A 57,671-nucleotide genomic window follows, 5' to 3' on the forward strand; every position below is an offset into this window, starting at 1 on the left:
TCTATAAGTTTCACCATTTCGATACCATCGCCACCAAGTTTTTACCTGTGTGCTATTTTTGATATTTAATGCTTCCATAATTTCTTTTACAGTATATCAAGCTTCTTTCATTTCAATCGTTTTATATTTTGTTTCTATTGAATAAGACATTATTTTCATAGAAAAAACACCTCCGTATGATTCATTTTAAATGAATTCAACGAAAGTGTTTTTATTTTATTCCCACTAATTGGGGTCAGTTCAAGCATTGTAGGGTTGTTTTTTATTATGTAATATTGGACTACATAGTCACATGAAAGTTATGATTCATTGGAATTTTCTACTACATTAATTTGTGTGAATTTTTTTAATATTTTGTGATATTGACGCGTATCTTCTTCTTCCATATCAAATTGATTAAATACTTCTTCTGAAATTTTATTAAAATGTCGTTTTAACTCAATGCCTTCAGCTGTCAACTGAACCTTCACACGTCGTTCATCTTCTAGTGTTCGTGTACGTTGGATTAGATTTTTCTTTTCCAATCGTTTAATTATTGGGCTTATCGTCCCTGAGTCTAAATATAATTTTTCGCAAAGCGTTTTTATATAGATTGGAATATTATTTTCTATATACAGCAACACAATATAATTGGGGAAACTAATATTATATTGCTTTAAATATTTGTTAAAACGATTAACGAATTCTTTAGTAGAAACATAAAATAAAAAGCATAGTTCTTTTCTTGCATCTTCTCCGTATTCATTATTCATCGACTACTCACCTCATTAATTATAATATAATATCTAAATTAATGTGTGTCAAATATATATTTTAATTAAAACAAAATTCATTAAATTAAGTGTTAATTTTTTTATATTTATTTATCTGGTTGCTAATTCAACTATATTAAATTCATAAAATTATTAGTACATATTTAATTTAGTTAAAATAAAAAGCTCGAAGGTAGCATTTTCCACCTTCGAGCTTTTCTGTATTGATTTATGGGAATTTTGGAAATTGATCAAAATCAGGATCACGTTTTTCTTTAAACGCATCACGGCCTTCTTTTGCCTCATCCGTTGTATAGTATAATAATGTAGCATCGCCAGCCATTTGTTGTAGACCTGCTAAACCATCAGTGTCAGCATTCATAGCAGCTTTTAAGAAACGTAAAGCAGTCGGTGAATGTTGCATAATTTCTTCACACCATTTAACAGTTTCATCTTCAACTTCAGCTAAAGGTACTACAGTATTTACTAAGCCCATATCCAATGCTTCTTGTGCATTATATTGGCGACATAAGTACCAAATTTCACGAGCTTTTTTATGTCCAACGATACGCGCTAAGTAGCCTGAGCCATAACCCGCATCAAATGAACCAACTTTTGGACCTGTTTGACCGAAAATAGCGTTATCTGCAGCAATCGTTAAATCACATACGACGTTTAATACATTACCGCCACCGATTGCATATCCTCTAACCATTGCAATAACCGGTTTAGGAATAATTCTAATTAAACGTTGTAAATCTAACACATTTAGACGAGGAATTTGGTCGTCACCTACATAACCACCGTGTCCACGTTTTTTCTGATCTCCACCTGAACAAAATGCTTTATCGCCTTCACCAGTTAAAATAATAACTGAGATACGTTGATCATCTCTAGCACGTGTAAATGCATCTATCATTTCTTGTACTGTATTAGGTGTAAACGCATTACGTACTTCTGGACGATTGATCGTTACTTTGGCAATACCATTGTAAAATTCATATTTAATTTCTTTGTATTCTTTAATTGTTTCCCACTGTCTAGTCATTTTGCTCCTCCTTATTTAAAAAACCTACTACTATTTTATCAAATTCTGAAGCATCTTCCACATGAATTGTATGTCCAACGTGTGGAACTTCATAAAATTTGCTGCGTGGTATTAAATTAGTCATCTTATTACCGATGGCAACAAACTTTTGATCTAACGCTCCTGCCAATATAGCAACAGGAATATCAATATGTGTTATTTCTGACCATAAACTAGGCATATAGCCACTGCCATAGTCTCGTAAAGCTTTGGCCAATTTATACGGATCTTGATTCATTCTCATATTACGTATTCTTTTACGTATTGGCTTTTCAAGTTCATATTGCGTGTAAAAGAGTGGAAGTTTTTCCCAATCATTGACAAATATTTCAAGGCCAGCAATTTCCAAAACTTTAGCTCTAGCATTATCAACATTTTGACGCTCTTCGCGCTCACTGTCAGTTGCAATGCCAGGAGAAGTACTTTCTAAAATAAGCCCTGTAAGTGCCATATTACCGTATAAGGCATAATATAAGGCGACTCTACCGCCCATAGAATAACCATGTAAGTAAATATTATAACTTGCATATAGTCGGATAACTTCATCTAATTGTTGTGCAATAAAATCAAAATCCCATGTCACATCATTCGCTGAAATATCATCTCCATGCCCTGGTAAATCAATTGTTAAGACATTTGCATGTTGATTCAAAGTATCAATATGGTCATCAAAACTTGAATGATCACTTATAAAACCGTGCAATAATATTATTAAATTATCAGTAGTTATTTGTGCACCATGAAAATTATAATGTAGCATTGATAATGTCCCCCAATTTTTGATACAAGGTTTGATGTTGTAATTGATTGGAGTCTCTCTCAGTTATAATTTCATAAATATGTGAGCCAAATTGCGATAATGATTCATATTTAAAATCTGCCATTGTTTCAAATTTATGGAACGCAAAATCATACAATAACGCTGTATGCTCAAAATTCAATCCTGTTGGCGTACCAAATAATCGTTCAAAATAAGGTTCTGCAGCATTTTTTTGAGGTAGATAAGAAAAGATGCCACCACCATCATTATTCAGTAACACGATATTTAAATTAATATTATTTAATTTAGCCATTAATAAGCCATTCATATCATGATAAAATGCTAAATCACCTATTAGTAATGTAACTTTTTTGTGGACAGCCATCCCAATCGCTGTCGAAACAACACCGTCAATACCGTTTGCGCCTCGATTCGCATATACTTCAGCTTCACAATTAATGTATAAGTTATCAACATCTCGTATTGGCATACTGTTACTTACAAATAATGCATCTTTATCAGTCAGTTTATCTAGTAAATGACCCACATATGCACCTTCATCTGTAGCTGACTGTATATAATCTCTCACTTCATTTTGTGCACGCACTTCTAACAACTGCCATTTTTCTAGCCATTGTTTACGTTCTACAGTCACTGTTTCTGATAATTGTCTAAAGAAATCATTCGCTGACATTTCATAAGAAATATGCGGTGCTATTGGAAAAGCATCTGGTCGATCATTATTTTGAATCAAAATTTGATATGCAGATGTTTGAGTCAACCAACGATTAATAACTTTGGAAATAACTGGTTTTCCTACACGAATTATAAAGTCTACCTCAAGTTCGAGACCCGCTCTAAACATCAAATCATACGTACTAATTACATTTGGATGTTTAATTTTTCTTAATTGACTTAAAGGGTCTGCCAGTATTGGTAAGTCGTGAATAGTCGCATATGTTAAAATTTGGTCTACTTCTTGATGTTGCATATCTCCTACCAAAATAAGACCGCGTTTCTTTTTAATAATTGTCGCAATTTCATTTAGTGTTGTCGTTTTTTGATAATGTGGTAAAGCTTTATTATCTGACGTTAACCAACTCACCTTTGTTAAATCTGGTGTAAGTGGTTCCCTAAACGGCAAGTTGAAATGGATTGGTCCACGATGTGGTCCATATAAATGTTGACTTGCTTTTTGCATTTGAAAAGCAATAGTATCCATCATTTTTTCACTATTTTCACCACTGTCAACAAGAGGAAAATCAAACTGGTATTGGACATAGTTTTCAAACATTTGTATTTGATTAATCGCCTGTGGTGCGCCAATGCCTCTCAATTCATGTGGTCGATCACTTGTGAGTAATACTAAAGGCAAACGACTGATTTGACTTTCAGCCACTGCTGGAGTGTAATTGGCAGCAGCAGTGCCTGAAGTACATAATACAGCTACAGGTTTCTCGCTACCCTTCATCAAACCTAAAGCAAAAAAAGCCGCGCTTCTTTCATCTGGATGTATCCATGTTGTTAATTTAGGGTGAGCTTCAATTGCTATAGCTAATGGTGTTGAGCGCGAACCTGGACTAATAACAACTTCTCTTATGCCATATGCATATAATTCCGATGCCAAAGTATAAACTTGTTTAGTTAAGGCTTCTACATGTTTAGTCATTTCCATCTACTCCTAATGCTCTCATCATTGGTGTGAATTTAACTGCAGTCTCTTCAACTTCACTATCTGGATCTGAATCATGTACAATTCCACAACCAGCAAATAAAGTTGCTTGTTGATTTTTTATCAACATTGAACGTATCGCCACAATAAACTCACAATCATCATACATATCAATAAAGCCTACTGGTGCTCCGTATAATCCACGCGTACCAAATTCATTTTTTTCGATATAGCTAACCGCTTCATCTTTCGGAAAACCACCTAATGCTGGTGTTGGATGTAAATGATCTATAAGTCCAATATAAGATTCATTTGTCAACGTTCCAGTTATCTCTGTAAGTAAATGGTACAGGTGATCATTTGTTAATATTTTAGGTGATTCATTGTAATTAACTTCATTGACATATGGTTTAATATCATTAAGTATGCTATCCACAACAAATTGATGTTCATTTAAATTTTTAGTGTCTTGTAGGAATTGTTCAATATTCCTCAAGTCCTCTGCTTCATCGTGGGTACGCTTAATTGTACCTGCAACTGCTTTCGTATAAATCACATCATTTTTTACTTCCATTAACTGTTCTGGTGTTTGTGAGAAAAAGATACTATCTTCTGATTCCAACACAAATAAATAGCTATTTCGTTCGGATTGCATTGCTTGATTTAAAATAAATGGTATTTTAATTTGTTTTTCAAATTGAATCATACGTTTACGAGCTAGCACAATTTTATTGTTTTCATTTAATTGTGCAATAGTATCACGTACTAAATCACGCCATTCTTCTTTATAAATATCTTCTATACGTTTGACCTTCCCTAAGTCATCGTGTATAACTGTCGTATTTTGTGTTAAATGTTGAATCACAGCATTAAATTTAGCTAATTCAAATGTTGCTCGTTTTGTAGTATAAGTAATATAAGTACTGCCTTCTGTCATAGTTACTAATACTTCGGGCAAAATAAAATGATTAATGCCAAATTGACGCCATTCATCGCCTGATTTGTGTGATGAAAACTGAAAACCACCACAAATCTTTAAGTGATGTTTATCTGAATTCGGATGTATAAGCTCTATATCATTTTTATATTTTTCCCATTCCCGGAATATAGATTGTTTATTTTCGAAATCATTTTTAAACCTATTAATAGCGCGATAACCAAAGAATGACATCGTATTATCATTTTTTTTGAAGAAAAATCGGTCGTCAGCACTGTCTTCAGTTATTTGGAATAACATTGTCGGGTCAAGTTCATAGTCTATTTTGGCTTCTACCGAAACCCATGTACGGCTACTATCGTATACAGCTGAGACAATTTTGTCTTCCTTGACGTCCACAGTCATCTAGTTCACTTCTTTCATAATTCTAATTTACTCATTAGTATATTGTACCATCTTTCACAATGTGTGTACGCATTCTTGCTTAATTCTTACATAAGAAACTTTACGTAATTTGACCTTTAATACAACTTCTATTAAAATTACTTTATTAAAATATAAATAATAGAATAAGAGGTAATTAAACTATGGCTTCTCAATATCAACAATATTCAACTGTGAGAAAGTATTGGCAACTTATGAGACCTCATACACTTACAGCAGCAATTGTTCCAGTCTTAGTTGGTACAGCTACTGCAAAAATATTTTTACTAGGTAGCGAAGACCACATTAAAATCAGTTTACTTTTAGCCATGCTTCTAGCTTGTTTATTAATTCAAGCTGCAACAAACATGTTTAATGAGTATTATGATTTTAAAAAGGGTCTAGATGACCATACATCAGTAGGTATCGGCGGCGCAATTGTTCGCAATGGAATGAGTCCTAAGCTAGTCATGAATCTTGCAATTGCTTTTTATATTATTGCCGCACTACTCGGCATATATTTAGCTGTCCAAAGTTCGTTCTGGATTCTACCTATTGGTCTAGTGTGTATGGCAATTGGATACTTATACACAGGTGGCCCTATGCCAATATCTTGGACACCTTTTGGCGAATTATTCTCAGGTGTGTTTATGGGCGGAATAATTATACTTCTTGCCTTTTTTATCCAAACTGGCAACCTACAAACGTTAGTAGTATGGATTAGCGTACCAATTATCATTACAATTGGCTTAATCAACATGGCTAATAACATAAGAGACCGAGTTAAAGATAAAGAAAGTGGACGCTTAACTTTACCTATTGTTTTAGGTAAAGCAAATTCCATCCGCTTCTTAGCATTAATGTACATTGTTGCTTATGCGTTTGTCGTTTACATTACATTTTTCATACCTGGTGGTTCAATTTTCTTTTTATTAGCTTTACTGTCATTTCCATTGCCTGTTAAAGCAGTTCGTAGGTTTAAAAAGAATGATACACCTGCGACAATGATGCCAGCTATGGCAGCTACTGGTAAAACTAATACATTCTTCGGAGTGTTATATGCGTTAGGTATTTATATAAGCGCACTTCTTGGAGGCATTTAAGTCTTAAAATTAAGTGTCTCTCAAATGTTATACATCAACCAGCGCGAGAGTGCTAAATCAAAGTAGTTATCTTTGATTGGTACTCTCGCTTTTTTGTTGATTTATTGTTGGTAAATCATATGTCTGTGTTTATGACCATATAAATCGATATCACTATCAGTGACGAAACCAAATTTATTGTAGACATAAAAAGCTCGTTCATTGTGATAATCACAATTTAAGCTCCATTTTTCGTGTGGTGCTAGATCAATTACATATTGTATTAATTGTGTAGCGACACCTCTACCACGATAATTAGGAAAAGTTGCGATTGTTTCAATGTAGTATTCATCATCTTTTGCTTCTTTCATAGGCATTGGTGTGCCTAATGCAGCAACATCATGATCTAAGTCCATGTCTAACCATGCCTTTTCATATTCCAATTCTTTCTCCCCTGGATATGCAATTAAACACCCTGCTACATTGCCATCGATTTCATATACCCATATATTATTTAAATTTCCACGATATGGTACTTCGACTATGCTACGTTCAAGAATTGACAACAATCTTTCTCGCTCTACAAATTTCACCATATCTACTTCTAATTCATCCCATATGATATAACACAGTTGTGCAATAGCTGCTTTATCTTTCGCTTCTGCCTTTCTTATCATTTTTATATCTCCTTTTGCCTAAATTCTTTATCCTTTTCATTATATAATAACTTGAACTAGTAATTGAAATAATTAACTATCTATCTTTAAAAACTATTGTTATTATGACAATAAATGTTATTAATCTTCTTTTGTAAGTAATATTGTTATAATAAAGAAAAAGAAAGAAAGGGTTTTTAGAATAATGAAAGTTAACAAAGTTATTTATGTAGTTTTAGCCTTTTTCCTTGGTTGGATAGGAGTTCATAAATTTTATTCAAATCAAGTACTACAAGGTATAATGCACATCATCTTCTTTTGGACCGGCATTCCATATATCATCGCTATAATTAGTGGAATTATTACGATATTTTTCAAAAAAGCAGATGATGAAGGCATGATTTACTTCCCTTAATTTACATGATTACTATTTAAAGTTTAATTTTTATAGACTTAACTTAAAGAATTTGGGTAAATAAATAATATTGAGTTGTAACAACTTAGGAGGTATAAAAAATGCAACAAATTATACAACGTGTACTAAGAGCAGTAGCTGTTAGTTTTATCATTAGAGGCATAAAACGCTTATTTAGCAAAAAAAATAACAAGTAATAAACACACCCCACCCTTTGTAGCACTTAATGTGACTCAAAGGGCTTTTTTGTGTAATATAACACCATGACTATGTCATTAAATTACAATAAAAAGCACTGAATGCGTGCATAATGACGACCATTCAGTGCTCTTATCATAGTATTAATTAATGTTCATGATTTCTTTCTTAAATTGTTCACCTTGTTTTTCAATTGTTATCAAGTCACTATAGATGGCTTCATCTGCATCATAATAAATCACGTTATTTTGTACTACTGCTTCATTATTTTTCCACATATCTGAAGTTGTAAATTCTGCTTTTGATTTTTTACCATCAGGCGTAGGAATCATTAAATAATCTCCTGCATAGTCATTAAATTTTTCTTTAGGTACTTTCATAAAGCGTTCTGCAGGCATAGCTTTTTGTGCCTCAGGATCTTGTTTTACTTTAAAACCATCATATAATGTGTCACTGCCTCTACCAAAACGTGGTCCAAATTGATAAATGTCTTTTTGTTGAATATCCATTATTGAAAATGTTGCATCATTACCGATGTGTTTTTTGATCTCTTTACCATCTTGTTCTAGTTTTTTCGCAACTTCATTAGCCTGTTTCTTAGCTTTATCTTCTTTATTAACAAGTTTACCATATTCTATATGTGTTTCTTTATAATCTAATTTTTGTACTTTAATTGGTACTGTTGGTGCAATTTTAGAGAATTTTTTATTATTTTTATTTTCTTTATATGTAATAATTAAATCTGGTTTTAATTTAGCTACAGCTTCAACATCTTCTGGATTTACCTTTTTCACTTTAATATTCCCTAGATATTTAGAATCTGGAAAAGCATTCGTAATCGCTACAGGTTCAACCCCTAACTTTTTCAAACTACCATAATTTGCAGTTAATAATACTTTACGTTTAGGGTTTTTAGGAATTTTCACTGTACTCCCATCTGTAGTTGTATATTCTCTTTGCTCATTTGTACTTTCTTTTTTATTACCACAAGCTGTTACAATGAAGCATAAACATAATGCTATTATTAATAATTTCTTCATATACTTTACCTCTTTTTTATCCATCATACCTTTAATCGATAATAATTATCAATATCATTTAAAGTTTTTGACTCGAATTATTTTCATCTTAACTAAAAAAGTCTCTAAAAATGTAAATATACCTACTTATTCCAAATTATAACTCCGCAGAGTGCTTAACTTTTTTAAATTCCTTCATTTAGACTTTAAATTGAAAATCAAATCTTATATACTATTTTACTGTCCATAATATTATTTCAAACAATATATAAATACTCTGGTACTATGTTAATAACTTATAGCTAATTTTTTATAATTATGCTGTAGATACTGCTATTTTTATTGCCGTAACAATCATATATTGTTGATTTTTTATAGTGATAAAATAGCTTAATAACTTACAATATGGTGTTGGGTTACCGATACTTACGAAAAACAGAAAGGATTTAAAAATGATCTATACAATAACTTCAACATTGCCATTACAACATGGCGGAAGAACAAAAGCTTTACTGAATAGAATAAAATTAATAGATCAAGCTTTAAATATCAATACAACAATTTTAACAACTAACTATAATGCCAATTATAACGATATTTATAAATCATATTTAGAAGATGAAAAAATAACAACTAATACTTATTTTGAAAACATTTATGACTGGTTAGCAGATTATAAATTACTTATTGAACCCACTACTGATAATCCCAATCAACTGACTTACCATGAAACGCCTTATGAATTATCAGGTTTTACTTCAGAAATTTCAAAAGACAAAAGCATCGTACGGTACTACGATAATGAAACGTATGTTTTATATAGACGCTATTATGACAATACTAAAGTAGTTAAATTTGAAGACTATATGTCCCCTATCAGTAAGAAAAAAGTTCAACGCTGGCAATATAATAAAAATGGCATATTGCACAAAAAAGTATATTACGCACCCAAATCTTCTCAAAAAATATTAGAAGAATTTTTCGATGTTTATGGTGCTATTTATTGTATGAAGTTTTTTGAAGATAATGCAGACAATGACTTAAGCTTTATCCAGACGTACAAGGATAAACAGCCACATAAAACTTTCACTTCAGAAAAACAATTATTTCGATATTATTTTGATAGCAAGTTCAAAGATGGCGACATAATATTTAATGATGCACGCTTATTGGATGCACCACTATTAAAACAAACAAAGCGTACTAAAAATATTTTAGTATTTCACAGTAGTCACCTTGGTAAACACAATATAAAAAGCTCATATAAATATGCTTTAAAAAACGCTGACAAAGTGACACAATACATCGTTTTAACACACCAACAAAAAGCAGATATTTTAACCAATAATGTTATAACTGAAAACAAAATTTCCGTTATACCTCATTTCATTAAACCCGTAAATATAGATACACAGCTACCACAACAAAATCGTTTCATATTTATTGGACGATTGGTACCTGAAAAACAAATAGAACATATTATTCATGCATACAAAAAATTCGTAGCTAAAGGATACTCGACTACATTAAGTATCTTTGGTAGTGGCGACGCCAATTATAGTTCATATATAAAAACACTGATTGATGATTTAGAGCTACAACAAAAAATAACAATTAATGAATATACAAATAACCCCATACAAGAACTACAACAATCCAAAGCTTCCCTTCTTACAAGTCAATATGAAGGCTTCGGTTTAACCATAATGGAAAGTATAGAAGTTGGATGTCCTGTTATTTCATATGATATTAGATATGGTCCATCCGAAATCATAACGCATGGTGAAAATGGATATTTAGTCGAAGCCAACAATATAACTGAGTTAACAGAATACATGACGAAGATCATTGACTCACCACTCAAAAGTGTTGAAACGACATCAACAGTAAAATATGACACCGCTATAAATAATTACAAACAACTATTTTCTCTATTAAATGATGCTTAATAATCATCATTTAACATAATAAAACCCATCCATTTCGAATATGGATGGGTTTTTTATGGGATTACTTCAGTATTAATTGATAGAATGCTAAATCTAGCCATTTATCAAATTTATATCCTACGCTTTTAATGTTACCACATGCAACAAAGTTGAATTTTTCATGCAATTTGATACTTCCTTCGTTATTAGCATCTATGCCAGCAACAATAGTTTTATATCCTTTATACTCTATCTCTTTAATTAATTCAGTTAACAACTTAGAAGCTATACCTTCTTTTCTAGTCTTCGGATCAACATATATCGAATGTTCCACAGTATTTTTATATGCCGGCCAATCTCTAAACGAGCCATATGTAGCAAAACCAACGACTTTATTATCTTTCACATACACCAGTACAGGTTCATTTTTTGCAAGTTTTTGCGCAAACCATGCTTGTCTATTTTCAAGTGTCACCGGATCATAAGAATAAACAGCTGTAGTATTTAATATCGCATCATTATAAATTTTCGTTATGTTGTGTAAATCTTCTTCATGTGCCAATCTAATCATTTTATCACTCCTTGCACATCATACTACTGAAGCCAAATATCATGTGCAAATTTGTGTGAGATAAACTGACATTATTCACATGACTAATACATCATATTATTTGATATTCAAAATTAGCTTTATAACTATAAATGTAAAGTAATTAAAGTGGAAGTTATAATATTTATCACCCTACATTTTATTAGCATTCGCTGTTTCTTAACATTTGGATAAAAAAAGAACGTTGCGTTAACAACGTTCTCACGATAATGTGAAGTATTCATAGTAAATACTTACATGTTATAACGGAAACGGAGGGATTCGAACCCTCGCGCCGCTTTCGCGACCTACACCCTTAGCAGGGGCGCCTCTTCAGCCAACTTGAGTACGTTTCCAATGGCTCCACAGGTAGGACTCGAACCTACGACCGATCGGTTAACAGCCGATAGCTCTACCACTGAGCTACTGTGGAATAATATGTGTCTCTCATCAAGCACAAATATAATTATATCAATTACACATAAATTTTCAAGTGTTAATGTTAAAAAAATATGCGGAATATTTACACTAATTTAATACTTTATTCCGCATATTTCATTTTTACAAGTATTTCTTTATTTATGTTCAAATAATGAGTACTTAGCTAATGCTTCATAAATATTTAATTGCGGTTTAGTATAATCGATTGGTGCATCTGGATCAAAAGTAGCAATCCTTGCTGCTCTATCCATCATATAATAGTAATAAATGGCGTTTAAATATTGATGCCTCATACTATGTGCAGAAATATCTATATTGAGTGTTTGCTCATCAACAAAAGTAATTTTGCATTTTCTGTCTTTTAATCTCTTTATATGTTGTACATAATGAATATTAATCCAAGCATTTTCATCTTTTCTGTCAGAATGGGTAGGAAAAAAGTAAGTAGGAAATAGCGGTGTAAATAATATCGGCGGTTTACTGATAATTCCAGTAATTCTAATGGTATCTTCTTTTTTAAAGTGATAGCTACTGCCATAAAAACGACATGATCTCTCAATAATTTTGTGTGTTCTATCTTTTACTTCTTCTATCTGTTGTTTATATTTTAATATTCGCGTCCCTCCATATTTTCTTTCTTTAGTGTCAATGGGTTGTATCACCATGTCTCCTTTCTTAATGACATATTTACTAAATATTGTAATCGCCTCCTCAGCTATTAATTAACAATATATTATAGTATTACTATTTTAAAATCAATTGTTTATATTATTTTCTTCTTTAATATTTCCATTAATTAAATTTCAGGGATATTTGGCTGTAAAATTCTAACTTTTAAAAGTTTCTTTTTACACTTTTAAATTCTAAAAAGTCAGAATATTCGTTGATTTCAAAAAATAATGATTGTATAATGAAATTAAATATATAGAAAGGACGTGTTCAAAATGAAACACAACACAAATGTAAAATATAATACATTAGAATCTTTTGTTTCTACAATTAACGACTTAGGCATTGAACTTATTATAGATGAGTCACTGAGAAATGTTCGTAAAGAACAATTAGAAATTCTTATAGACAATGCACTTAAAAACAAAAATGAGAATGATTTCAAGCGCTACACAGAAGAATACAAAAACTTGGAGGAATTTCTCGTTGGCTAATTTATACTCCACACATTTAGAATAAAAGTCTATTCCCTACTTTTAAATCAAGTATGAGAATAGACTTTTTTTAATGTTATGACATCAATCTTATTAGTTCATATTTATCAATATCACCAAAATAATGATACAAATTAAAATCATCTAATGCTGCTTCAATACTTTCAAAATCATGTAAAGTGCCTGTCAATGCTTCTTCTAAATCTGTAATATCTCCCTCACCAAAGAAATCTCCAAATATTTTAGCATGTTCAATACGTCCTCGTTTTACATCGCATTTAATTTGCACAAAGCCCTTTTCAAATTTTTCTTCACGTTCAAAATTATACTTAGGATTTTTGCCATAATTCCAATCCCATGTACGGTACTTAGTATTGCTTAGTTCTTCTATTTTTGACCAATCGTCTGCAGTTAACTCATATTCTTCCACATCACTTTGTTCCCCAAAAATAGTTTTTAATATAATCGATTTAAAGGTTTCAATATCGAGTGGCTCATCTAAAAATTCAACGATATTAGCAACACGACTACGTACAGATTTAATACCTTTAGATTTAATTTTTGCCGGATTTACTTTTAATGCGTTTTGTACTTCATTCAAATCACTATTTAAAATCAAAGTACCATGACTGAACATACGATCTTTAACTTTAACCATCGCATTACCAGATATTTTAGCTTGACCTACTTGTATATCGTTTCTCCCACTTAATTCAGCATTTACGCCGAGTTTATTTAATGCTTCTACAATAGGTTCGGTGAATTTTTTGAAATTATGAAAACTATCACCGTCGTCATTTGTAATAAAGCTAAAATTTAAATTGCCTGTATCATGATAAACTGCTCCACCGCCAGATATTCTTCTTACTACATCTATATTATGTTCATCAATATAAGACTTGTTAATTTCTTCAATCGTATTTTGATTTTTCCCAATTATAATTGAAGGTCTATTAACGTAAAATAAAAAGTAGCTATCATCATTAGGCATATTTTTTAACACATATTCTTCCATAGCTAAATTCATAGTTGGGTCTGTAATATTTTTATTACTAATAAACTTCATTGTATCTCTCCTTCTCCTAATATATACCCTTATCTTATTTATGCATTATTTTTATTAAAATTGCCAATTATATACTCGTATTTTTTATAATTATTACTCAATTCATTCATTTCACACGATATAATGGATATTTGTTTATTTGTCTTGCATTTTTTAGTACAATATATCTAGTTAACTATTCTAGGGAGGACTCAAAATGACTGTTGCAGAAGTAGGAAATATTGTAGAATTTTATGATGGTTTAAAAGGCCGTGTAGAAAAAATTAATGATAATTCAGTAATTGTCGATTTAACAATCATGGAGAATTTCACTGAATTAGACTTACCTGAAAAAACGGTCATTAATCATAAACGATATAAAATCGTCGACCAAGAAGGATAATATTATGAAATCAATTTCAAAAGCATTAGTGTGGTTTATCATTAGTTTTTTGGTCTTTCATGTAATTTTATATATTATGTGGGGCGAAAAGCAAGAGTATTGGTACCTCTATACTGGTATCATGCTAATTGCAGGCGTTAGTTACGTCTTTTATCAACGTGATATAGAATCAAAACGACTACTGACATCTATAGGTGTAGGTATTTTGAGTGGACTGGCACTCATTATCATTCAATTAATTTTTGCTGCTATATCATATGATTTGAAATATTCTGAGCTTATTAAAGAGCTTACGCGTACAGGCGTATATTTCAAGTGGCAAATGTTGGTCACTTTATTATTTGTAATACCTTGCCATGAATTATATATGAGAACCGTACTTCAAAAAGAATTAATTAAATTAAATATACCAAATTGGTTAAGTATTATAATTACAGCACTTTGTTCAGCTTCATTATTTTATTACTTAGATAACTTATGGATAGTTAGTCTTATTTTCATTGTCCAAATATTACTATCTATTAGCTACCTCTATACACGTAGAATAGCTACTACTGTTATTGCACAAATTGTTGCTGTGGTGCTTTTACTTATTTTCCATGGTTAAATATTTCTGAATAATAAAAAGCGTATCCATAGTGGGTACGCTTTTTCACTTATAAATAAACTTTAAATTGTTGTTTTTGTTGTATTTGATAACTATCATTACTTAAATTATCAGCAATAAGATCATTCATAGTAATTGAATGTTTATCATGGATAACTGCATTTTCTAAATATGATTGGTAATTGCGGTAACAATAGTCAGTCATTGATACGCGATACATATGATTTAAATTAATATTGTTTAAGGTAACTCGATTGAATGGTTGTGCATTCATATCAATTGTATAATCCACGCCTTGCCAAAATGTACATAGCGTTTCATCGATAATTGTAACGCTTAAGGCATCATTTGAAAATTCAATATGTGCATAGCTGTATTCCAAAATATCTTTTATATGTTGTCCTTTAATTGTTAAATCCATAGGTACGTCTGGATGTGGATAAGCATTATATAATTCCGCATTTGTTACTGTTCCTTGTAATCCTGTTTCCCCACTCTTCGGTAAATGAACACAAGAAATATCTAAGTCATAAACTAATCTAATGCTATCATGTAACAATTGGGTAAAAGCATGGGGCTGTGTAATTACATCTTCGAGTCCATTTACTCCAGCTTCTAAGTTATGAGCAGTAATAATGTCGTCTGCCCAATATTCTACTGCTTTTCTATCGTAATACGTCTCTGTTAATAATGCTTTATCTTCTTCAAAAGCATTTAAATCAATAATTTCAGAGTTAATACCTTCTAATTCAAAAGAACTTGTCCGTTTTTTAAAATCAACTTTAATATGTACTAATTTTTGAGCGTTTTGCCCTGCTTGTACATATACTGTTTGGTCGTTTCTACCGACAAAAGTTTGATGCTGATGACCTGTGATTAATAAATCAATCACTCCTATATGTTGCATTATTTTTTCTGCTTCATTTACTTTTTGTTCTCTTTCATTCGTAGAAGTATTAAGCTGATTTAGACCACCATGATATATAACAATTAAAAAGTCTGGGGCTTCACTTTCATGAATATAGCTAATCCATCTTTTGGCAGAAACTAGTGTTTTTTCAATAACCACATCGTGTTCCATTTCAAAATATTCACGTTCCATTAATCCATCGGAAGTTAAACCAACGATAGCGATTTTAATACCTTCTATTTCTTTTATCGTATAAGGCGTTGAAAAATATGGTTCCTTAGTACGATTATATTCTATATTTGCAGATAACCAAGGAAACCTTGATAGTGATACTGCTCTAGAGAAAAATGACAACCCAAATTTAAATTCATTTGGGCTTATGCCACTCGCATCATATTCCATAGCATTCATGAGCTTAATCATCGGATGTCGTTTATACGGTGCTACTACTGCATAATAAAATGCAGCTAGAGAACCGGCTAAACTACCTCCACTATCTAGCAATATTACATTGTTATTGCGCTGTCTCATGTGTTTTACATATGTACCAGCGCGATAAATGTTAGATCCATGATGTCCATTTAAAAAATAACTATGCATATCCGAAGTCGCTATAATATCAACATTTATTTTTTCACTTTGTGTCATATACCTCGCCCCTTTATCACTCACAGTTTAACACGATTGCGCTATATTACGATACTAAAGTAATTAATTAACCATGTTACTGATTAAAAAATGTGGACTCAATAACAATGTCAATATTACTTTTTTGACATTGCCACCTTGCCCACAAAATTATTAGTACAAATGACCTTATATTGTTTTTTAGCTTAGTCTAATATTAACCAATTTGAATACGTTCTTTTGGATAATGATACTTATCTGGTTCTTTCCTACCACCGAGCATAATAATAAAGCTAATCAATCCAACACGTCCTATAAACATGAGACCCATAAGTATTACTTTGGATGTTGAATGTAAATCGCTCGTAATTCCTAACGATAAACCACATGTTCCAAATGCTGACATGACTTCAAAAAACACTTCTAACAATGTCATTTCACTATTTTCAATGATTAAAATGCTGACAATACTAGCGAAAGTAATCAAACTAGCCATAGTGAAAACTGCAAATGAACGTTGTACATCCATCGCATGGATTTCACGATTAAATACTTTAATGGAAAACTTCTCTGAATTATTATTATAGTTAAGTAGAAATAAGATTAATATTGCGAATGTTGTTGTTCTTATTCCTCCTCCGACGGAACTTGGAGATGAACCAATAAACATCAAGAATCCCATAATGGCATTTGTACCTTCACTAAATTGACTTACATCAATAGTTTGTAAACCTGCACTACGTGTAGTTGAAGAATTAAATAGTGCATAGAATAAACTTTTATGCCAACTCATGTTCTGTAAAGCGTGATTATGCTCAAGTACTAAAATAATAATTACACCAAAAACGAATAAGAATAAGTATGTTGACGTTGTAATTTTAGTAAATAATGAAAATCTAAAATTAGGTATTCTATTTTTAATATACGCTTTCACTTCAAGTAACACCGGAAAACCTATTGAACCTAAAATAATTAAAAACATTACTATAGTTTGTACAAAGTAATCATTTGCGTAAGGAATCAAGGACTGGCCGGTTATATCTAAACCACCGTTAGTTGTTGCTGATACCGACACGAAAAAGCCTTGCATGATCGCATATGATAAATCCGGATTATCTCTGTAAAAATAAAATGTTAATAACATAGCTGCCACAAATTCAATAGCAAGCATTGTTTTCACAATATCTAATATTAATTTAACTGTACCACTCATCGTATCTTTATTATTATCCAACATAATGAGTTGACGTTCACGGATACCAATTCTTTTGCCTAAAACTACCCATAATAACGTCCCGATTGCCATAACACCGATGCCACCAATATTTAAAATCACCATAATAATGATTTGGCCAAAAGTCGAAAAAGTTTCGGAAATATTTATAGGAGTCAATCCCGTAACACTTACTCCGGATACTGCGACAAATAAAGTATCAATCGGTTTTACATCTACACCACTTTTATATACAAATGGTAAATTGAGTAATAAAAATGATACGACTATAGCAACGAGATAATACATGACAATCCCTTGTTGAGGGCTAGATTTTTTAAATAATTTATTAAAAATAGACAACGCTTTTACTCACCTCAACGTCACTTCAATTTAAGTTTAATATCTTTTACCTTACCATCTCTATATATTTTAAGTGGTAGAGTATCCAAATCATCTTTGTGACTAAAAATAATTTGTCTGTATCTTAGTTTATCTTCTAATTCTTTACCATCTAATTCTACTATGACATCATTTTTTTGCAACCCAGATTTTTCAGCTAAACTATTTTCTTGTACTTCACCAATAACTACACCATTATCGATGTCTTCAGGTAATTGTAATGAAGCTTTAGCGTCATCATTTAATTCTGCAGTATCAATAATTTTCACGCCAGTATTTGGATATTTTACTTCACCTTTTTTTTCTAGTTCTTGTGCAGTTGATAATGCTGTATTTACAGGTATAGCAAATGCAATTCCTTCTACATTATCCATACTAATTTTCAAGGAAGCAATACCTACTAGCTTGCCATCTCTATCTATAATGCCGCCACCAGAGTTACCAGGGTTTACTGGAGCATCAATTTGAAATGCATCCATCAGCACATCATAGTTGTCATCTTTATCAATGTCAACTGGTACATGTCTATTCAGACCTGAGATTATTCCACTGGAAATAGACCCTTTAAAATCAACACCTAACGGATTACCTACTGCAATTATTGGTTCACCTAAAACCAGTTTTTGCGAATCACCATGTTTAATTGCTTTAATATCACTTTGTTTTTTTATTTTAGCTTTGACAACTGCTATATCTGACCATTTATCAGTGCCAATGACTTTACCAATTGTTTCATTGTCATCACCATATGTAATCTTTTGTTGTTCTTTATCTCCAACAACATGTGCATTCGTTATAATAAAAATAGAGTCGTCCACTTTTTTGTAGACGACACCAGAACCTAGTTCATTTTCTTGTCCTGCTTCTTTAGTTTCATTCTGTACTGATGAAGCGTCATCACTTGTATTATTTTCTACAGTGACTACAGAATGAATAGCTTTATTCGCACTCTTCATCGTGTTTGTGTACTGTTTATGATCATCGATACTGCCATTTAAAAATCCATCTTTATTGTGACCGTTGTTATCTACATTATTAAATATCGCATTCATCAAGGTTAATATTAAAATTACGCCAATAACAATTAAGATTTTAGCCCAATGGAATTTAATAAAAGCTCGTGTCTTATCTTGCCATGTTGGTTCAGTTTTAGATGTTGCTTGTTGTGTTGCTGACTGTTGCTCATCACTAGTTGTATTCGACGTAGTGTCTGCATCAACAGAATCGCTCACCTGAGATTGTTGTGCTTCTTCAGAGTGAAAATTCGTATTTTCATCCGCTGCTAATTGTGACTGATGCTCATCTTCATTTTGATCAGTTGTTGCTTCATTTGATGTCGATTTTGATAATGTTGTTGCTTCTGGACTCGAACTTTCTTGCACTTCAGTTGTTTCTTGCTCAATTGTTTTATCATCTGTTGTTGCATCTTCATTAGCTGTTGGGCTAGTTTGAGCGTCAGTTTCAACTGACGTGTTGCGCTTTTTCATTTCTTGTTGTTGCTGTTGAATTTCTTCTTGAGTGAGTTTTTCGATACGTGACTTTTGTAAATTTTCTTTCACTCTTTCTTCGTTGTTTTTAGCTACCTCTTCATCTTTAAGTGCTTGTTGTTGTTGTAGCTGCTGCTCGTATTTGATACGTTGTTCACGTTCTTCATTATGAAAGAACTGGCGGCGTTTACGACGATATTTCTTTCTAGGTATGATTATTTTGTTGTCTTTATCCACCAAATCTCCTCCTTCATCCGCTTATCATTATCCTTTCATTATGACATATTGCACAAAAAAATTCTTCTTTATTTCATCTTAATATGCAAAAAGTTGATACACAATATCTTTATTTTGTTAATTTTTTAACAGTTAACCATAATATAACTGAAAAAGCATTGGATTACACCTTTGAAAAGGTCCATCCAATGCTTTGATAATTAGTTTTTATGTTTTTTGTTATTACGCATAGACGTTAACCAGCCTACGATAACAAGTAAAATCATAACAGCCCAGAAAATAGTTTGCCAAATGGCACCGTGAGGGAATTCATGAGGTATTAAGCCAATGTCTTCGTGCGCTAACACAAGAACTATCAACTTAATGCCGACCCAGCCTACGATAGCAAATGCCGCACCTTCTAAACCTGGATATTTATTTAACAACTCTACAAAGTATGTTGCCGCAAAACGCATGATTACGACACCGATTAAACCACCTAGGAACATTACAGTGAATTGCCCTAAGTCCATACCACCAAAATGAATACCAACTTTTGGTAAAGTAATAGCGATAGCCATTGCCGCTAACATTGAATCGATAGCAAAAGCAATGTCTGCAAATTCAACTTTGGCTACAGTGCCCCAAAACGCTTTGGAACTTGTTTTAATTTCTTCTCCATCTTCATCGTAGTGATGACTATCATTGCCAATTTCTTCATTTTCATCCTTATGTTGGAAGAAATTGTACAGGTTTTTGATGGACATATAAAGTAAATAAAGTGCACCTGCTGCTTGGATATACCAAAAATTTGCGATAATACTTATTAAAAATAGTGCTAAAAATCTAAATACAAATGCACCTAATAAACCATAGAACAAGGCTTTTTTACGTTGTTCTGGGGGTAAATGCTTAACCATAACAGCCATTACGACCGCATTATCAGCCGCCAATAAACCTTCTAAGAATACTAAAACAACTATTACCCATAAATAAGGTAAGATCAAACTCGGATCCATGACATTACAACTCCTTTAATTTTACATAAAAATAGAGACCTAAGCTAATAAGTTATGACCCACTGCTTCACATAAACTACAGAAAGACACAACTACAAGCAAAGGTCTCACTCAGCAAAAATACATTTACCCATTTTACCGGAAGTGCAAACACTTCGTAATGACGATAAAACGACTCTAATTGCTCCTTGTATTACTACAGTGCTTTATTAGAGCTAAGTTACTCCCCTCTGACATTTAGTCATAGGTATTCTATTTTTTATTTATTATACACGAAACTTTACTTATAATAAACTATATAACTTAATTTCAGGGAATTTTTCTTCAAACCAGCGCGTTGCAAAATCATTTTCAAATAAAAAGACGTATTGATCATAACGGTCTTTCACTAATATCGAACGTGAAGAATTCATTTTTTCTTGAATATCATCTTCATTTTCAATCCAACGTGCTATTTTCTTCCCTACTGGTTCCATAACTACATCTACGTTATATTCATTTTTAATTCTATGCTCAAACACTTCGAATTGGAGTTGTCCTACTGCACCTAGAATGATTTGGTTCGTGTGCAATGTTTTATAATATTGAATTGCACCCTCTTGCACTAGTTGTTCAATTCCTTTATGGAAATGTTTTTGCTTCATAACGTTTTTAGCAGAAACTTTCATAAATAATTCAGGTGTAAATTGAGGTAGCTCTTGGAAACTATATTTTTGATTTCCACCTACTAAGGTATCTCCAATTTGGTAATTACCGGTATCATATAATCCGATAATGTCACCAGCGACAGCATGATTTAACGTTTCTTTATCATCAGCCATAAAGGATGTTGAACGTGTAATTTTTTGTTTTTTCTTTGCTCGTTGTAATGTCACATCCATGCCACGTTCAAATGCGCCACTCACTATCCTCATAAATGCTATACGGTCTCTATGCTTAGGATCCATATTGGCCTGAATCTTAAAAATGAAACCAGAAAAGTCTTTGTCATAAGGAGAAACAGCTGTATCTTCTTTTGTTTGACGTGCATCTGGCATAGGCGCATGATCCACATAAGCATTTAGAAATTGTTCTACTCCAAAATTAGCTAATGCCGAACCAAAGAACACCGGTGTCAATTCACCCGCTAATAATGAATCATTATCAAATGAACCACCCGCTTCTTCGACAAGCATCAATTCTTCGATAGCCTGTTCAAAAGCACTATCATTCGTTATAGGATGAGATTCTTCCAATTCATAATCATCATTTAAATGTAATAAATTTTCTTCATCTCTAAAAGGTTCAATAGTTCTTGATTCTCTATCGATAATACCGAAAAAGTTTTGTCCCATGCCTACTGGCCAGTTCATTGGATAAGTTTCTATTTCGAGTGTTTGTTCTATTTCTTCTAATAATTCAAATGGTTCCTTACCTACACGATCTAGTTTGTTAATAAATGTAAAAATAGGAATACCACGCATTTTACACACTTTGAATAATTTTAATGTTTGTGGTTCAATCCCTTTCGCACAGTCAATTACCATAACTGCGCTATCAACAGCCATTAATGTACGATACGTATCTTCTGAAAAATCTTCATGGCCTGGTGTATCTAATATATTAATTTTATAGTGATCATAATCAAATTGCATCACAGAACTAGTTACTGAAATACCACGTTCTTGCTCTACTTTCATCCAATCACTTGTAGCAAACTTCCCACTTTTTTTACCTTTTACTGTCCCAGCTTCACGAATTGCACCACCGAATAACAATAGTTTTTCAGTTAATGTCGTTTTACCAGCATCGGGGTGAGAAATAATAGCAAACGTTTTTCGTGCTTCAATTTCTTCCTTAATTGTCATTTTAATTCTCCTTTAATACTCGTCTATCCATTCAATTACTCTTGTTGCAATTTGGGTACATTTTTGTTCGTCGAATATTGTAAATAAATGCATGATTATTTCTTCTTTCATTTCACAAGTATCGACCTGAGTTGTTAACTCTAACGACCAATTATAATCAGGTATCCCTACAAAATAGTGATGTATTTGGTCATCTTTATGCAGGTACACTCTAGTATCATCTGGTAAGTGTCTAATCTGCATGTGGCCCACCGCCAAATTTTGCATATGCTGCGTCTAAACCAATTAAATCGTCACGATGTGGTACTTTAACATGTCCTGGCATAATTTGATAAGGTTCTCTACCTTTCGAAGCTAACACAACGGTATCTCCTGGCTGTGCAATTTCAATAGCATGTTTAATTCCTTCTGCACGATCAGTAAACTCTACGTAGTTATTATGCGTAGCACCTTTCGCTAATTCTGAAGTTAGCATTTTCGGATCATCGTTTGCCGGATTATCAGGAGTAAAAATAACGTAATCAGCACGACAAGCGACACGGCCCATTTCAGGAGTTTTAGTTAAATCACGTTCTCCCGCCATTCCACATAAAAAGATTAGGCGCTGTTGTGCGAATGGTTTTACAGCATCAATTAATTTATCCATTCCATCAGCTGTATGCGCGTAATCAATAATTAAGTCAATTGGCAATTCAGGATCTAGCACTTCTAAACGTCCATCGACAGGCTCTAAATATTCAACAACATCTATAACTTCTGTCAAAGGTATGCCCTTACTCCATACTGCAATGATTGCTGCCATGATATTAGAAATATTAAATTTTCCAACGTATGGGGATTTAACTGGATACACACCAAAAGGCGTTGCCAAATCAAAAGTAACACCTTGCAATGTTTCATTAATATTAATGGCCGTAAATTGTGCTTCACGATCGATACCATAAGTAAAAACCTCAAACGGTGTCACAGATGTTAAATATTCAGCAAAATCATCATCGTTATTAACAATGGCATATTTCTCTTTTGCTAAATCTTCACCTAATTGGCTAAACAATAATGATTTAGCATGCCCATATGCCTCCATAGTGCCATGGAAATCTAAGTGATCTTGCGTTAAATTTGTAAAGATTGCCACATCAAATTCGACTCCGCGTAAACGTCCCAACGCCAAACCATGACTCGATACTTCTAAAGTCATCGCTTCAGCTTGTTGTTGGACAGCTTCATTTATTTTCTTCGTTAATACTACCGTTTCAGGTGTTGTATTAGCACCTTTAGTTTTTTCTTCATTTATTTGAAAGCCGTTAGTACCTAAATAGGCACTGCCTTTATTTAATTTTCTATAAATATGATGAATCATTGTCGCAACAGATGTTTTACCATTTGTTCCAGTTACACCATAAGTTATTAATTGCTGGCTTGGATAATTAAACAATAAGTTGACTAAGATACTTGCTACACGTAAAGTGTCAGGCACTATAACTTGTGTCACATTACCTGTAAGTGTCAACTGTCTATTAACTACTACAATTTCACACCCTGCATCCACTACATCTTGACAAAACTTATGACTATCCACTGTATAGCCCTCTGATGCTACAAATATGCTTTGTGCTGTAGCAGTACGTGAGTCAGTTGTTATATCAACTATATCTTGTTCTAATGATCCAATAACTTGTTTTACTTTTATTTTGTCAAACAACGTTTTCGCATCCAACATCTATCGCTCCTTTAAATCACATATGTTTATTATACACGTTTTTTCTTGTTTTTATAGCAATGATTTCTTGAAATTCATGATTTGTTTCTTCATTTTATGGCTATAGTTTAAATAAACAAACTATTAGAAAGTTTAATAATACTTGGAGAATTTTAACTTGATGTAAGTCATATGTTAAGTCTTTCTATAATTTGCTTATTATAATGAATCTGACGATACATTTTACTTTATTAATGCTAATCTATACTTATAAAAATAGATTTCATTGTAACTTATATATACTTAAACTAGTATGAATCATTTTACATCAACTTGTAAAATGATATAATCTTCTTTAATTGCGTTTTTTTCTTTCGCACTGCTTAAAATTACGATAAAATAATTATGCATCACACTACATTATTGGAGGGTGGCTTTCATGGTTACTCAAAAGAAAAAATTATTGATAATTACTGGTTCATTTGGTAATGGTCATCTACAAGTTACGCAAAGTATCGTGAATGAATTTAATGCTATGAACCTTGATAACCTAACTGTAATTGAACATGATTTATTTTTAGAAGCTCACCCTTTATTAACTTCTATATGTAAAAAATGGTATATCAATAGTTTTAAGTATTTTAGAAACATGTATAAATCATTTTATTATAGTCGACCTGAGGAGTTAGACAAATGTTTTTATAAATATTACGGCTTAAATAAATTAATAAATTTATTATTAAAAGAAAAACCGGATTTAATTTTACTAACATTCCCTACTCCGGTTATGTCAGTATTGACTGAACAATTTAACATTAATATTCCTGTTGCCACAGTAATGACTGACTATAAAATGCATAAAAATTGGATTACCCCTCATTCTGAAAGATATTATTTAGCTACTGAGGACTTAAAAGAAGAATTTGCATCTATTGGTGTTCCTAAAAATAACATCAAAGTAACGGGTATTCCTATCTCTGATAAATTTGAGGCAGCTATCGATAAAAGTGAGTGGTTAAGTAGCAATCACTTAGATCCTGATAAACCTACTATATTAATGTCAGCAGGCGCTTTTGGTGTTTCTACTGGTTTCGGTCAGATGATTAAAGATATGCTTATCCAAAGTCCACAATCTCAAATAGTTATGATTTGTGGTAAAAGTAAAGAATTAAAACGTAGCTTAACGGCACAATTTAAAGACTATAATAATGTGTTAATTTTAGGTTATACTCAACATATGAATGAGTGGATGGCTTCGAGTCAATTGATGATTACTAAGCCAGGGGGTATAACTATTTCTGAAGCACTGACGAGACAAATTCCTATGATTTTCTTAGATCCAGCACCAGGTCAAGAGTTAGAAAACGCACATTATTTTGAAGCCAAAGGATTCGGTAAGATCGCTTATACACCAAATGATGCTATCTCGTATGTTGCAGAGTTAACATCACAGCCTGACGCTTTAGCAATGATGTCACAACAAATGGACGACTCTAGAGTAACATATTCAACTTATAAGTTATGTAAAGATTTACTAGACCTCATGCATCATTCTAGTCAATATGAGGAAGTATATGGAAAGGTTCCTTTATATGCAAAGCTCTTCGTTAAATAATTACGCACACAATAAAAATTTCATAATCATGCTTATAATATTATTTTTAATGGAATTTGCCCGAGGAATGTATATATTGAGTTATTTATCACTACTTCCAACTGCAACTTCCATAGCGGTAGGTGTTACATCTATCGCTATTTCTATTCATTTTATAGCAGACGCTGCAACCAATTTTGTCATTGGCTTTTTACTCAAACGATTAGGTACTAAAGTAGTATTAACATTAGGTTTCTTACTTGCCTTTTTCAGCTTATTTCTAGTTATTTGGTTTCCAACAAATCCAATTGTCTTAATTGCTAGTGCAATTTTACTAGGAATCTCTGTTAGTCCAATTTGGGTCATAATGTTAGCTAGTGTTGAAGAAAAAAATCGTGGCAAACAAATGGGCTATGTTTATTTTTCTTGGTTGCTAGGTTTATTAGTTGGTATGGTCTCAATGAATATTATCTTTAAATTCCATCCAACGAATTTTGCCTTTATGATGTCACTCATGGTTTTAGTCGCATGGGTATTATATTATTTCGTAAAAATCAGATTAACAAATTACAATACGAAACCAGTAGCCCAACAAATCACACAAATTAAAAATGTAACTAAAAAGCATATGCTGCTATTTCCAGGTATTTTACTACAAGGTGCAGCAATTACTGCATTAGTCCCAATTTTACCTATTTATGCAACAAAAGTTGTTGGCGTATCAACTGTTGAATACACCATTGCACTTATTATTGGTGGCATTGGCTGTGCCATTTCAATGCTTATTCTGTCAAAATTAATAGATAATAATGGAAGACTGTTTACCTATAGTGTAATCATCGGTGGCTTCACATTGTATGCATTATTAATTTTTGCATTATCTCTTATTACTAATATTTATATAGTATGGGGACTCGCTGTTTTCATCGGTTTAATGTACGGTCTACTACTACCTGCATGGAATACATTTATGGCAGGTCACATTAATCCTGAAGAACAAGAAGAAACTTGGGGAGTTTTTAATAGTGTTCAAGGTTTCGGTTCTATGATTGGTCCGTTATGTGGCGGACTTATTAAAGAGTTCACGCATAGTGTTAACAATACATTTTATTTTTCAGCACTAGTCTTTTTATTTTTAGCAGTCTTTTATGCGCTCTACTTTATAAAAAACCGCAAAAATTTAATATAAAGTACTACTGACAATCAATAATGTTTTAACGTATATAAAAGTCACGGTCGTAAAATTTAGTTAACACTATTAAATTTTACGACCGTGTTTTTTATAATTACATAGTTGCTATTTAAATGCTTCTTATTGTGAAACTGCTGAGCGGAAACGCCTTGACCCATATCTCCCCTTCTTTATATTTACTAATGTATATTTAAGATTTAAATACAATGATTAATTTTGGTAGCGATTTTGGCCGACTCCTGTGGTAATAGCGCTCGCCGAAGACTACAGGCTGAGGCAGTGCTCGCGGAAAGCGTGCACAAAAAAACTGCCAACAAAGCCGGAAACTTTGTCGACAGTCTAGCCTAATCAAGTATTATTTCAATTAGGTTTTATTGCAATAATACCTTTTATTTCACTAGAGCTAACATTGTTAGTCTCTATGAGGATAATTTACAATTAAGCTAAATTAAAAGTATCTTCAACTTTCCACTTTTCAGCTTCATCATCATATTTCACTAAAGAAACTTGATCAATAGTTTCTTTATAATCAATACCTGCTAATTTAACTTGTCCATAAATATCTTCGAATTCTTGACTTGTTAATCCTTGAGCAATTGTAAAATGTGGAACAAACGGATGATCAGGTTGTCCATAAAAATCACCATTATTAAATTGATCAAACAAGTTTTGAATTTCATCTGTTTTTTGCACTTTAAAATAAATAACATTATTTATCGGTGCAAAGCTAGAAGCCTTAGTTGCATGCACATCGATTGGTTGAAGCCCTTCTAGACGTGATTTAATATCTTCTTTAACAGCTTCGAAATCTTCATCTTTAATCTCAAATTGCCCTTTAATTGTAATATGCGGCATAATTGTCGCATAATGTGAATCATAACGCTTACGGTAAGCATTTACTTCATCTTGAAATGCTTTTGACGGAATTAATGCTAATCCTAAAATCATTGAAATTCCTCCTTTGTTTAACATATTACCATTATAGCAAATTTCAGAAAAATTCGTTACTTTAAACTTTATTTAACTTCAATTTTTAGTTTTTATTAAAAAGAAATATTATCTGATAAAAAATAAGTAAGTGTATCAGCTAATAATGGTTTCCAAGATTTCCAACGATGACCACCATCAAATTCTTGATAGTAATAGGTCATTTCCTGTGTTGCTAATAATTGATTCAATGCTCTATTAGGCGTTAAAAAATCGGCTCTTTTACCAGTTGTTGGTAAGGCAAAATCGGCCTCCTCTAATCCTACAGTATGCCAAACTGTTAAAATGTCAGTAAATTGACATCTTTGCACCAATGTTGTAATCACGTCGTCATGTTGTGGACTAAGCATACCTACTTGGCTAAACACGCGTGGATAAGTTAACGCCGTTATTAAAGCAACACTGGCTGCTAAACTATCTCCAAGTAGTAGTCGTCCATTACCTACTTTATAAGTTGGAAATTGTTGATCTATATACGGTAATATTTCTTGAGCCATAGCTTTAACTGTTAAAGGTGTACGCTCACCTTGTGGGTGAAACTCTGCTCTTCTTTTATCTACCGATTCATAGTTAAATCCAACAAATATCGCTCTTTCTACTTCATTGTTTGCTCTTAATTTTTCATAAGTTCTATGAATTTGTCCAAAACTATAAAAGTCTTTACCATCAAAGCAAAATACTACTTTATATTTAAATAAGGCTGTATAGTCTTTGGGTAAATAAATAGACAACTTAATATCCCTCTCTAATATTTTACTGGGAAAGTTAATTTCATTTACGCTTCCTGCTTGAAACTCGGTCATAAAAATATGCGCCTCCTAGTTTTCTTAACGCCATTGTACCAAGAGACGCAGTATTTTCAAATATACTGACTAGTATTAAATTGTATAGATTTACTCTTTTTGTCGTTCTTTTTCAAGCCGTTCAGGATAATCATAGTGCCAAAATACTGCGTTAGGCACTTCATTCTTATCTGGTTTATATATCGCTTGCTTACCTGAACCCAATTTTTTCTTTTGTCGCTCATAATCTTTCAAAGCATTGATTGCTGGGCGATGTAATATCCATATAGCTATGATGTTTAACCATGCCATTAAGCCAACACCTAGATCACCCATACCCCAAGCAGCCTCTGCAGTTTTAACGGCACCAAAAATAGTTGCAGCTATTAAAATTATACGTGTGACGTTAATCCAAAAGAATGTGTTGGAATAATTTTTATTTTTTGTAAGATAGGTTATATTGGTTTCTGCAATATAGTAATACGCTAATATTGTAGTAAAAGCAAAGAAGAATAATGCAATCGCTATAAAGTACGACCCAATACCAGAAAATGCTGGATCGAAATGATATGAACTACCTTGGAATGCTTTATCAATACCAGCTTGTGCATACATTGCAGTACCAGAATAATCTTTGTCACCATTAGCCATAGGTACAAAAATTTCGTTATTTTCAATAAGTCTCGGACCACCATCACTATTTGTTTTACCATCAGTAACATTGTAAGTGCCAGATAATAAAATAATAAGTGCTGTAGCTGTACAGACAAACAATGTATCAACATAAACAGAAAATGATTGTACTAATCCTTGTTTGGCAGGATGAGACACTTCAGCAGCCGAAGCCGCATGAGGCCCTGTACCTTGTCCTGCTTCATTTGAGTAGAGTCCACGTTTCACTCCAATTTCAATCATAGCCCCTACAATGCCACCAAAAGCAGCTTCCATTCCGAATGCTGATTTAAAAATTAACGCAAATAAAGCTGGTACATGTTCGATATTTATAATGATAATAATAACTGCTATTAAAATGTACGCAATCGCCATGAAAGGTACGATAGCAGTGGCAGCATTAGCAATCCATTTAATACCACCGAAAATAATTAACGCTAATAACACAGCTAAAGCTATAGCTATTATCCATGCATCAAAACCAAAAGCATTTTTCATTGAACTTGCAATTGCATTTGATTGAACACCTGGTAGCAAAAGCCCTACCGAAATTACTGTAACAATCGCGAATATTAAACCATAAATTTTCCCAATTTTACCTTTCATTCCATATTCAATGTAGAAAGCAGGTCCACCACGATATTCCCCTTTTTCTTCACGTTTGTAGATCTGACCTAATGTCGATTCTATAAAGGCACTACTCGCACCTAAGAACGCTGACGCCCACATCCAAAATACTGCACCAGGGCCCCCAATAAAAATAGCTGTAGATACACCTACAATATTACCTGTTCCCACACGTCCTGCTAAAGATAAAGCAATCGCTTGGAAACTTGATATCCCAGTAGGTGATTTCTCACCTTGAAACATCAACCTTATCATTTCTTTAAAATGTCTAATTTGAACAAAACGCATCATAAACGAAAATATTACACCGGTTAACAACAAACCATAAACTAGCGGTTTACTCCATACTAATTCATTAAGCCATGCAACAAAATTTTCTAACATCATTTTATCCCCCTTGTCATATCACAGTATTTGCGTGATATAATGCTTATTATTATACACATATGTAAGCGCTTGCACAATGGATATTTTTTACTTTTCCATTCATTAATTGTAGATTTATGAATGGTTCTATTTTTGTCTTTTGTTGTGCCACGTTATAAGCTATACTAAAGTGTAATCTATTATTGCTTTAGGAGGACAGTTCTATGTTAAATAAAGTATGGTTTAGAACTGGGATTGCATTAATAATCCTATTTATACTAATTAAATTAGTAATGGAAGTTCATTCCATCTTCATACCGTTTATCATTATTTTACAATCTGTACTTCTACCATTGTTATTAAGTGGTTTTTTATTCTATCTATGTCTTCCTTTTCAAAAGATTTTAGAGAAATATAATGTACCACGTTGGGGAAGTATCACAATTATCTTTATCGGGTTAATCATTGTTATCGGCATCATCGTCGGTATTGTAGGTCCAATGATTGTAGAACAAATTGATAATTTGATCCAACAAATCCCTATGTTACAAAATGAAGTACAAAATATTATCCAATTTTCATTAAACCAAATGGAACGCTTGCCGTCAGATGTTACGGAAAGAATCAATAAAGTTGTTGGCTCTATGGGTGATAACGTTGCTGATATTTTATCTAATTCATTAAGTTATATTACTTCTATTATTTCAACAATGTTCTTATTAATTATGGTTCCATTTTTCTTAATCTATATGTTAAAAGATCATGAGCGTTTTATACCATTTATTGCACGCATTTTTAAAGGTGAACGCAAAGTATTTGTTGTAGATTTATTGAAAGATTTAAACGAAACTGTAAAATCTTATATCCAAGGTCAAGTAACAGTAAGTTTAATTTTGGGACTAATCTTATATATCGGCTATTCTATTTTAGGTTTAAATTACACACTATTATTAGTAATGTTCGCGATTGTAGCAAATATGATCCCATTCCTAGGTCCTTGGATGGCGTTTGCACCAGCAGGTATTATCGCAATTATTCAAAGCCCTTCTACATTTATTTGGGTTTGTATCATTACATTAATTGCACAACAATTAGAAGGAAATGTCATAACACCTAACGTTATGGGTAAATCTTTAAATATTCACCCATTAACTATCATTGTAGTGATTTTAGCTGCAGGTAATTTAGGAGGCTTTATGCTAATACTTATTGCTGTACCATTATATGCAGTAATTAAATGTATTGTTAGAAATATTTTCAACTATAGACAAAAAATTATAGATAAAGCACAATCTACTGTGCATGATTAACGGATGGACTTAAATCCCCATTCGTAAAATAAGAGGACTAATCCTTATATGGATTGGTCCTCTTTATTATCTTAGCCTCTTTTTATCATCAGTTCATATATAAAAAACGTTGGTGCATGCACCAACGTTTTACACTTTATTATTTTATTGCATGATAGCCGCTATCTACATGAATGTTTTCACCAGTAACACCACTTGCAAAATCACTTAATAAGTATGCAGCTGTTTTACCCACTTCTTCTTGAGTTACATTACGTTTTAACGGTGCGCGTTCTTCAATTTCTTTAAGAATAGTATTGAAACCGCCGACCCCTTTAGCACTTAATGTACGAATTGGACCTGCAGAGATAGCATTAACACGAATATTATCTTCACCCAAATCCGCTGCTAAGTAGCGTACATTAGCTTCTAAACTAGCTTTAGCTACTCCCATTACATTGTAATTAGGTACAGCATATTCTCCACCGATATACGTAGTAGCAACAATACTACCACCCTCAGTCATTAATTTTTTAGCTTCTCGAGCTACAATCGTTAATGAGTATGAACTAATATCTTGCGCTAATAAGAAACCATCTCTTGATGTATCAGAAAAACGGCCACGTAAGTCTTCAACATTACCGAATGCGATAGAGTGATATACACCATCAATGTGTCCTACTTCTTCGCCAATTTTAGCAAATCCTGCAACGACATCTTCATCGTTTTGTACATCAACTTGATACATATGTGTTTCAGTTTGGTTTAATTGCTCAACTAGACGCTCTAATTCTTTTTTACTACGCTCTTTACGATATGTAAATACTAGTTTAGCACCTAATTCATCTAGCACTTTTGCCACACCAAAACCAATACTACGTTTATTCGCAATACCCATAATAACATACGTTTTATTTTCCAAATTAAACATTAGACTAACTCCTTTAATTTATATAAATTGATTTCACTTCAATGATTGTTTAGTACAATCCACATTATATTACTTAATTATACCAGTAATTATTTTAACATTGCTACATTTAACTGAACAATTAAATACATTAATTTAATTATTTAATTTGTATTATGTTAAGTAAGTCGCCTACTGGACATGGGCGTTGTTAATAATAAAATTCTAATTCTCGTTTTAATTCATCTACATATTCTTTAGAGCCAGTTACAATTAGTCTATCACGATAACGTAATTGCGTATCACCATGAGGTACGATAGATTCATTATTACGAATAATTCTTACAAAAATAATATCGCCATCGAATGGGAAGTTACGTAATTGTATTTGATCATATTTATGATTCAACATCGCAATTTCGTATAATGAAGTTTCTACATTACTTAAGATATTTAACATATTAGGTGTTTCAATTAGACCTTTAAGCAAAATTTTATTACTTAAATAACTACTAAAGATTTCAATACCTTGTGCACGTAATTCTTGATCATCGGTATTACTTTCCAAACGACAAATAACACGTTCAACGCCTCGTTCTTTAGCCATTAACGCTACCTTTTTGTTAATATCATCGTCATTAGTAGAGCAGACAACGATATTTCTTTTGAACAAACCTAATCTATCTAACATGTCCGCTTCATAATCAGCAATTTCAATCATAGATATCTCATCAGCTAATTTACGTTTATCACTTAAATCTGTTCGATAGTACAATGAAACTTGGTATAACTGAGATGCTAAATTTTGAGCAATTGGTATCGTTAATTGGTTCTTTCCAATCATACTGACCTCAATTTTGCGTGTTGCTTCTTCAGGCATTGGGAACATTTTTTTAAATACGATCGGCACGAATACACATGTAATAACAGCACTTAAAATTAAAATGCCTGAAATTTCTGGTGTGATTGTTCCTAATTGTTCCGCAATTTTTGCCGAAGCAATAACCAATGATAATGTTGACGTTAATAAAAATGCTGTAGAAATCGTGGTTTTTTGATCAAACCAACGTCTTATATAAAAGACCGGAATTAATTTTGACACTAAAAAAGCTGCCATTAATAACGGAATAATAATTAACAGTGACGGTTCTTTTATTAAAGAAGGGATGTTTAAATCTACCCCAACCATTATAAAGAATATTGGTATGAAGAAACCGTAACCAAAGGAATCTAATTTTTCCACTAAATCTTCGTCTGGTTTTAACAAGGAAACAACGACACCGGCTAGAAACGCACCCAAAATATTTTCTGCACCAGCACCTTCTGCTAATGCTACTAATAATATGATTAGCGCAAATACTGCTCTAATACCGATTTGGGTAGTACCGTCCATTAACTTTTGTAAAAACTGCGCTTTCTTGAATACGCCACCGATTAAATAAAAGACAACTGTAAACACAACTAATGTGCTAATTAACCAAATAGAACCACTATGTGAAGCATGAATTGTGCCATATGCTGTTAATAAAATCATAGTAACCAAATCTGCTAAGACAGCAACGAGTAAGATAAACTGTCCAATAGTCGTTCTCATAATGTTCATTTCTTTTAATGTAGGTACAACGACGCCTAATGAGATTGTCGAAATAATAATAATCATTAACAAGACGTCATCTATCAATCCAAACCACTTAAAGAGATAGGCAAAGACAATTGAAATTATCATAATAAACATAAAGACAGTAACAGCCAATTGTAAATGTCCCGGCACTTTTTTCTTCTCATTTTTACTATTACTACCTTTTTTAGAATCTTTTTTAAAGGCAGTAAAGTCTATTTCTAATCCACTTAAAAACATTAAAAAGATAAATCCTAATGTCGACAAAATATTAAGCATAGCATCTCTTTCTACAAGATTCAGAAAAGAGTTACCAATCACAATACCCATAAGTATTTCAGCAACGACGACTGGAATAAAAGTAATATTAAGTCTGTTGACAATAATAGGTGTTAAAAATGCTGCTAAAACAACTATAACAAGTGATACAAATTCCATATTGCCTCCTATAATAAATAAGACATGAATGACGTCGCTAGGCCAAAGTAAATTAGCATACTTACGATATCATTAATTGTTGTAATAAACGGCCCACTAGCAACTGCCGGATCAATATTAAGTTTGTTCATAACTAGAGGTATCATTGAACCAACTAACGTTCCTACTGTCATCGCTATAGTTAAGCTACTTGCAACAATAAGCCCTAAAATAGGTTGTTGGTACAGGACAATAATAATCATTAATAGAATAGCAGCACATACTAAACCACTTAAAAATCCACTTCCAGTTTCTCGTAATGCCACTTTGAATTTACTTTGTTCATCAATTTCACCAGTTGATATATTACGTACTGAAACGGCTAACGATTGTGTACCAGAATTACCTGACATGCCACTAATAATTGGAATAAAAGCTGCTAATAGTGCAACTTGTGATAATGTGTCTTCAAATGAGCCTAATATTGTGGCAGTTATCATACCTAGAAATGTTAATATAATAAGCCAAGGCAAACGCTTTAAAGCAGTTTTGGTAACAGAATCATTCGTAGCATCGACGTCACTAACACCTGCTAAACGTGAGTAGTCTTCGCTTGCTTCTTCATCTATTACATCTAAAATATCATCAATGGTAATAATACCAAGAAGATGATCTTGATAATCGACAACCGGCATAGCTATAAAATCATAATCTCGCATTTTTTGTGCTACGTCTTCTTGGTCATCAGCTACATTTGCACTAATAACACGTTCACTCATAATATCTTCAATATATGCATCATTTTCAGCAATAATTAAATCCCTTAATGACAATACACCAACCAATTGTTTATCATCATTCACTGCGAAAATTACATAAATGGTTTCTGCGTCTGGAGCTTGTTCTTTAACGTGCATCAATGCTTCTTTCACTGGCATAGTAGCCTTTAACGAAATATATTCAGTAGTCATGATACCGCCGGCAGTGTCTTCTTCATAATGCAGCAATGCTTTTATTTCTTTGGCATCATCTTTATTCATTAAAGTTAAGAGGCTGACTATTTTTTGTTTTGATAAATTGTTCATTATGTCTACAGCATTATCATATGACATATCTTCTAACACATGACTGGCATAGGATGCATTCATCGTATCAAAAAGTGCTTCATACTCTTCTTCATCAATTTCTAATTGATCGAAAAAATTAGCTACTTCTTCTGGAGATAAGACTTCAAATATACGTTGTCGAATTTCATCCTCGCTATCTTCAAAATACTCACTTTGTTCATATGTATGCATTGTTAAAAATTCAGTTCTAAATTCATCTATATGATTTTGTAACAATAAATCATCAAGTAAAACTTTATTATATACGTTTTCATCATCTAGTGTGATTGTTTCATTCTCATTATTCATAGTCGACACCTCCAGAATATATTTAAAATTATAGCATATTATAAATAGTAGTAAGTTTATCTGTTTGATCTTCAATTGTAATGATTTGTTGCGTAATAGGATGCGTGAAGGAAACACGCATACATTGTAGTAGTTGATGATGATAACGGGATGTTATCCCCCCATATAACCCATCTCCTACTAGTGGATGACCTATATGCTGAAAGTGAACTCTAATTTGATGTGTCCTTCCAGTTAGTAACTTGACCTGACATAAACTAAAGTTGTCTGTAGAAGCTAAACATTTAAAATGTGTTTCTGCGTATTTACCAGTTGGATCTACCATCCTTTGAATAATACTGTCAGGATGCCTCTTTATCGGTGCTTTGATTATTCCATTATCCTGTACTTTACCCATACAAATACATAAATAACGCTTATCTATTTGCGTTTCAGACATTAAATGATGAATATACCCATGTTTCGTAAATATAACAATACCTGAAGTATTACGATCTAACCGTGTAACGATATGTGGCACATAGCGTGTGAAAGATTGCTGTAAATATGCAAGCACTTGTTCTACTAAACTTTGATGTAAGTGTTCTCTAGAAGGTGCAATATTTTGATTCGCTGATTTCGATACAATAAGAATATAATCATCTTCAAATAAAATAGTTAATGGTGAATGATAAGGCTGTAAATTGAAACTCGGTTGTTCCTGAGGCAAACAAACAACTAACTCATCACCTTCAGTTAATTTTTTTCTTACCGTTACATGCTCATTATTAACAACTAAAGCGCCATTATTTTTAATGGCGCTTATCGTCTTACGTGAGTATAAATGTCTGTGTAAAAAATCTTTCAGCATTTCATTACGAAAGATTCGGTAGACAAATTTCATCAAATATCGTCCTCACTAGAAATGAATGAATCATGCACTCTCTTCCAAAATGGAAATGGTCTAAATCTAGCAAATCGCACTTTTTCATTCGCAACTCGAAATTGAATGGCATTGACATTCTTATGTTTTATACTTACATGATCAATTGTTGTTAAAATAGTGTCATGGTTCACAGGTGTAATTAAACAAGTATGATGTTTAGGTAAGACTAATGGTGAACCTACTGTTCTAAATACTCTATTATTTATAGATGCAATTTCTGCTATTTGCATTGCCTCTAAAGATGGATGAATAAGTGCACCACCAAGTGCTTTATTATAAGCTGTTGAACCTGAAGGTGTAGATACACATAATCCATCACCTCTAAAACGTTCAAATTGCTTACCACGTATATTTACGTCCACAACTAACGTTGAACCATTTTCAGTTTTCATTGTCGCTTCATTTAACGCTAAATATCTTGTTTCATAACCATTGTCATTATATCGCACTATGATTTCTAACAATGGATATTCAATTACTTGGAATTGTGAATTATTAATTTCTATTATTAATTTTTCTACTTCATGTGGTAACCAATCTGCATAAAAGCCGAGATGCCCAGTATGTACCCCGACAAAAGCGCAACGTGATAACATATGACTATATTTATGAAATGCTTGAAGTAAGGTGCCATCTCCACCTACAGAAATTACAATTTCTGGGTTGTCTTCATCTTCTACCATATTAAAGTCTTCCATATGGTTTATCATTTTATGCTTTAAGGCATTAGATTTAGAATCGCCTTTAGATAATATTGTATAACGCATGGATATACACCTCACTAGTCATTGTTATGTTTTTTCGCTCGCTTTTTGGAATAATATTGTTGTGCCTCTTGAATCTCATCTTTAATTTCCGACATTTCTTCATCTAATAAAAATGCCGCTTCAGCCGCACGTTCAAGCCTATGTTGGATCTCAGGCGGATAATCACTATCATATTTATAACGCAATGTATGTTCAATCGTCGCCCAAAAATTCATCGCTAATGTACGGATTTGTATTTCAGCCAATATTCTTTTTTTACCTGACAGTGTTTCTATTGGATATTCAATAATCACGTGATATGAACGATAACCACTTTGCTTAGTATTACTAATATAATCACGTTCTTCAACAACATTAAAATCTTTACGTTGCCTTAGTAGATTAACCACAACATCAATATCATCCACAAACTGACACATCATACGTAAACCTGCTATATCATACATTTCTTCATGTAATCGATCAAAAGGGATATGTCGCTTATTCGCTTTGTCGATAATACTAGTCATAGGTTTAACCCTACCAGTGACAAATTCAATTGGTGATGCTTGTTCACCAACTTCGTATTGTTTACGTAAACCCTTTAACTTTATTTTTAATTCATCTACAGCTTGTTTATATGGAGCTAAAAACTGATCCCATTGATTCATTGCGTCTCACTCCGCTTCACTCTAATTCAAACGTGTCTTCAACTACTGAAACAAACTCCTTACCATAATTTGAATTACCCTTAATATTTTCTAATATGTAAGTTAGTTCGTTATTAAATTCTGTTAATTCTAACGTGTCATTAACTATTATTTTTTTACCTTTATTTTCGTGTAACATCGACCATGTTTCTTGTACAAAAATAAGGTATGTATAAGATTCCCCATTATCTAAAATATGTGCGAAGGCATGATTATCACTATCAACAAGCATTTGTCCTGCTTCTTGTAATCCTTCTATTGATTCTTCGGTATAGCAAAGAATGCTATCATCTGTAATTTTGATTTCGTTAACATAAATACGCATGCTTGTTCCTCCTTATTCTTCATTAGTTTAACATAATTTCCTATTACATAACACGTCACATGACTATTATGAAATCCAACTTTTTTAAAGATTTATTATGTATATATAGTATTATTTTTTCGGATTACTTTAAATCTACAACAAAATTTTGCATAATAAAAGCCGAGGAGTGAATTATTTTGGCTACAAATAATGAAATTGAATTCAAACAATTATTAACAGCAACACAATACGACAATTTAACAGATTTTTACTTTAAAAATGAGACACCATTTTCACAAACGAATCATTATATAGACACACCAGATTTTCAATTAAAAGCACAACGTTGTGCATTGCGCATTCGTGTAAAAGACCAACACAATGAAATGACGTTAAAAGTTCCAGCCGCAGTAGGATTATTAGAATATAACTTCGATACTACTGTACAACCTGAAATTAACGCACCACTACCTCCTTCTCAACTGCCTCAAGATATCAAAGACGTTTTATCGCAAATGCATATTGATATCGAATCACTAGTAATATTAGGTTCACTTACCACTGAACGTTTAGAACGAGAGATAGACAATAATCTATTAGTCCTAGATAAAAGTACTTACCTAAATACAACTGATTATGAATTAGAATATGAAGTCCAAGAGTATAACTCAGGTTTGGCACAATTTCATGCGTTATTAGCAGAACATGATATCGATGCTGTCACACCCGATAATAAAGTACAACGTTTCTTTAACCGTAAAGAAGGGTTGCAATAATAAACACGGACAATTCTCCTAAAAGTCGAATTACTTTCATATGTAAATATTCATGTTATATTATTAATATATAAATGAAATATGGTGATAACAATGACTCAAACACCTTATGAAATTATCGGTTCTGAAGCTTTATACAACATGATTGATCACTTTTATATGCTTGTAGCAAAAGACCAACGTATAAACCATTTATTTCCTGGAGATTTTGAAGAAACGAGCCGTAAACAAAAACAGTTTCTGACCCAATTTTTAGGTGGTCCAAGTCTCTATTCACAAGAGCACGGACATCCAATGCTTAAAAGACGTCATTTAGATTTTACTATCACGACATTCGAACGTGATGCTTGGCTAGAAAATATGGCTACTGCAATTACAGCAGCTCAGTTTCCTGCAGGTGTAGGTGATTATTTATATGAACGTCTACGTCTAACTGCTAATCATATGGTAAATTCCGAAAATTAATTGTAGGTGAAAACACATGACTGGAGAATTAAAAATGATACATGCTAATAGTCGTGAAGATGCCAATCTTTCACCTGTAAGTAAAATAGAAATTTATTCATTTTTCGATCCATTCAGTACAGATTGTTTCAAACTATCTGCAATTCTGTCTAAATTGCGCCTTGAATATAAGCAATATATCCGAATTAGACATATTCTAAACCCATCTTTAAGAGTTTTAACGAAATGCCAAGCTCAAAGTACTTCTGATTTAGATAATATTGCACTAGCTTATAAAGCAGCTGAATTACAAGGTAGATTGCGTGCAGAAAGGTTCATACACCTTGTACAAAATGAAATAATCACAAAAAAAGATATTATTACTGAGGGTATGGTCAATGATTGTATAAATAATGCTGGTATAGATTACGATGTGTTCAAAGAAGACTTACACAATAAAGTACTAAAAGAAAGCTTGCAAGTTGATTTACACATTGCACGAGAAATGGATATAAACGAAGCGCCTTCATTAGTTTTCTTTAGTGAAGATGTACATGAAGAAGGCTTGAAAGTAGAAGGTTTGTATCCTTATCATATTTATACTTATATCATAAATGAATTGATGGGCACATCAATAGAAAAAGAATTACCTCCAAAGTTAGAAGAATATATTCAACAACAACAACTCGTAACCAAAGAGGAACTCCTAACAATTTATGAATGGCCCGAAAAGGTATTAAATAAAGAACTTAAAAAATTAGCATTGCAACAAAAAATAGAAAAATTACGTGATCCAAAAGGAACATTTTGGAGAGCCAAATTATGAACCAAAAAAATCCCGCTAGCGTCCATAGCGCTTGCGGGATTTTTTTATATACAATTTTATTATTTTGCAAATACTGCAAAACGCTGTTGTACATAATGTGCATTAGCAATTTCATCGACAATCGCTATCGCAAAATCAGCATAGCTTACATAATCACCGATAACTTCATCGTTGCTTATACGATATTCTCCTGTACGGTTACCTTCGTATTGAAAGTCTGGAGCTGGACTTACGAATGTCCATTGTACATTAGATTGGTTTTTCAGCTCCTCTAATGTCTTGCCTTGTGCTTGAGCAGTAGCCTTAAATTGTTCTGGAAACTCTGGTGTATCTATTAATTTTATTTTATGATCAGCATCTACATACAAACTACCTGCACCACCTACGACAATAAAACGTGTGGGACTATTAGCTATTAAACTTGTCAAATGCGCTATCGCTTGACTATGTTCGTATTGTTTATGTGGGTCTGGTTGACCAAAGGCATTGACGATAACATCAAATGGCGCTACGTCATCTTGATTTAAGTCAAACAAATCTTTTTGAATTACTTGTGAAGCAATTGTTTTATTGTTATTTCTTACTATTGCTGACACATCAAATCCCCTGTTTATTGCTTCTTCAGTAATCAATTTACCGGCTTTCCCATTCGCTCCTACTACAGCTATTTTCATATGAACGCCTCCTACTTGTAACTATTTTAAATACAAGTTAAATATAAGACTTTTCTTAAAAGAAGTCAAAGAGAAATGCTTAAGTAGTAAAAAAAGACATAAAAAAACGCCGTGTCTGATTACACGGCGCTAAACAAAGGGGATGGGAGAAATTTCTCACTTCAAACAAAGGGGTATGTTTGTTATGTGATTAATTTCATGTACATAATATAACACGCCCTCCCCCCCTTTTCAACCATTTAAACTGAATAAATTAAATTTGTCACAAACTCGTCAAATTGAAAACGAATTCATTCATATTAAGCTTTCATAAGTTTTTCAAATGCATCTAATTTTTGTTCAAATACTTCACATGCTTGCTCAATTGGCTCTGGTGATGTCATATCAACACCCGCATTTTTTAGTATTTCAATTGGATAGTCGGAACTACCTTTTTTCAAGAACTCATTAATATAGCGTTCTACTGCGGGTTGCCCTTCTGTTAAAATTTGATGGCTTAAACTTTGGGCTGCACTATAACCAGTAGCATATTGATATACATAATAATTCATATAGAAATGAGGTATGCGTGACCATTCTTTACTAATATGTTCGTCAGTTTCTACTGCATCACCGAAGTATAGTTTATTCAATGCTGCATATTCTTCATTCATACGAGTTGCTGTTAAAGGTTCTCCCGCTTCTTCAATTTGGTGAATTTTATGTTCAAATTCAGCAAACATTGTTTGGCGGAATAATGTAGCACGGAAGCGCTCTAATTCTTGGTTGAGTAGTAATAAACGTCTATCGTCATCCAAATGTTTATCCATGTAATCACTCAATAATGCTTCATTACATGTCGATGCTACCTCTGCTACGAAAATAGTATAATCACTAGCGTTAGCAGGTTGATGCTTACGACTGAAATAACTGTGTACAGAATGGCCAAATTCATGAACAAGTGTATATAAATCAGAAACAGTATTTGACCAGTTGAGTAAAATAAACGGATTAGTCAAATGAGCACCAGAAGAATAACCACCAGAACGTTTGCCTTTATTTTCGTAAACGTCCACCCAACGATTGTTCAAGCCTTCTTTTACTACATTCATATATTCTTCGCCCATTGGTTCCAATGCCTTTATCATCCATGACTTAGCTTCTTCATATGGCATATCAAATTTAACATCTTTTACCAACGGCGTATAAAGATCATACATTTTCATATCATCTAATTCTAATAATGATTTACGCAGTTCAGTATAACGATGTAATAGTGGTAAATATTTATGAACTGTTTTCACTAGGTTGTCATAAACTTCCTCTGGAATGTGATTATTACTTAAAGCTGCTTCTCTTGCTGTTTGATAATTATGTGAGCGCGCATTAAATATACTTGTTTTTACTTCGCCTGCTAAGGTTGCACTTAACGTATTATTATAGGCACCATATTTATTGTATAAATTATTGTATGCTGATTGACGTAACACTCTATCATCCGACTCTAAACATTTAATAAATGTACCTTGTGTTAATGGATGTTTATTACCTTCACTATCAACAGCGTCTTCAAACTCTAAATCTGCATTACTAAACATACCATAGACATTATTCGGCGTAGACAAGGCATCTTGTGCTTGAGACAGTAATTTTTCCTTATCTGCACTTAACACGTGAGGGCGCTTTTCATTAATTAATTTCAAATCAAATGCAAATTGTTGTAAAGGTTCATACGCTTCAATATAACTTTGTATTTGTGCTTCATCTATTTGTAAAATTTCAGGCACTAAAAAGCTCCAACTAGCATTAAATTTAATAATGAGTTGGTGTGCTCTTGATTCTAAACCAGTGTATTTATCATTTGCAGTATCTTGATCTTGTTTTAAATGCGCATATACATACACTTTTTCCAATTTGGAACCAACTTCTTGTTCTAGAGCTAATGCTTGGTATAGTGTTTCAGCACTATCTGCTAAATGCCCTTTAAATTGTTCTTCTTGACCTAAATATGATTCAACCTCAGCGAATGCTGCTTCAAAAGCATCATCTGATTCAAAGATTGTTGTTAAATCCCATGTATACTCAGGATATTTAGTTTCTTGTTCTTCTCTTGTTAATTGTTGACTCATAACTTTCTAAACCTCCTAGAAATCTAATTGTTATAATTTTCTCATGACACGTCTAATTTTGCACGTTATATTGTTTACTAGTTTTATAATGCTGAGCAAATCGATTTATCAAACGTTGTAACTCTTTTGTAGTATTAATATTTGGCGTAGCAAATGTACGTCTCTTTAAACTATTCACCACTTGTGTTACTTGAAAATTAGGTAGTTGTAATTCGTAAATATAACGTAATTGCCATAAAACAGGGTGGGTTTTTATTAATAGTTGCTCAGGATATACATGACCTAAATGCTTAGCTACCCATTGTTCTGTAAGTTGTAATTGATACATTAAACTTAATGTCGGTTCTAACACTGACTTCCTTTTGCGACAAAATTGCAAATACTTTAATATACTTTGCTCAGGGATTTTAGCAGTTGATACTCTTTGTTGCTCTGAACAGTTATTGAACGTAAATTGGTTTAACTTATTATAGACCCCTTTAAACTTGTTATGACCGTATGCCATAATTTGTGTTATTACGTATAATCGTTCACTAGTTGGATGCCACGCAAATAATCTACGTAATTGAGGCTGAATACAAGCACTTTGAAAATCCGTTAATTTAAAATAGTTATACTTTACTGTAGGTAACAAAACTACCCAACAAACCATGTAACCAAGTAATTCATAATTTGAAGTACGGCGTTGTAGTTCAACTAGCGTAATGTTGGAAAATTGTAGTTCCACTACTACTTTATTATTTAGTAATAAATCCGGTATTTGTGAACCTTGGCGTATTTGTGGTTCGATTTGCACCTCATAACCTAATAATTGTAAGTCTTGCGCTAAACGATATTTCGCTTTATAGTGTGTCAGCGTTTCCCCACTATGATTAGGTCGACAATTTCGTTTAATATGTGTGAAATGAGCTCTTTTAACTGTTCCTTGTCGTAATACTACTGTTTCAGCACAATGCGGACAAAAATAAGCACTACCTCTTTGTGCTTCATGTGCAGTTATCAATGATCCGTTATTTTGTTTAGCATAATACATTTTTTCACCTCATAAGGATACACGACGCTACTCATCGAATTACTTTTAAAGGCAAAAAAATAAGCCATAAAACTATGGCTTATTTGTCTATACTGTATTTATTTTATTCTACTGTATCAGGAAAATAACGACGTACTTGAGAAGTCACGTTATGACTCATAATAATTTTCGCATAATCATTTAAATATACTTCTGACTTGTCTGTAGGATGTGCAAATTCTAACAATTGACTATAGCAATCATTAATAATTTCTTGCTCTACACTTTCATCGAAGTACATAGCATAATAATATTGATTATTAAGACTGAACAGTAAGTCTTCAAATTCATTGATAACGATATTATGTTGATGTGCATAACTAATTACTTCTTCAAAGTCATTGAATTTTACAATTACAGTACGAACATTTTGTTGTTTGTGTTCTTTTTGTTCTTGCTGATTACTAGTTGATTGTTGTGCTTTTTGTTCAAGCAATTCTTCTAGGCTGTCATCTTGGTCAAACGTTTGTGATAAAATATCGCTTACTTGATAATCTAATTGCTCATTGGCTTCATCGTCAGACATATTCATTAAATCTTCGTTTTTCGATTTAGAAATGGTAACTTCTACGCCTTTTTCAAAAGCATGAACTTGAATCCATAATGGACCTTCTACGACAAAATCTTCTTCTTCATTTACTTCTTCCATCATATTCCAAAAGAATTCTTCGCCACGCTTACGATTAGTCCATAAATCTTCGCGTTTAAATCCTCTAGCTTCAATGTCACTATAAGTTATAAATAACTTCACTGTTGTATCGTCAACACGCTCTATTCTCATATCATCTCACTCCTTACAGTCGATGAATAGTAACCATATTGTATTAGAACGTAGTAAGAATTACAATCGTTTTGTTTGATTAAATTTTACTATCATCTATCGATTTCTTATAATAACATATACCCTACTATATACCAAAAAAACAGCACTTATTTATAGTGCTGTTTTTTTGAATTTCACAATTCATTCACAATTTCTATTTTTTATAACGTTACTTCTTTTAATGTATACTTAATCAACTAGACGTTGTGCTTCTTGCAATTGGAAAGTACGTACTTTACGTGGTAAGAAACGTCTGATTTCATCTTCGTTGTATCCTACCTGTAAACGTTTATCATCTAAAATGATAGGACGACGTAATAAGCCAGGATTATCTTGGATAATTGCATATAAATCTTGAAGTGGTAGCGCGTCAATATCAACATTCAACTTTTGATATGTTTTTGAACGCGTAGAAATAATTTCATCTGTTCCATCTTCAGTCATTTTTAAAATTTGTTTAATTTCATCAATTGTTAGGTGCTCAGAAAAAATGTTTCGCTCCGTATACGGAATGTCATGTTCTTGTAACCATGCTTTCGCTTTACGGCAAGATGTGCAACTTGGTGAAGTAAATAATGTTACCATACATCTCACTCTCCTATTTTCATGAATAAAATTCATTGTTCACATTATTTATATGATTAAGAAGTTATTGTATCGTAATGATTTTTATCTTTCTTAACCTTACATACGTTAGTATACCCCTTCAACATTAAAATTAAATGAGAAATTCACAATTTTTCTAAAAACTTTTTAAAAATTCTTAAATCTCATGTGACCTTTAACACTAAAACTGGAGTATATATCTAGTTTAACATAACTTACAAATGATTAAAATACTGTTATAATGAATGCAAAGTTATTAATAAATTAGAAAGTAGGCATCACACAAATGGAAACATTATTTTCAGGTATCCAACCAAGTGGTATTCCAACCCTTGGGAATTACATTGGTGCATTAAAACAATTTGGCGAAGTTCAAGATGATTATGATTGTTTTTTCTGCATCGTAGATCAACATGCAATTACAGTTGCTCAAGACCGATTAAAATTACGCAAACAAATTAGACAACTCGCTGCAATATATCTTGCTTCAGGCATTGATCCGGAAAAATCAACGTTATTTATTCAATCAGAAGTTCCTGCGCATGTCCAAGCAAGTTGGATGTTAACTACAATTGCATCTATTGGTGAGTTAGAACGAATGACGCAATTTAAAGACAAAGCTCAAAAGCAAACTGAAGGTATTCCAGCAGGATTACTCACATATCCACCACTTATGGCAGCTGATATCGTTATTTATAATACGAATATTGTCCCTGTTGGCGATGATCAAAAACAACATATTGAATTAACTCGTAATTTAGTTGATCGTTTCAATACGCGCTTCAATGATATTTTAGTCAAACCAGAAATACGCATGCCAAAAGTTGGAGGTCGTGTAATGAGCTTACAGGACCCTACAAGAAAAATGAGTAAAAGTGATGATAATCAGAAAAACTTTATCTCATTATTAGATGAGCCGAATGTAGCTGCTAAGAAAATTAAAAGTGCAGTAACTGACTCTGATGGTATTATTAAATTTGATCGAGAGAATAAACCGGGAATTTCTAACTTATTATCTATTTATTCTAGCCTTACTGATGAATCTGTCGACGCACTTGTTGAACGTTATAAAGATGCAGGTTACGGGACATTTAAAGTAGATTTATCAGAAGTAGTGAAACAATTCTTAACTGATTTCCAAGAGCGCTACAATGCCTTCTACAACTCAGACCAATTAGATGAAATTTTAGATGAAGGCCGTGACAAGGCTCAAAAAGCGTCGTTCAAAACATTGAAGAAAATGGAAAAAGCAATGGGCTTAGGACGTAAAAGATAAACCTATAGCAAAACAATAACCCCTGAAACATTATTAATGTTTCAGGCGTTATACCGTTATTAACTAGTTTATAAGAAACGTTAAAAGTAATACGTTCTTAGATTAGTCTATTTCTTTTCACCAGTTTCACGGTCAATACTTTTATCTATTTTGACATTTTTCAATGATGTATCCCCACCAATTTGGTGATATACCAATCCTTTAACTTGTGGATTTGTTAAATGTGCTTCACCTTGTTGATAAACAGGTGCAATTGGTGCATCATTTAATAAAATTTCCTCAGCTTTTTTCATTGCCGCATTACGCTCTTCCGGTTTTTTCAATAATTTTCCATTAGCGTCTTTTACTAACTGGTCATATTCCTTACTACCCCAACCGGTGTTATTTTGCCCATTACCTGTTGTCATAATATTTAAGTATGTTAACGGATCTGGATAGTCAGGTCCCCAACCGGAATAAGACGCTTCATAATTTTCAGTCTTTTCTCGATTGACACGCTGTTTAAACGGTAATTGTTTAATTTTCAATGTTACTCCTGGAAGATTTTTTTCAACTTGTGCTTTAATATATTCTGCTGAAATCTTAGCGTCCGGAGTATCCTCTGTATTCATAGTGAATGTTAAATTTTTAATGCCTAATTCTTTTTTCGCTTTGTCATAATGCTTTTGAGCTTCCTTTGGATCAAAGCTTAATGGAGAATCGATAGTTTTCGCAAAATCTTCAACGTTTGGTGTTTTAGCGGTTAAACTTGATGTAAAACCATCCATAGCTTTAGAGCCATTGTTTTTAACTGAATTCACATAACCTTCTTTATTTATAGCTTTGGCTATAGCTAATCGCATATCTTTATTTTTAAATGCAGGTACAGTTTGTTGATTCATTTTCATATAAAATGTACTTGCTTTTAATCGTTTTTGTAACCCTTCCTCCTCTTCATATTTTTCTACTTGGTCTGCTGTAATTAATGTATCATCAACTGAACCTGTATCATATAATGCCGAACCAGCTTGTTGATCTTTTAGTATTTTATAGTTCGCTCTATCTAAATGTACTTTCTTCTTATCCCAATAATTTTCATTTTTTTCTAATTCAATCTTATCTTCAACTTTCCAATTTTTCACTTTAAATGGACCATTGTACACAGATTTTTCAGCAGTAGTACCATATTGTTCACCGTATTTTTTTACAGCTTTTTCATTTTGTGGCATGAAAATACCAAAAGCAAACAATTCATTTATATAAGGTATCGGTTTTGTTAATTCTACTTTTAACGTATAATCATCTACAGCTTTAACCCCTAATTCATCGACATCTTTTTTACCTAAATTAACTTCTTCTGCATTTTTAATATCATACATTATGTAAGCATACTCTGCAGCTGTATCCGGCTTAAGTGCTCGTTGCCAAGAATAAACAAAATCATGTGCTGTTACTTTATCTCCATTAGACCATTTAGCGTCTTTTCGTAATTTAATAGTTAATGTTTTACCACCGTTACTTTCTTTAGGCAGCTCTTTTGCTACACCTGGAATGGCTTCATCTTTATCATTCAACGAATATAAGCCTTCGTAAACTTGATTGAAAATATCAAATGACACTGTGTCTGTGACCATTGCTGTATCTAATGATGCCATATCTTGTGGTATTACTTTTCTAAATACTTGTCCTTTATCTGAATAAATACCTTCTGCACTACTACACCCAGCTAACACAACAGCAAGTGCAATCGTGATAATAAGTAATTTGAACTTCTTCATCTAACTCCCCCTCTCCCTGTTATTGTTGCGTTTGAGCGTTGTTATTTTTTAAAGTTTCTGCTTCTTCATCAGTGACAAAAACATAATGCTCGGGTGACACTTCTTGTAAAGTGCGTTCTTTATCTCGTGCTTCATCTGCTTTATATGTTATACGTTTACGTTGTTTTTCACTTTCTGGATCTGGTTGAGGCACAGCCGATAGTAATGATTGAGTGTATGGATGGAGGGGATTATTGTAAATTTCGTCCGCCGTTCCTAGCTCCACAATTTTACCAAAATGCATTACCGCTATTCGGTCTGAGATATATTTCACCATAGATAAATCATGTGCAATGAATAAAAACGTAATGTCTTTTTCACGTTGTAGCTTTAACAAGATGTTAACTACTTGTGCTTGAATAGAGACATCTAGTGCCGATATTGGTTCATCGGCAATGATAAACTCTGGTTCAACTGCTAATGCACGAGCAATTCCGATACGCTGTCTTTGTCCCCCTGAAAATTCGTGTGGATAACGATTCGCATGTTCTTTACTTAAACCTACAGTTTCTAATAAATCATACACACGTTTTTTGCGATCTTTTGTACCAGAAGCTAATTTATGAATATCAATGCCTTCAGCGATAATATCCATAACTTTCAGTCTAGGATTTAATGATGCATAAGGGTCTTGGAAAATCATTTGAATTTTTTTGTTGAATTTCAAAGAATCTTTTCTGTTTTTTATTTTTTGAATATCTACACCCTCGTAGAGAATTTCACCATCAGTAATATCATTAAGTTTAATAATGGCTTTACCTGTTGTTGATTTACCACAACCAGATTCACCTACAAGTCCAAATGTTTCACCTTTGTATATATTAAAGGAAATATTTTCTATCGCTCGTACTTCATTACGTTTGCCCTCGTTAAAGTACTGTTTTAATTCTTTTACTTCTAACAGTGTTTCTTTATGATTGACCATTGAACGACACCCTTTCTACTTGTTTAGGCTTAGCGTAGTTATTTGACATTTCACGCATGCGTTGTTGTACCATTGCTGGCGGTTCAACTTCTGGTGCACGTTCATCCAATAACCAAGATTTCACATAGTGCGTTGGTGAGACTTGGAACCATGGTGGTGCCTCTTTGAAATCAACATCTAATGCATACTGACTACGACTAGCAAACGAATCCCCTTTAGGCGGATGTAATAAGTCTGGAGGTGTTCCTGGAATAGCAATCAACTCTGTATCTGTACCTGTTGTTAAATCTGGCATAGATGATAATAATCCCCATGTATACGGATGTTTAGGATCATAAAATATTTCATTAACATCACCAGTTTCAATCATTTGTCCTCCATACATTACTGCTACACGATCTGCTATGTTTGCCACTACACCTAAATCATGGGTAATAAAAATAATAGACGTATCGATTTTATCTTGTAATGATTTCATTAAATCAAGTATTTGTGCTTGCATCGTTACATCTAAAGCCGTTGTTGGTTCATCTGCAATAAGTACTTTGGGTTCACATGCCAAGGCTGTAGCAATGACAATACGCTGTCTTTGTCCACCTGAGAATTGGTGTGGATACGCGTTAAATCGCTGTTGAGGATTTGGTAATCCAACTAATTCCAAAATTTCTATTGCTCGCTTTTTAGCATCTGCTTTATTGTAATTTTTATGTTTGATGAGCGGTTCCATAACTTGCTTACCAATTTTCATCGTTGGATTTAATGATGTCATCGGATCTTGGAATATCATCGAAATTTCTTTACCACGTAATTTAACTAATTCTTGTTCTGATTTTACACAAAGGTCTTCACCTAAAAAATTAATTTCCCCTTGTTTGATACGACCGGTATCACCCTGGAACAATTTTGTAATCGCTTTAGTAGTAACTGATTTCCCAGATCCAGATTCACCTACTATTGCTAATGTTTCACCTTTATTCAAATAAAAATCTACACCACGTACGGCTTGCACTTCCCCTGCATCAATATCAAAGGACACATGCAAATCTTTTACTTCTAAAATTCTTTCTGACATAAAAAACGCCTCCTTTGTTATTTACGCATTTTAGGGTCAAATGCATCTCTTAAACCATCACTAAATAGGTAGAAGAATAATATTAATAAACTTAACACTAATGCTGGTATGAATAATTCATGTGGATGAATTAGTAACATCGCACGACCATCATTAACGAGTGAACCTAGTGATGTTCTTGGTGCTGGTACACCAATACCGATAAAGCTTAAAAATGCCTCGAAGAAAATGGCATTTGGAACTGTGAACATTGAAGTAACTACAATAGCACCTAATGTATTCGGTAAAATATGTTTAAAAATTAATTTTAATTTTGATGACCCTAACGTACGAGAAGCCATGACAAATTCTTGCGTTTTTAGTTTTAAAAATTCTCCACGTACTACACGACTCATACCGATCCAACCAGTTATGGCCATCGCTAAAATAATCGTCCAAATGGAAGGTTCAAAAATTAATACGAACAAAATTACAACAATCAATGTTGGAATAGACGCGACAATTTCAATAATACGTTGCATCACATTGTCTACTCGACCGCCGAAGAAGCCGGATATTGCACCGTATACTACTCCGATAAAAATATCTAACAACGCGGCTACAACACCAATAAATAGTGATACTTGAGCGCCTTGCCAAGTTCTAGACCATAAGTCACGGCCTAATTGGTCTGTCCCAAACCAAAAGTTTTCTTTTACGCCGGCCTCTTTATATGCATCTACACCTTGTGCTCCTTCACCGTCAAAAGGCAAGAATGACAGTTGATCTAATACCGGAATTTTTGCTGGTAAATTACGTCGATCTACATCTTGTTCGGCATAATCATGTGAACTCATTAATGGACCAACTAACGCTAGTATCAAAATAATAATCAATCCTATCATGCCGACTACTGCTAATTTATTACGTTTTAATTGTGACCAAGCATCCTGCCAGAAGTTTTTACTCTCACGCTGCATCTCTGGCTCTTTAGCAATATCATTATTACTTTTAACAAAGTCCTCGGCCATAACACCACTTGTAGTATTAGCCATTACTGCATTGGAAGCATCATCAGTTAAAAATTCATCTCTTTTATCTGTCATTATTTCTTACCTCCTTGCACACGAATACGTGGATCTATCACACCGTATAAAATATCTACAATAAAGATAGAAACAATAAACAGTGTACTAAATAAAATAGTGGTCGCCATAATAACTGGGAAGTCATTTGTTGTAATTGATCGTACAAATTGATCCCCTAAACCTGGTACACCGAAAATATTTTCAATTGTCAATGTTCCTGTTAATATACTGGCAAGCATTGGCACAATAATCGTAATTACTGGTATTAATGCATTACGTAATGCATGTCCAAATAATACGCGCATTGTCGAATTACCTTTAGCTCTCGCCATTAATATATAGTCCGAACTTAACACTTCTATCATTTCCGCTCTTATGTATCTCGTTACGGTTGCTAATACAGCTGCCGAAAGTGCTAATGATGGCAATACAGCTGTAGAAATACCTTCCCAACCTGCAACTGGGAATATTTGTAATCGTACTGCGAATACGTACTGCAGTAATACTGCTAAAACGAATGATGGTACCGAAACTGCAATAACTGAAATAACGGTGGCAGTATAATCAACCCATGTATTTTGTTTAACTGCTGCAATAACCCCTAGTATCAATCCTAAAATTACTCCTATAACCATAGCTGCAATACCCATTTCTAACGATGGCAATAAGCGTGGTTGAATTAATTCCCACACAGGTTGATTATCATATTGGAAAGAATTTCCAAAATCACCAGTAACTACATTTTTTAAATAGTTACCGTATTGCACTGGTATCGAATCATTCAAACCGTACTTCTCGTTTAATAATTCTTTTTGTGACTCATTTAACTTTTCATCATTAAATGGTGATCCAGGCATCAATTTCATTAAGAAAAAGGTAATCGTTATAATAATAAATAACGATAGAAACATATAACCTAATCTTTTTAAAATGTATTTAAGCATAGCTCATCCCCCTTAAATGTTCAAAATTAACATTCCTTTCAAAATTTTCAGAAATATTATACATATTATATAGTTAATTTACGTATTAATCAATATAGTTTCGCTTCACATTATTAAAGGATAGCATTATTATTTTTATATTAATTGAGTGATTTTAATATATTAAAGCGTTAGCATATTAATATTTTGTTTTTTCAAATTTTCAGTTATAATTGTGGAAATGCTTATTTGGAGGATAATGAGTTATGCGCTTTTTTAAAAAAAGTATACTTTGGTTACTCGCAACACCTGTGTTAACACTTATATTTTCGCTCATAAGTGATTTCACTTTAACAAACTACATAAATATTTTGTTTATATTATCTAGCATTATCGCAATCCTATCTTTTGTAATGATTATTATTCAAGAAGGTGTTTTAGATCCTACAAGCTATGGATTTCGCCGTTTAACATATCAACTATCTACAAAAAAACGAAGACAATCTGTAGCAGACGATTCCTTTTTCAATCCTAAAAGCGCTAAAAAGGACCATTATGTTATCACATCTTGGATAAAATATGCCTGTGCTTGTAACATTATCTATTTTCTAATTAGTATTGCTTTAACCTATATTATATAGTAACTACACAAAACGCTTCCTATTGCATTCAATAGGAAGCGTTACTTTATTTTGAATTTAGTAAAATTAAACAACCGTAAAAACCTCCATTATAAAAAGGTTTTTACGGTTTAAAGTTATGATACTAATGTGTGTTATATAGATTAATCAGCAAACTTTTTCAAAATAATTACTGCATTATGTCCGCCGAAACCTAAACTGTTACTCATAGCATAAGTAATGTCTAAATCTTGAGCTTCATTAGGTACAAAATCTAAGTCACACTCTGGGTCAGGTGTAACTGCATGGATTGTTGGTGCTACACGTCCTTCTTTAATAGATAATGCTGAGAAGATAGCTTCTATACCACCAGTAGCACCTAATAAGTGTCCTGTCATAGATTTTGTAGAACTTACTTTCAATGAATGAGCGGCGTCACCGAAAGTATTTTTGATAGCTTGCACTTCTGTTAAGTCACCTACAGACGTACTTGTACCATGTGCATTTAAATATTGAATGTCTTGTGCTTCAATACCAGCATCTTTAATTGCTGCTTGCATAGCACGAGAACCACCTTCACCTTCAGGTGCTGGTGCTGTAATATGATATGCATCACCAGTTGAACCATAGCCAACAATTTCGGCATAAATTTCTGCGCCACGCGCTTGTGCAGACTCTAATGATTCAAGCACTACTATTCCTGCGCCTTCACCCATAACAAAACCATCGCGGCCAATTTGGAATGGGCGACAAGCAGTTTCAGGATCGTCGTTTGTTGAAAGTGCTCTACTTGCACTGAATCCTGCAATCGACATATCAGTAATTGGTGCCTCTGTACCACCAGTTATCATCGCATCTGCATCACCACGTTGTATGATTTTGAATGCTTCACCAATTGAGTTCGTCCCTGTCGCACAGGCAGTTACAGTTGAACCATTCGGCCCCTTAGCTCCTAAGTCTATAGAGACTTGACCTGTTGCCATATCTGGAATTAACATTGGTACGAAGAAAGGACTAACACGTCGTGGACCTTTATTTAATAAAGTATTGTGGGCATTTTCAAATGTTTCCATACCTCCGATACCTGCACCAATCCATACACCAATTTTATCAGCTGTACTTTCGTTGATTTCAAATTTCGCATCTGCAACTGCTTCTCTTGCAGCAACGACTGCATATTGCGTAAAACGATCCATTCGTCTTGCTTCTTTTTTGTCAATATAGTCCTCAATATTAAAATCTTTTAGCTCACCTGCTAAATGTACATTATATGGTTCAGTATCAATACGTGTAATTTTGTCAATTCCACTTACTCCATTTAATGCATTTTGCCATGATGTTTTCGCATCATTACCGATTGGTGATAAAGCACCAATACCCGTAATAACCACACGTTGTTCTTTGCTCATAAATTGACCTCCTATTTACCCCATTTTAATGTAATGGCACCCCATGTAAGGCCGCCGCCAAATCCAACAAATACTAATACATCATCATCTTTAATTTTATTATTTTCTAGTTCTTGAGCAATACTTAAAGGAATGGATGCTGCAGAAGTATTACCAAATTTATCTACTGATACACTCATTTTTTCTTTTGGAATGCCTAAACGTTCACGCGCAGATTCCATAATACGGATATTTGCTTGGTGTGGAATAAACATATCTACATCCTCAGATTGTAAACCAGCTTTTTCTACCGCTCTATTGGAAGCTTCACCCATGATGCGGACCGCAAATTTAAACACTTCACGTCCGTTCATAAATATTTTACCATTATCTGGGTTTAAGTATAAATATTCTCCACCTGAACCGTCTGAGCCAAGCTCATAACTTAAAATACCTCGACCTTCAGATACCTCACTAACAACAGCAGCACCAGCACCGTCGCCAAATAAGATAGCCGTTGAACGGTCAGTCATATCTGTAATTTTAGATAATTTATCTACACCTACAACCAAGATGTTTTTATAATCACCTGATTGTACGAATTGTTTTGCATTAATTAGTCCATACATAAAGCCACTACAAGCAGCTAATTGATCCATTGATGCTACTTTACTAATACCTAGTCTGTTTTGTAACATGTTACCTACTGTTGGAAACGGATATTCTCCAGTTGAAGTAGCAACTATGATCATATCAATGTCATTTGCTTCTATTCCAGCATCCTCAATTGCTTTGACGCTGGCTTTATAAGCTAAGTCAGTAGTATCTTCATCTTCTCCAGCCCATCTTCTTTCTTTTATACCAGTCATTTTAGATATCCATTCATCTGAAGTTTCTAAAAAAGACTCGAAATAGGCATTGTCCACTACGTTTTCTGGCGCATATGCACCGAAACCTTTGATACCCACATTCATGGTTGTACACCTTCTTAATATATATTTAATACCAGGTATTAATTTAACATATTTTTTTAGTTAAATACAAGAACAAGCGCACTTGTTTGAGTTAATGTACACATATTATTATTAATCACACTTTCCATCGTCACAAAATCAACAGAATTGTAACCGATTTCTACTATACAAAATATAACCTATTCCTTATAATGAAGTTATATACAGTTTAATTGGAGGCATTATACTATGAAATACCTCGCAGTATTATTTTGGGCTATTTTGTTACTCGAAATGGTTAACTTTGTATTAAACAGTTTAGATGGTGGCGGTGCATTAAATTTAATTACACCTATCGTTGTGGCAGTTATACTCACAATTATTGTTGTGTTATTTGACATGACAATGAAGCCATTAAAGAAAGATACGAGTCAACAATAGACAATTTACGTATAAAACAAGCCGATGCACTTCTTGTGCATCGGCTTGTTTTTATAATGTAGCTAGGACATAAATCCCCGTTCAAATAAGAGAGGCTGGGATAATATTGATTCGTTCCAGTCTCTTTTCATATTGGCAGTAGATGACTGTATTGAAAATGCGCTTTAAACTAAGCTTTTTTTCAATGCTAGTCATCCTTGCCGGGGTGGGACGACGAAATCATTTTTTCAAAATCAGATTTCTGTCCCACTCCCTCTTGTTTATTGTGTCTTTACATACTTTGTGGTTCAACTATATTAAATGTTAAGCCATCATCTGTTAAATCAACTTGTAAAGTAGTTCCTTCAGGTAAATTTTCTCTAATCATTGTTCGTGCCAATGGTGTTTCGATTTGTGATTGTATAAAGCGTTTTAATGGTCGCGCACCAAATTGTGGTTCGTAGGCTTCTTTACCTAGCCATGCTTGCGCTTCTGGTGACACTTCAATTGTAATACGTTGGTCTAACAATCTGATATTTAACTGTGCTAATAGTTTTTCAACAATACGTCCCATATCTTCGACAGATAATGGTTTAAATAATACGATATCATCCATTCGGTTTAAAATTTCTGGTTTGAAATATTGATTTAAACTATCCATCACTGCTTTTTCTGTAGCTTCAGTAATGACACCTGTATCTTTCACTTGTTCTAACAATACTTGAGAACCAATATTACTTGTCATAAT

At 33.0% G+C, this 57,671-nt stretch carries 55 protein-coding genes, 2 tRNA genes and 1 pseudogene (1 of these 58 running past the window's edge); 15 read left to right on the forward strand and 43 right to left on the reverse strand.

From position 1 onward, the window contains the following. The 6 genes and pseudogenes from JVU85_RS09030 to JVU85_RS09055 form a co-directional block, all read right to left on the reverse strand. Positions 1–159: pseudogene (locus tag JVU85_RS09030) on the reverse strand (helix-turn-helix domain-containing protein); the annotation flags it as partial. Between the two features lie 140 nt (positions 160–299). Next, positions 300–752, reverse strand: coding sequence for a MarR family winged helix-turn-helix transcriptional regulator (locus JVU85_RS09035; protein WP_002510124.1), 453 nt, complete (start codon positions 750–752; stop codon positions 300–302). 229 nt (positions 753–981) lie between these two features. Beyond that, positions 982–1,800, reverse strand: coding sequence for a 1,4-dihydroxy-2-naphthoyl-CoA synthase (menB, locus tag JVU85_RS09040; RefSeq protein ID WP_002510125.1), 819 nt, complete (start codon positions 1,798–1,800; stop codon positions 982–984). Beyond that, positions 1,793–2,599, reverse strand: a complete 807-nt coding sequence (gene menH, locus JVU85_RS09045; RefSeq protein ID WP_002510126.1) for a 2-succinyl-6-hydroxy-2,4-cyclohexadiene-1-carboxylate synthase — start codon at positions 2,597–2,599, stop codon at positions 1,793–1,795. The genes menB and menH overlap by 8 nt, the downstream gene beginning before the upstream one ends. After that, positions 2,586–4,268 carry a 2-succinyl-5-enolpyruvyl-6-hydroxy-3-cyclohexene-1-carboxylic-acid synthase gene (menD, locus tag JVU85_RS09050; RefSeq protein WP_002510127.1) on the reverse strand — a complete coding sequence of 561 codons (1,683 nt, stop codon included), beginning with the start codon at positions 4,266–4,268 and terminating at the stop codon, positions 2,586–2,588. The genes menH and menD overlap by 14 nt, the downstream gene beginning before the upstream one ends. Next, positions 4,261–5,613 (reverse strand): isochorismate synthase, encoded by a 1,353-nt coding sequence (locus JVU85_RS09055; RefSeq protein ID WP_002510128.1) that lies wholly within the window; start codon positions 5,611–5,613, stop codon positions 4,261–4,263. The genes menD and JVU85_RS09055 overlap by 8 nt, the downstream gene beginning before the upstream one ends. A gap of 182 nt (positions 5,614–5,795) precedes the next feature. Here JVU85_RS09055 and JVU85_RS09060 point away from each other — a divergent pair, with 182 nt between their 5' ends. Next, positions 5,796–6,734 carry a 1,4-dihydroxy-2-naphthoate polyprenyltransferase gene (locus tag JVU85_RS09060; RefSeq protein WP_021459265.1) on the forward strand — a complete coding sequence of 313 codons (939 nt, stop codon included), beginning with the start codon at positions 5,796–5,798 and terminating at the stop codon, positions 6,732–6,734. Between the two features lie 101 nt (positions 6,735–6,835). Here the strand turns inward: JVU85_RS09060 and JVU85_RS09065 are convergent, their stop codons facing one another. Further along, the gene (locus JVU85_RS09065; protein WP_002510130.1) at positions 6,836–7,390 is read right to left on the reverse strand and encodes a GNAT family N-acetyltransferase; all 555 of its coding nucleotides are present in this window, start codon (positions 7,388–7,390) and stop codon (positions 6,836–6,838) included. Between the two features lie 184 nt (positions 7,391–7,574). Between JVU85_RS09065 and JVU85_RS09070 the strand changes: the two genes are divergently transcribed. Further along, positions 7,575–7,784 (forward strand): TM2 domain-containing protein, encoded by a 210-nt coding sequence (locus JVU85_RS09070; RefSeq protein ID WP_002510131.1) that lies wholly within the window; start codon positions 7,575–7,577, stop codon positions 7,782–7,784. Positions 7,785–8,125: 341 nt separating this feature from the next. On the opposite strand, the gene JVU85_RS09075 is transcribed toward JVU85_RS09070, so the two are convergent. Next, positions 8,126–9,022, reverse strand: coding sequence for an ABC transporter substrate-binding protein (locus JVU85_RS09075; protein ID WP_193325302.1), 897 nt, complete (start codon positions 9,020–9,022; stop codon positions 8,126–8,128). A 431-nt stretch (positions 9,023–9,453) separates the two neighbouring features. Between JVU85_RS09075 and JVU85_RS09080 the strand changes: the two genes are divergently transcribed. Continuing rightward, positions 9,454–10,950 (forward strand): glycosyltransferase, encoded by a 1,497-nt coding sequence (locus JVU85_RS09080; RefSeq protein WP_151507991.1) that lies wholly within the window; start codon positions 9,454–9,456, stop codon positions 10,948–10,950. 61 nt (positions 10,951–11,011) lie between these two features. Here JVU85_RS09080 and JVU85_RS09085 read toward each other — a convergent pair whose 3' ends face one another. The 4 genes from JVU85_RS09085 to JVU85_RS09100 form a co-directional block, all read right to left on the reverse strand. Then, positions 11,012–11,500, reverse strand: a complete 489-nt coding sequence (locus JVU85_RS09085; RefSeq protein ID WP_204172355.1) for a GNAT family N-acetyltransferase — start codon at positions 11,498–11,500, stop codon at positions 11,012–11,014. Between the two features lie 285 nt (positions 11,501–11,785). Next, positions 11,786–11,874 (reverse strand) — tRNA-Ser (locus JVU85_RS09090). A gap of 2 nt (positions 11,875–11,876) precedes the next feature. Beyond that, a tRNA-Asn gene (locus JVU85_RS09095) sits at positions 11,877–11,951 on the reverse strand. Between the two features lie 142 nt (positions 11,952–12,093). Further along, entirely contained in the window at positions 12,094–12,657 is a 564-nt protein-coding gene (locus JVU85_RS09100; RefSeq protein ID WP_031266496.1) for a competence protein ComK, read from the reverse strand. A gap of 246 nt (positions 12,658–12,903) precedes the next feature. Here JVU85_RS09100 and JVU85_RS09105 point away from each other — a divergent pair, with 246 nt between their 5' ends. Then, positions 12,904–13,122 carry an IDEAL domain-containing protein gene (locus JVU85_RS09105; protein WP_021458870.1) on the forward strand — a complete coding sequence of 73 codons (219 nt, stop codon included), beginning with the start codon at positions 12,904–12,906 and terminating at the stop codon, positions 13,120–13,122. Between the two features lie 76 nt (positions 13,123–13,198). Here JVU85_RS09105 and lplA read toward each other — a convergent pair whose 3' ends face one another. Then, positions 13,199–14,188 carry a lipoate--protein ligase gene (lplA, locus tag JVU85_RS09110; RefSeq protein ID WP_021458871.1) on the reverse strand — a complete coding sequence of 330 codons (990 nt, stop codon included), beginning with the start codon at positions 14,186–14,188 and terminating at the stop codon, positions 13,199–13,201. Between the two features lie 196 nt (positions 14,189–14,384). Between lplA and JVU85_RS09115 the strand changes: the two genes are divergently transcribed. Together JVU85_RS09115 and JVU85_RS09120 are read left to right on the forward strand one after the other, a co-directional pair. Next, complete coding sequence (locus JVU85_RS09115; protein ID WP_002510138.1) at positions 14,385–14,570, forward strand: YkvS family protein; 186 nt, start codon at positions 14,385–14,387, stop codon at positions 14,568–14,570. Positions 14,571–14,574: 4 nt separating this feature from the next. After that, positions 14,575–15,177, forward strand: coding sequence for a CPBP family glutamic-type intramembrane protease (locus JVU85_RS09120; protein ID WP_021458872.1), 603 nt, complete (start codon positions 14,575–14,577; stop codon positions 15,175–15,177). Between the two features lie 49 nt (positions 15,178–15,226). On the opposite strand, the gene JVU85_RS09125 is transcribed toward JVU85_RS09120, so the two are convergent. The 7 genes from JVU85_RS09125 to JVU85_RS09155 all read right to left on the reverse strand — a co-directional run bounded on the left by JVU85_RS09125 (position 15,227) and on the right by JVU85_RS09155 (position 24,615). Beyond that, positions 15,227–16,735, reverse strand: coding sequence for a bifunctional metallophosphatase/5'-nucleotidase (locus JVU85_RS09125; protein ID WP_002510140.1), 1,509 nt, complete (start codon positions 16,733–16,735; stop codon positions 15,227–15,229). Positions 16,736–16,931: 196 nt separating this feature from the next. Beyond that, entirely contained in the window at positions 16,932–18,236 is a 1,305-nt protein-coding gene (locus JVU85_RS09130; protein WP_369946164.1) for a TrkH family potassium uptake protein, read from the reverse strand. Positions 18,237–18,310: 74 nt separating this feature from the next. Then, positions 18,311–20,053: a S1C family serine protease gene (locus JVU85_RS09135; RefSeq protein WP_002510142.1), complete on the reverse strand. Its 1,743-nt coding sequence runs from the start codon at positions 20,051–20,053 to the stop codon at positions 18,311–18,313. Positions 20,054–20,253: 200 nt separating this feature from the next. Continuing rightward, entirely contained in the window at positions 20,254–21,051 is a 798-nt protein-coding gene (locus JVU85_RS09140) for a TerC family protein (RefSeq protein WP_002510143.1), read from the reverse strand. A gap of 284 nt (positions 21,052–21,335) precedes the next feature. Next, positions 21,336–22,898 (reverse strand): peptide chain release factor 3, encoded by a 1,563-nt coding sequence (locus JVU85_RS09145; protein WP_002510144.1) that lies wholly within the window; start codon positions 22,896–22,898, stop codon positions 21,336–21,338. Positions 22,899–22,910: 12 nt separating this feature from the next. Then, complete coding sequence (locus tag JVU85_RS09150) at positions 22,911–23,141, reverse strand: YueH family protein (protein ID WP_002510145.1); 231 nt, start codon at positions 23,139–23,141, stop codon at positions 22,911–22,913. Then, positions 23,131–24,615 carry a UDP-N-acetylmuramoyl-L-alanyl-D-glutamate--L-lysine ligase gene (locus tag JVU85_RS09155; protein ID WP_031266499.1) on the reverse strand — a complete coding sequence of 495 codons (1,485 nt, stop codon included), beginning with the start codon at positions 24,613–24,615 and terminating at the stop codon, positions 23,131–23,133. Before JVU85_RS09155 ends, JVU85_RS09150 begins: the two co-directional genes overlap by 11 nt. Positions 24,616–25,036: 421 nt before the next feature. Here JVU85_RS09155 and JVU85_RS09160 point away from each other — a divergent pair, with 421 nt between their 5' ends. After that, complete coding sequence (locus tag JVU85_RS09160) at positions 25,037–26,212, forward strand: diglucosyl diacylglycerol synthase (protein WP_002510148.1); 1,176 nt, start codon at positions 25,037–25,039, stop codon at positions 26,210–26,212. Further along, positions 26,190–27,380: a lipoteichoic acid biosynthesis MFS flippase LtaA gene (ltaA, locus tag JVU85_RS09165; protein ID WP_204172377.1), complete on the forward strand. Its 1,191-nt coding sequence runs from the start codon at positions 26,190–26,192 to the stop codon at positions 27,378–27,380. Before JVU85_RS09160 ends, ltaA begins: the two co-directional genes overlap by 23 nt. A 441-nt stretch (positions 27,381–27,821) precedes the next feature. Here the strand turns inward: ltaA and JVU85_RS09170 are convergent, their stop codons facing one another. The 3 genes from JVU85_RS09170 to JVU85_RS09180 form a co-directional block, all read right to left on the reverse strand. Continuing rightward, positions 27,822–28,331 (reverse strand): YjcG family protein, encoded by a 510-nt coding sequence (locus JVU85_RS09170; protein ID WP_002510150.1) that lies wholly within the window; start codon positions 28,329–28,331, stop codon positions 27,822–27,824. 95 nt (positions 28,332–28,426) lie between these two features. Continuing rightward, positions 28,427–29,173 (reverse strand): esterase family protein, encoded by a 747-nt coding sequence (locus JVU85_RS09175; RefSeq protein ID WP_002510151.1) that lies wholly within the window; start codon positions 29,171–29,173, stop codon positions 28,427–28,429. 90 nt (positions 29,174–29,263) lie between these two features. Further along, positions 29,264–30,835, reverse strand: a complete 1,572-nt coding sequence (locus tag JVU85_RS09180; protein ID WP_002510152.1) for an alanine/glycine:cation symporter family protein — start codon at positions 30,833–30,835, stop codon at positions 29,264–29,266. A gap of 206 nt (positions 30,836–31,041) precedes the next feature. On the opposite strand from JVU85_RS09180, the gene cozEa reads away from it, so the two are divergent. Continuing rightward, positions 31,042–32,127: a lipoteichoic acid biosynthesis protein CozEa gene (cozEa, locus tag JVU85_RS09185; RefSeq protein ID WP_002510153.1), complete on the forward strand. Its 1,086-nt coding sequence runs from the start codon at positions 31,042–31,044 to the stop codon at positions 32,125–32,127. Positions 32,128–32,266: 139 nt separating this feature from the next. Here cozEa and fabI read toward each other — a convergent pair whose 3' ends face one another. From fabI to JVU85_RS09220, 7 genes are all read right to left on the reverse strand, one after another. After that, on the reverse strand, positions 32,267–33,037 hold the full coding sequence (gene fabI / locus JVU85_RS09190; RefSeq protein ID WP_002510154.1) for an enoyl-ACP reductase FabI: 771 nt from the start codon (positions 33,035–33,037) through the stop codon (positions 32,267–32,269). A gap of 190 nt (positions 33,038–33,227) precedes the next feature. Next, positions 33,228–35,072: a monovalent cation:proton antiporter family protein gene (locus JVU85_RS09195; RefSeq protein ID WP_002510155.1), complete on the reverse strand. Its 1,845-nt coding sequence runs from the start codon at positions 35,070–35,072 to the stop codon at positions 33,228–33,230. An 8-nt stretch (positions 35,073–35,080) separates the two neighbouring features. Then, on the reverse strand, positions 35,081–36,466 hold the full coding sequence (mgtE, locus tag JVU85_RS09200) for a magnesium transporter (protein WP_002510156.1): 1,386 nt from the start codon (positions 36,464–36,466) through the stop codon (positions 35,081–35,083). Between the two features lie 28 nt (positions 36,467–36,494). Continuing rightward, positions 36,495–37,349: an RluA family pseudouridine synthase gene (locus tag JVU85_RS09205; protein ID WP_002510157.1), complete on the reverse strand. Its 855-nt coding sequence runs from the start codon at positions 37,347–37,349 to the stop codon at positions 36,495–36,497. Further along, positions 37,349–38,158 carry an NAD kinase gene (locus JVU85_RS09210; RefSeq protein ID WP_002510158.1) on the reverse strand — a complete coding sequence of 270 codons (810 nt, stop codon included), beginning with the start codon at positions 38,156–38,158 and terminating at the stop codon, positions 37,349–37,351. The genes JVU85_RS09205 and JVU85_RS09210 overlap by 1 nt, the downstream gene beginning before the upstream one ends. A 14-nt stretch (positions 38,159–38,172) precedes the next feature. After that, the gene (yjbM, locus tag JVU85_RS09215) at positions 38,173–38,808 is read right to left on the reverse strand and encodes a GTP diphosphokinase (protein WP_002510159.1); all 636 of its coding nucleotides are present in this window, start codon (positions 38,806–38,808) and stop codon (positions 38,173–38,175) included. 16 nt (positions 38,809–38,824) lie between these two features. Then, positions 38,825–39,172, reverse strand: a complete 348-nt coding sequence (locus JVU85_RS09220) for a UPF0738 family protein (RefSeq protein WP_002510160.1) — start codon at positions 39,170–39,172, stop codon at positions 38,825–38,827. Between the two features lie 179 nt (positions 39,173–39,351). Between JVU85_RS09220 and JVU85_RS09225 the strand changes: the two genes are divergently transcribed. The 3 genes from JVU85_RS09225 (at position 39,352) to yjbH (ending at position 41,200) form a co-directional block, all read left to right on the forward strand. Next, a complete protein-coding gene (locus JVU85_RS09225) occupies positions 39,352–39,930 on the forward strand; it encodes a CYTH domain-containing protein (RefSeq protein ID WP_002510161.1) in 579 nt (192 codons plus the stop codon). Positions 39,931–40,023: 93 nt separating this feature from the next. Further along, on the forward strand, positions 40,024–40,395 hold the full coding sequence (locus JVU85_RS09230; protein WP_002510162.1) for a truncated hemoglobin YjbI: 372 nt from the start codon (positions 40,024–40,026) through the stop codon (positions 40,393–40,395). Between the two features lie 16 nt (positions 40,396–40,411). Further along, positions 40,412–41,200 (forward strand): protease adaptor protein YjbH, encoded by a 789-nt coding sequence (yjbH, locus tag JVU85_RS09235; RefSeq protein WP_002510163.1) that lies wholly within the window; start codon positions 40,412–40,414, stop codon positions 41,198–41,200. 59 nt (positions 41,201–41,259) lie between these two features. Here the strand turns inward: yjbH and JVU85_RS09240 are convergent, their stop codons facing one another. From JVU85_RS09240 to spxA, 5 genes are all read right to left on the reverse strand, one after another. Then, a complete protein-coding gene (locus tag JVU85_RS09240) occupies positions 41,260–41,874 on the reverse strand; it encodes an NAD(P)-dependent oxidoreductase (protein WP_002510164.1) in 615 nt (204 codons plus the stop codon). Positions 41,875–42,173: 299 nt separating this feature from the next. Then, a complete protein-coding gene (pepF, locus tag JVU85_RS09245) occupies positions 42,174–43,982 on the reverse strand; it encodes an oligoendopeptidase F (protein WP_204172357.1) in 1,809 nt (602 codons plus the stop codon). 52 nt (positions 43,983–44,034) lie between these two features. Then, positions 44,035–45,015 (reverse strand): competence protein CoiA, encoded by a 981-nt coding sequence (locus tag JVU85_RS09250; protein ID WP_002510166.1) that lies wholly within the window; start codon positions 45,013–45,015, stop codon positions 44,035–44,037. Between the two features lie 103 nt (positions 45,016–45,118). After that, a complete protein-coding gene (gene mecA, locus JVU85_RS09255; RefSeq protein WP_002510167.1) occupies positions 45,119–45,835 on the reverse strand; it encodes an adaptor protein MecA in 717 nt (238 codons plus the stop codon). A gap of 231 nt (positions 45,836–46,066) precedes the next feature. Beyond that, entirely contained in the window at positions 46,067–46,462 is a 396-nt protein-coding gene (gene spxA, locus JVU85_RS09260; protein ID WP_021458876.1) for a transcriptional regulator SpxA, read from the reverse strand. A 307-nt stretch (positions 46,463–46,769) separates the two neighbouring features. On the opposite strand from spxA, the gene trpS reads away from it, so the two are divergent. Beyond that, positions 46,770–47,759, forward strand: a complete 990-nt coding sequence (trpS, locus tag JVU85_RS09265; protein ID WP_204172359.1) for a tryptophan--tRNA ligase — start codon at positions 46,770–46,772, stop codon at positions 47,757–47,759. A gap of 107 nt (positions 47,760–47,866) precedes the next feature. Here the strand turns inward: trpS and JVU85_RS09270 are convergent, their stop codons facing one another. The 5 genes from JVU85_RS09270 to opp3b are packed head-to-tail and all read right to left on the reverse strand — an operon-like array spanning position 47,867 to position 53,563. Continuing rightward, on the reverse strand, positions 47,867–49,516 hold the full coding sequence (locus JVU85_RS09270; RefSeq protein WP_204172361.1) for a peptide ABC transporter substrate-binding protein: 1,650 nt from the start codon (positions 49,514–49,516) through the stop codon (positions 47,867–47,869). A gap of 19 nt (positions 49,517–49,535) precedes the next feature. After that, positions 49,536–50,480: an ABC transporter ATP-binding protein gene (locus JVU85_RS09275; RefSeq protein ID WP_002510171.1), complete on the reverse strand. Its 945-nt coding sequence runs from the start codon at positions 50,478–50,480 to the stop codon at positions 49,536–49,538. Continuing rightward, on the reverse strand, positions 50,467–51,552 hold the full coding sequence (locus tag JVU85_RS09280) for an ABC transporter ATP-binding protein (RefSeq protein ID WP_002510172.1): 1,086 nt from the start codon (positions 51,550–51,552) through the stop codon (positions 50,467–50,469). Before JVU85_RS09280 ends, JVU85_RS09275 begins: the two co-directional genes overlap by 14 nt. Before the next feature lie 17 nt (positions 51,553–51,569). Beyond that, positions 51,570–52,637, reverse strand: a complete 1,068-nt coding sequence (gene opp3C, locus JVU85_RS09285) for an oligopeptide ABC transporter permease (protein WP_002510173.1) — start codon at positions 52,635–52,637, stop codon at positions 51,570–51,572. After that, on the reverse strand, positions 52,637–53,563 hold the full coding sequence (opp3b, locus tag JVU85_RS09290; protein ID WP_002510174.1) for an oligopeptide ABC transporter permease: 927 nt from the start codon (positions 53,561–53,563) through the stop codon (positions 52,637–52,639). The genes opp3C and opp3b overlap by 1 nt, the downstream gene beginning before the upstream one ends. Positions 53,564–53,808: 245 nt before the next feature. Here opp3b and JVU85_RS09295 point away from each other — a divergent pair, with 245 nt between their 5' ends. Then, complete coding sequence (locus JVU85_RS09295) at positions 53,809–54,183, forward strand: DUF3899 domain-containing protein (protein ID WP_204172362.1); 375 nt, start codon at positions 53,809–53,811, stop codon at positions 54,181–54,183. Between the two features lie 143 nt (positions 54,184–54,326). On the opposite strand, the gene fabF is transcribed toward JVU85_RS09295, so the two are convergent. Both fabF and JVU85_RS09305 read right to left on the reverse strand, forming a co-directional pair. After that, positions 54,327–55,571, reverse strand: coding sequence for a beta-ketoacyl-ACP synthase II (gene fabF / locus JVU85_RS09300; protein ID WP_002510176.1), 1,245 nt, complete (start codon positions 55,569–55,571; stop codon positions 54,327–54,329). An 11-nt stretch (positions 55,572–55,582) separates the two neighbouring features. After that, on the reverse strand, positions 55,583–56,524 hold the full coding sequence (locus JVU85_RS09305) for a beta-ketoacyl-ACP synthase III (RefSeq protein ID WP_002510177.1): 942 nt from the start codon (positions 56,522–56,524) through the stop codon (positions 55,583–55,585). A gap of 228 nt (positions 56,525–56,752) precedes the next feature. Between JVU85_RS09305 and JVU85_RS09310 the strand changes: the two genes are divergently transcribed. After that, entirely contained in the window at positions 56,753–56,944 is a 192-nt protein-coding gene (locus JVU85_RS09310) for a DUF2929 family protein (protein WP_002510178.1), read from the forward strand. Positions 56,945–57,215: 271 nt separating this feature from the next. Here the strand turns inward: JVU85_RS09310 and clpB are convergent, their stop codons facing one another. After that, a protein-coding gene (clpB, locus tag JVU85_RS09315) for an ATP-dependent chaperone ClpB (RefSeq protein WP_021458880.1) crosses the window boundary here: on the reverse strand, positions 57,216–57,671 show its final stretch. The gene runs 2,154 nt beyond the window's last position; the window shows 456 of its 2,610 coding nt (coding positions 2,155–2,610); its start codon lies beyond the right edge, outside the window; it ends in the stop codon at positions 57,216–57,218.

The sequence above is a fragment of the Staphylococcus sp. GDY8P72P genome (assembly GCF_016890655.1).
GTDB lineage: Bacteria > Bacillota > Bacilli > Staphylococcales > Staphylococcaceae > Staphylococcus > Staphylococcus arlettae.

Bases quoted from the DNA above. Each gene is read 5' to 3' on its own strand.
- JVU85_RS09035 (WP_002510124.1), bottom strand. From the start codon at position 752: ATGAATAATGAATACGGAGAAGATGCAAGAAAAGAACTATGCTTTTTA.
- menB (WP_002510125.1), bottom strand. From the start codon at position 1,800: ATGACTAGACAGTGGGAAACAATTAAAGAATACAAAGAAATTAAATAT.
- menH (WP_002510126.1), bottom strand. From the start codon at position 2,599: ATGCTACATTATAATTTTCATGGTGCACAAATAACTACTGATAATTTA.
- menD (WP_002510127.1), bottom strand. From the start codon at position 4,268: ATGACTAAACATGTAGAAGCCTTAACTAAACAAGTTTATACTTTGGCA.
- JVU85_RS09055 (WP_002510128.1), bottom strand. From the start codon at position 5,613: ATGACTGTGGACGTCAAGGAAGACAAAATTGTCTCAGCTGTATACGAT.
- JVU85_RS09060 (WP_021459265.1), top strand. From the start codon at position 5,796: ATGGCTTCTCAATATCAACAATATTCAACTGTGAGAAAGTATTGGCAA.
- JVU85_RS09065 (WP_002510130.1), bottom strand. From the start codon at position 7,390: ATGATAAGAAAGGCAGAAGCGAAAGATAAAGCAGCTATTGCACAACTG.
- JVU85_RS09070 (WP_002510131.1), top strand. From the start codon at position 7,575: ATGAAAGTTAACAAAGTTATTTATGTAGTTTTAGCCTTTTTCCTTGGT.
- JVU85_RS09075 (WP_193325302.1), bottom strand. From the start codon at position 9,022: ATGAAGAAATTATTAATAATAGCATTATGTTTATGCTTCATTGTAACA.
- JVU85_RS09080 (WP_151507991.1), top strand. From the start codon at position 9,454: ATGATCTATACAATAACTTCAACATTGCCATTACAACATGGCGGAAGA.
- JVU85_RS09085 (WP_204172355.1), bottom strand. From the start codon at position 11,500: ATGATTAGATTGGCACATGAAGAAGATTTACACAACATAACGAAAATT.
- JVU85_RS09105 (WP_021458870.1), top strand. From the start codon at position 12,904: ATGAAACACAACACAAATGTAAAATATAATACATTAGAATCTTTTGTT.
- lplA (WP_021458871.1), bottom strand. From the start codon at position 14,188: ATGAAGTTTATTAGTAATAAAAATATTACAGACCCAACTATGAATTTA.
- JVU85_RS09115 (WP_002510138.1), top strand. From the start codon at position 14,385: ATGACTGTTGCAGAAGTAGGAAATATTGTAGAATTTTATGATGGTTTA.
- JVU85_RS09120 (WP_021458872.1), top strand. From the start codon at position 14,575: ATGAAATCAATTTCAAAAGCATTAGTGTGGTTTATCATTAGTTTTTTG.
- JVU85_RS09125 (WP_002510140.1), bottom strand. From the start codon at position 16,735: ATGACACAAAGTGAAAAAATAAATGTTGATATTATAGCGACTTCGGAT.
- JVU85_RS09130 (WP_369946164.1), bottom strand. From the start codon at position 18,236: ATGTATTATCTCGTTGCTATAGTCGTATCATTTTTATTACTCAATTTA.
- JVU85_RS09140 (WP_002510143.1), bottom strand. From the start codon at position 21,051: ATGGATCCGAGTTTGATCTTACCTTATTTATGGGTAATAGTTGTTTTA.
- JVU85_RS09145 (WP_002510144.1), bottom strand. From the start codon at position 22,898: ATGACAATTAAGGAAGAAATTGAAGCACGAAAAACGTTTGCTATTATT.
- JVU85_RS09150 (WP_002510145.1), bottom strand. From the start codon at position 23,141: ATGCAGATTAGACACTTACCAGATGATACTAGAGTGTACCTGCATAAA.
- JVU85_RS09160 (WP_002510148.1), top strand. From the start codon at position 25,037: ATGGTTACTCAAAAGAAAAAATTATTGATAATTACTGGTTCATTTGGT.
- ltaA (WP_204172377.1), top strand. From the start codon at position 26,190: ATGCAAAGCTCTTCGTTAAATAATTACGCACACAATAAAAATTTCATA.
- JVU85_RS09170 (WP_002510150.1), bottom strand. From the start codon at position 28,331: ATGATTTTAGGATTAGCATTAATTCCGTCAAAAGCATTTCAAGATGAA.
- JVU85_RS09175 (WP_002510151.1), bottom strand. From the start codon at position 29,173: ATGACCGAGTTTCAAGCAGGAAGCGTAAATGAAATTAACTTTCCCAGT.
- JVU85_RS09180 (WP_002510152.1), bottom strand. From the start codon at position 30,835: ATGTTAGAAAATTTTGTTGCATGGCTTAATGAATTAGTATGGAGTAAA.
- cozEa (WP_002510153.1), top strand. From the start codon at position 31,042: ATGTTAAATAAAGTATGGTTTAGAACTGGGATTGCATTAATAATCCTA.
- fabI (WP_002510154.1), bottom strand. From the start codon at position 33,037: ATGTTTAATTTGGAAAATAAAACGTATGTTATTATGGGTATTGCGAAT.
- JVU85_RS09195 (WP_002510155.1), bottom strand. From the start codon at position 35,072: ATGGAATTTGTATCACTTGTTATAGTTGTTTTAGCAGCATTTTTAACA.
- mgtE (WP_002510156.1), bottom strand. From the start codon at position 36,466: ATGAATAATGAGAATGAAACAATCACACTAGATGATGAAAACGTATAT.
- JVU85_RS09205 (WP_002510157.1), bottom strand. From the start codon at position 37,349: ATGAAATTTGTCTACCGAATCTTTCGTAATGAAATGCTGAAAGATTTT.
- JVU85_RS09210 (WP_002510158.1), bottom strand. From the start codon at position 38,158: ATGCGTTATACAATATTATCTAAAGGCGATTCTAAATCTAATGCCTTA.
- yjbM (WP_002510159.1), bottom strand. From the start codon at position 38,808: ATGAATCAATGGGATCAGTTTTTAGCTCCATATAAACAAGCTGTAGAT.
- JVU85_RS09220 (WP_002510160.1), bottom strand. From the start codon at position 39,172: ATGCGTATTTATGTTAACGAAATCAAAATTACAGATGATAGCATTCTT.
- JVU85_RS09230 (WP_002510162.1), top strand. From the start codon at position 40,024: ATGACTCAAACACCTTATGAAATTATCGGTTCTGAAGCTTTATACAAC.
- yjbH (WP_002510163.1), top strand. From the start codon at position 40,412: ATGACTGGAGAATTAAAAATGATACATGCTAATAGTCGTGAAGATGCC.
- JVU85_RS09240 (WP_002510164.1), bottom strand. From the start codon at position 41,874: ATGAAAATAGCTGTAGTAGGAGCGAATGGGAAAGCCGGTAAATTGATT.
- pepF (WP_204172357.1), bottom strand. From the start codon at position 43,982: ATGAGTCAACAATTAACAAGAGAAGAACAAGAAACTAAATATCCTGAG.
- JVU85_RS09250 (WP_002510166.1), bottom strand. From the start codon at position 45,015: ATGTATTATGCTAAACAAAATAACGGATCATTGATAACTGCACATGAA.
- mecA (WP_002510167.1), bottom strand. From the start codon at position 45,835: ATGAGAATAGAGCGTGTTGACGATACAACAGTGAAGTTATTTATAACT.
- spxA (WP_021458876.1), bottom strand. From the start codon at position 46,462: ATGGTAACATTATTTACTTCACCAAGTTGCACATCTTGCCGTAAAGCG.
- trpS (WP_204172359.1), top strand. From the start codon at position 46,770: ATGGAAACATTATTTTCAGGTATCCAACCAAGTGGTATTCCAACCCTT.
- JVU85_RS09270 (WP_204172361.1), bottom strand. From the start codon at position 49,516: ATGAAGAAGTTCAAATTACTTATTATCACGATTGCACTTGCTGTTGTG.
- JVU85_RS09275 (WP_002510171.1), bottom strand. From the start codon at position 50,480: ATGGTCAATCATAAAGAAACACTGTTAGAAGTAAAAGAATTAAAACAG.
- JVU85_RS09280 (WP_002510172.1), bottom strand. From the start codon at position 51,552: ATGTCAGAAAGAATTTTAGAAGTAAAAGATTTGCATGTGTCCTTTGAT.
- opp3C (WP_002510173.1), bottom strand. From the start codon at position 52,637: ATGACAGATAAAAGAGATGAATTTTTAACTGATGATGCTTCCAATGCA.
- opp3b (WP_002510174.1), bottom strand. From the start codon at position 53,563: ATGCTTAAATACATTTTAAAAAGATTAGGTTATATGTTTCTATCGTTA.
- JVU85_RS09295 (WP_204172362.1), top strand. From the start codon at position 53,809: ATGCGCTTTTTTAAAAAAAGTATACTTTGGTTACTCGCAACACCTGTG.
- fabF (WP_002510176.1), bottom strand. From the start codon at position 55,571: ATGAGCAAAGAACAACGTGTGGTTATTACGGGTATTGGTGCTTTATCA.
- JVU85_RS09305 (WP_002510177.1), bottom strand. From the start codon at position 56,524: ATGAATGTGGGTATCAAAGGTTTCGGTGCATATGCGCCAGAAAACGTA.
- JVU85_RS09310 (WP_002510178.1), top strand. From the start codon at position 56,753: ATGAAATACCTCGCAGTATTATTTTGGGCTATTTTGTTACTCGAAATG.